Genomic DNA, 49,882 nt, shown 5'->3' on the forward strand with positions numbered 1-49,882 from the left:
TCAAGCTGCGAACCTTGACAATCAGCAGCTCAATATCCTTCCTTAAGATATAGGCTACCTATCTAATCAGACTAAAGCTTAAGTTAAAGGGAAATAGGCAGAAAAGCATGTCCACTGAAAGAAAAAAGCATTTTAGGCTTTAACTGAAAAGGTTTGCGTCTTCAATACCTAGCTCGGCAAAGTAAAGAACTGATCAGGGGCTTTTAAGGCGCTCTTTTAGACAATCATACTCTTAAAAAACTAGGCCCTTCAGTAAGAGAGGCAGCTGAGAAAGACCTAAATTTCTTCTTTAAATTACCGATTTAAAGCTTACAATAACAGAAGATTTTAAGAATATAATGATTGAGAGGCAACTTTCTCACGACGCTCACGAGCTATGCGAGAAATTTTATTCCAATTGCCCATTAATCCCATCGCACTACGCATTTCTTTTACAGTAGCATTAGAAACCTCGATCATTTTCTGAGTCCCTTCATAAATAATCTCTTCGATCAAACCCTTCTCTTCAGCAAAATGTTGGCGTCGCTCTCGTAGAGGCTCTAAGAAAAGGTTTAAAGCTACAGCTAATTTTTCTTTTACTTCTACGTCGCCTACCTTGCCTTCACGATAACGTTTTTTTAAATCTTCAACTTCGCTTTTATCTGGATTGAAAACTTCATGAAAAGTAAAGACAGGATTTCCTTCCACGGTCCCGGGTTGATGAGCATGAATTCTATGGGGATCGGTATACATGCTTTTTACCTTTTTCTCTACGGCCTTTTTATCATCTGACAAAAAGATACAGTTGCCTGCAGATTTGCTCATCTTTCCTTTATTATCAATGCCTACTAAGGTGGGTACATCACTAATAGAAGCTTCAGGCATAGGAAAAACTTCGCCATACAATTGATTAAATCTACGGGCTATGTCTCTTGCCAGCTCAACATGCGCTTCATTATCTTTCCCCACGGGCACTACATGGGCACGGGGCATGAGAATATCGGCAGTTTGTAGAACAGGATATCCTACCAACCCAAAGGGCACGCTCTCGGGATCCATATGAGCATTCCGGGCCATTTCCTTTAAGCTAGGTAAGCCTATCAGACGATTTAGAGAAACCATCATTTCAAAAATAAGATTCATCTCATAAACAGCCGGAGTAGCTGATTGCAGGTAAATAGTCGTTTTAGCAGGATCGATACCACAAGCTAAGTAATCTAAGACCATCTCTTTAAGATGCTCGCGCATCTTTAGAATATCTTCTTTGGTTGGCTTAGTCGTTAACATATGGAGATCTGCGATAATCAGATAACATTCATAGTGCTCTTGATAAGCTACTCGATTTTTTAGTGAACCTACATAATGGCCTAAATGTAAAAGACCTGTCGGACGATCGCCAGTAAGGATTCTTTTCTTAGCACTTTGAGACATACCTATTATCCTTTAAAAATTCATTTCGATTTTTATTAATCCTATTTGATTAGCAAGCTCTACTAAAATGACTAGCAAAGAAAAAATTATGGCCCCTATTAACCCTTCTTTTCCCCCACCCACTTGATAAGAAGAGGGCCATGACAGCCTATAGCGCTTAGACCATGCCATCAGGGGTGGAAATAATCCTAATAAAATCACCACCCCAAAAGCACCGGCATATTCTAAAGCGACCAGAAAGATACGCGGGCCGGATAAAGCAAAAATTAACGGGGGAATAAATGTACAAGCAAATAAAACTGCTTGCCCTTTTATTGTTTTTTCTATCCTTAAGGAATCTTTGAGGCAATCAAAGAGGCTTAAAGAGACTCCTAAGAAGCTGGTGACTATGGCAAAGAAAGAAAAGCAACGGGCCAATAAGGCAAGGTGGGGATTTCCTAAAACTATCGATAGCAGATAGGCACCATTAGAACCATTCTCATAACCATCTTTTAACCCATAGGCTCCTTTTAAAGGAATAATACCCAATGTTAACAGTTCCCAGAGGAGATAAACAATAAAAGGAATCAATCCTCCTACCCAAATAGCTACTTTTACATGGGTAGTATTTCTTTCCAAATAGTGGATCAGGCTAGGAATAATAATATGAAAACCAAAAGAGGTAGCCACGATCGCTACCGAAATTAATAAGTACTTAGGATCCACATGTTTTAATAAACTGATATCTACATAAGGAGCGAGAAATAGAACCATCATCACATAAGCAAGGGCTAGCCCTGCCATCAGTAAACGATTAAGATAATCTACCGAGCGGGTGCCTCGATGTAAAAAGCAGCTGAAAATGATTAATAAACAGACCGTTCCTAACCACATAGGTAAAGAGTAACCTGTTAAAAGTTTTATGCAATCCATAATGATAGGGCCGCTTCCTGCAAGATAAGCTGTAGTTAGAGAATAGAGCAAAAACAGGTAAGCCACCCATCCAATCCATTCGCCTGGACGACCTAGAGTTTGCTTGGCCATAGAAATGATATTTACCTGACTCCCCATCGCCAGGTTAACCTCGACTAGCAAAAGCGCTGTATAGGTCATGTACATCCAAAAAAGCGCGAGGAGAAAAATTGAAGGAAAAAAACCTGCAAAGCCTGTAATCACAGGAAGAGCTAGCATCCCTGCTCCTATAGTTGTTCCGGCTACGAGAAGTATTCCTCCTATAAGCTTATACTGGCTTTTAAACATCTCACTTTTCCATCGTTAAGAGGTTATCGTCTGATATAACTGTAAAATAATAATGCTTACCGAACATAAAATGATCAGCAAAAGGATAGGTTTTCCTCCAGCTATAAATTGAGGTCCTTTAAAGTTTTTATGATAACGCCCTGACCACACCATCAACGCTGGTAAGATGCCAAAGATAATGACAGCTCCAAATCCGCCTGCATAGTTGAGAGCCGTTAGAAATACGCCAGGATGAATAAGAGAGAAAAGATAAGGTGGCAACAGAGCTAGACTACATAAAGCGATTTTCCCACCACTTTTTTTCGGGATTTTAAAACCATCTGCTAAAAAATCGACAAAACTTAAGGCCACTCCCAGAAACGAAGTAACAATAGCAAAAAAAGCAAAAAATTGAGCAATATCCACAACCCATGAAGCACCTACGACTGTTTTTAAAGCTTGGGTAGCCATCTGCCCTTCGCTGCAGGCTACTCTTAAGCTATCTTCACCTTCTAAAGGCACAATACCTAGGATAAGCCTCTGCCATGCTAAATAAATAATTAAAGGAATAAAGCTACCCATTGCCAATGCTATGCATAAGCGTCGGCTATCCCTTCCTAAATACTGGGTTAAACTGGGAACCAAATTGTGAAATCCAAAAGAGACAATCATAGCAGGAATAACAAAAAAAGCTGCTGACCAATCGTGGTGTTTCAAAAGCTTTTCATCTATGTGGGAACTGCCTATACAGACGATTAAAAGATAGGTAAGAATGAGTCCAAACATAAGCAAACGATTAAATTTGTCGACTGTGCCTGTTCCATTATAAATCATAAGACCGAATAGTGCGCTCATGATGAGTCCCCCTACCCACCTGGGAAGATGAATGGCGAAAAACAGATCAAAAAAATCGGCAAATAGCGCGCCACTGCCTGAGACGTAAGCTACCATCAAAGAGTAAAAAAGAAAGAGAAAAACTATCCAACCCACCGCTTTACCCATCTTTCCTAGTGTTCGATCGGCTAAAGATACTACATTAATATCTTCTTTAAACCAAAGGTTAGCCTCTAACAACAATAACCCTGTAGACAACATAAAGATCCAACAGATAATAAACATGATCACTGAAGGCTTAAAACCTGCTTGAGCAGATAAGACAGGCAGGCCTAACATCCCAGCGCCAATACAACAACCGGCCACTAATAAAATAGCACCTAAAATACTCCCTTGAGAAGCAAACGTTTGATTATCCATGTTCTTTCCAAAAAACAAATTAAAAGCTTGGTGATTAATAAAAAGGCAAATAGTTAGAAAAAATTATGCAGGTGGTTATTGTCACCAAAAGAAGGGTAAAAATCTAGAAAAATAAAATAGAATACTCATAAGGTTTAGCGTAGTAAATTTTTAGAATGCTACCACTCTAGTTTTATTATTGAGAAGATAAAAATGAAGATCAAGCCTAGAGAGATATAGAACTCCCTTAAAATTAAAAAGCTTAGAGTTTATACAAAGGAATTTTTAATAGCTAGGAGGCTTTAGGAGACTTTAATAAACTCTTCAAAAATTATAAAGTTTAACGTAAAAAATAGTCCCCTTGCCAGCACCTATATTTAATGCAAATGCTTATTAACAAAATTAGGTAAAAGAGACGCTTCAACTTAAAAAGTAAGCTTTAAATTGGAAATTGTTCGCACTTAATTTTCTGGTTTTCAATCTTTTAAAACACTTTTTTAAGCCCTTTGTTTGAAATGATGCTTTTCCACCCTTCGCTGTTCCTGGCCCATCCGTCCCATGTCATATCCTTCATAATCGACGAACTTAAAGAAACGCTCAAAAGCAGGAAATTTCTCACAAACTTGACGAGCCATACTTTGAGCAATAAAACGATAGGTAGGATGACCTGCAGCAGCAGAACGTAGCTCACACATCCATTGTAGGGCGCGCAAGTTAATCTGAAAATACCATCTTACATTATAAGCCATAGGAACTACATACTGGGCTTCTTCAGGAAATTCCGTGGCGATTGCCTGGTAAGCCTCTTTAGCTTTATGCATGGCCATCATGTAATCTTCTTCGAAAGAAGTCCCTGAAATTTCAGGAGGGATATAGTAGCCATAATCACAGCCTAGCAACTGGCGTTCTTGCGTAAGTAGGCGATGACGGTGGAGGTCACGATAAGCACCAAAATCGGTAATAAATTCGAAAGTAAAATTAGCATGCTCAAGAGCACGAGGAGATTTATGGCGTCGATTTTCACGTGCGTTGCAGCCAGCGTCTAGAATGCGAATTAGCTCTTCTTCTGGTAATCCCAGGCAATGATTCCACAGATCCACTAAACTCTTATTGCTATGCGAAAATAACAAGGCAGCCGCTACTTTAATTACGGCATCCTGGTCATCCCCTATCAGACGAACGCCTGGCTCACTACTTTTCTCAGGATATCCTACATTAAGATTGGCAACCACCTGAAGATCTGTTTGCATAGCTTCAAAAAATCTACAAAAGTTTTCATGGGTCTTGTGGGTAGGTTCAGCTCTACGAACAAAAGAAGGAATTACTTTAGATAATTCATCACCCATTCTTTTCCCAATACCTTGCATTTCAGCTAGATTATTACAATGGAGCTTATGGATCATCTGCTCATAAAAACGTCCATTGCCAAAAATCCCCATATTAGTCAAGGTTCCTGCAGGTAACAAGCCTCTCAAGCAATCTAGTACCTTAGCTCTTAAAGCCGCTGTATAGGCCGTCTTTGAAGCAGTGGGTTGATAAGGAAACTTTTCCTCAAACAATTGAGTTAGAGGCGGGATAAGCTTAGAGTAAGTTTCAAAAAGCATATTGCAAGTGCTTACATAGATATCTCGATAAGCAGAAGTCATCAAGATGGGCTCACGATAAAAAAGGTACTCTCCCTTAACTTTTTGATCAAAATAAATGTAGCGTGTAGATTTCTCCAGAGGAGAACCCCCTATGCGACAGTCTTCAATAAACTTAGCCGATAACATAGAAACATTTTCAATGGCTATGTGAGCTCCTCCTAACTCTCCTATCGAGTCATCTCCATATCCATCCAAAATGCGATCATAGAAATTTTGTGCTTTTTTGATAGCTAAAGACTGGTCGTTATCCTGCTCTGAATGTTCCTTATCTGCTCCGGCAATCGTCAAAAACCCCGATTCTTCTTCATTGGAGATAAATTCTTTAAGTAACAGCGAACGAAGGCCTAAAGTAGAACGAGAGTAGCGTGAAAACAAGGCTCCCTTGATGACTTCCGGAAGATTACGAAGGACAAAAATATGACCACTCGTGTTGGTCACGTAACGTTCCAAAATTTTACGCTGGCTTTCTGTGAATTCTTCATAGTCATCTAATAACATACTTTACCCATGAGTAGATTTTGCTGGATGGCAAAATTATTGTGCAAACCGAATTCTCTTGCAAGATTAACCTGGAGAAACCGCTATAATTAATTAGCAATCATTTAACCTTAAACAGTTTAAGTGCAAAATCCTTTATCAACTGATAAGCTGAAGCTTTTTTTGCTGTCCCTCTAGATGTTTAGCTCCCAAAAAAAGCTGGTGTTCAAAAAAATTGACAAATTCCTGCAACATTCATAACATCCTTTAAAATCTTAAGATATTTTCACAAATCCTTACCTTGCAAGGCATAAAACAATGAAAGGTATTATTTTAGCAGGTGGCAGCGGCACACGTTTGCATCCTCTAACTCTAGGGGTTTCTAAACAGTTACTTCCTGTCTATAACAAACCCATGATCTATTATCCCCTCTCTATTCTCATGTTAGCTCATATCCAAGATATTCTTATCATCACGACGGCTGAAGAACAATTTTTATTTAAAAGGCTCTTGGGTGATGGCTCACAATACGGCTTATCTCTAAGCTATGCTGTACAAGCTAAGCCGAACGGTCTTGCTGAAGCATTTATTATTGGCCAAGACTTCATTGGCAACGATGCTGTCTGCTTAATCTTGGGGGATAATATCTTCTACGGCAACCATCTAGGGCCTTTGCTAGAAAAAGCTTTGTCAAAAACACTTGGCGCTACTCTCTTTGGATATGAAGTCAAATCTCCCGAACGGTATGGAGTGGCGGAAATAAATGAAAAAGGCCTAGTCATCTCTTTAGAAGAAAAGCCTACCCAGCCAAAATCTAATATTGCTGTCACCGGCCTCTATTTCTATGACAATCAAGTGGTAAAAATTGCTCAAACTTTAAAACCCTCTGCAAGAGGCGAATTAGAAATTACGGATATTAATCGTGTCTATATGGAAAAAGGTCAAGTTTCTCTAAATGTCATGGGCAGAGGCTTCGCTTGGCTAGATGCAGGAACCTATGAAAGCTTGATGCAAGCAAGTCAATTTGTACAAGTGATTGAAGAGCGACAGGGCTACTGTATTGCTGCACTTGAGGAAATTGCCTACCATCAAAAATTTATTTCCCTAGAACAACTTTATGCTCGGGGAGAAAAACTAGGTAAAAGCGGATATGGCCAATACCTGCTAGACATTGCTGAAAAGGAAAATAATATTTTAAAGGGTCTGGTATGAAAATAAAAAGAAAGGTTAGTAATATTCTTGTGACAGGAGGTTCAGGTTTTATTGGCTCTGCCTTTATTCGTTATCTTCTTAAAAATGTCCCTCACTTTAAAGGATTATGCCTTAATTTTGATTTATTAACCTATGCGGGTAATCCTCAAAACTTAAAAGAAGTAGAAAACGATCCGCGCTATCTTTTTCATCAAGGTGATATAAAGAATGAAGTCTTTATTGAACATCTGTGCCGAGAATATGCGATTGATACTATCATTCATTTTGCAGCCGAAAGTCATGTCGATCGTAGTATTCATGGGCCTAAAGAGTTTATTGAGACCAATGTACTAGGTACCTTTCACCTTTTAGAAGTTATCCGTAGGCTCCCTCACATCCATTTCCATCATGTTTCTACCGACGAGGTCTATGGATGCTTGGGAAATGAAGGCTTTTTTACAGAATCAACCCCCTATGCACCTAATTCTCCTTATTCTGCTTCAAAAGCTTCTTCCGATCATCTCGTACGTGCTTATGGAAAAACTTACCACTTATCTACTTGCATCTCTAATTGCAGCAATAATTACGGCCCTTATCATTTCCCTGAAAAACTTATTCCTCTGACCATCATTAATTGTCTAAGAAAAAAACTTATACCTGTTTATGGGCAAGGTACTAACGTACGTGACTGGTTGTATGTGGAAGATCATGCCAAAGCGCTGTGGATGTTACTGGAAAAAGGAAATTCAGGAGAAACTTACAATATCGGAGGTGAAGAAGAGTGGCGCAACATTGATCTCATCCATGAAATCATCAAAATTTTTGCCGAGATCAAGCAGGTTAATAAAGAGCCTTATATTGAACTCATTGAATACGTGCAAGATCGCCCAGGGCATGACTTCCGTTATGCCATTGATTGCTCCAAAATTAAGAAAGAAATCGGCTGGCATCCTGATCACAACTTCTCTCAAGGCATTAAGGAAACTATCCTATGGTACATCAATCATCCTCTGTGGATTGAAAATGTTCAATCGGGCGCTTATCTAAAATGGATAGAGACCAACTACGCAAGTCGTTCTTAAGACAATTCTTTGCCCAGCACAAGAATTGGAAAAAAGGACGCCTTTAGAATTTATGCTATTCTTCCTGATTAAGACAGCTTAAGAGAAATCTTAAACACACTTTCAAATTGGGAATAGAGTAACGCTCACATGCTAATGAAGCTTAAAGCCAGGTATAGGTGAGAGACCAATTCAATTTATTCGCCTCAAGCCTATAGGTTATAAGTTCGCTTGCGGTGAGATTATCATCCTGCAAATAGGACATCTATCCACATGAGGATGACGAGCCGAACAGTATTCACGTGCAAAATAGATGATTTGTAGATGTAACTTATTCCAAGTCTCTTGTGGGAAGAGGAGTTTAAGGTCTTTCTCTACTGCTGCAACTGTTTTTCCTTTACTTAGCCCCCAGCGTAGGGCGCATCGATAGATATGAGTATCTACTGGAAAAGCAGGTTTGCCAAAAGATTGACTTAAGACCACAGATGCAGATTTATGGCCAATGCCTGGCAGGGCTTCTAATTCTTCAAAAGTATCAGGCACCTTGCCTTGATATTTTTCTGCAAGAATTTCTGAGAGGCGATGGATAGCAGCAGCTTTGCGTGCAGAAAGCCCACAAGGACGGACAATCTTCTGAATATCTTCTATGTCTAACTGGGCCATCTTCTCGGGCGTATCAGCTTTAGCAAAAAGCTTAGGGGTCACTTGATTAACGCATTTATCGGTACATTGAGCAGACAATAGCACAGCTACGAGGAGAGTATAAGGATCTTTATGTAAAAGAGGAATAGGAGGATTAGGATAAAGCTTGTTTAGTATTGTAAAAATTTTGGCTGCTTTTTCTTTTCTATTCATCTAATCATTTACCGATGCAAAATGTCGAAAATATGGCGGATAATATATCTTCCGAAATGTTTGTTCCAATAATTTTCCCCAGTTCAGCTAAGCATTGCCGCATGTCCATCGATAAAAACTCTGGAGAGATATTCCCCTTTAAACCTGATAGAACATTTTGGCCTGCTTGAATAGAGAGCTGTAGGGCTTCTCGATGGCGGACATTAGTGATCAATACCTCCTCTTTAGAAGGAGGTCCTTCTTTCCAAATGACAGAGTCGATCACCTGCCGTAACCGATCGAGTCCTATTTTTTGTTTTGCCGATAAGGGCACTACATAGGGTAGATGAGCGATAACAGGTAAAGATACATGTGGCAAATCGATCTTATTCCATATCACAATCGTCTTAGCAGCAGGGACTTCCTTAAGCAAAAAGTGATCCTGCTCCTCGATCCCTTTGGTAGCATCTAACACAAGAAGAATAAGATCAGCTTGCCCCATAGCTTCTTTGGAGCGGCGAATGCCCTCTTGCTCAACTAGCTCATCTGTCACCCGGATCCCGGCTGTATCTAGCAGGCGCAAATTAAGCCCATTTAAACGTATTTCATCTTCGACAATATCACGTGTTGTTCCAGGAAAATGAGAAACAATCGCACGCTCTTTATCGAGGAGTGCATTCATTAAAGAAGATTTGCCTACATTGGGACAACCTACCAAACAAAGTGAAATTCCTTCCTGTAATATTTTTCCATCGCTAAACGTGTTAAAAAGAGATTGCATATCTATAAGAATAGCCTCCAAATCCTGGCAAATCTCTTCTAGCGTAGTAAATTCAAGCCCTTCATCGGGAAAATCTACCCAGGCCTCTAAAATAGCAGCGATCAAGGTGAGACGTTCTTGAAAGCCTAATACTTTCGCGGATAAGGAGCCTTTTAGCTGGTTTTCTGCAGCTTGGAGGGCATATTCATTCCTAGCACCAATCAAAGATTGTACTGCCTCAGCTTGCGCCAGATCTAGCTTACCATTCATAAATGCTTTAAAAGTAAATTCACCTGGGCGGGCGGCTCTTGCACCTGCTTTCAATATAACTTCTAATACATGGCGGGTAATCAAGCTACCCCCATGACATTGCACTTCCACAGTATCTTCCCCGGTGTAAGAGCGGCGTCCACGCATGACCAAGAGCAACACATCATCGATAGGTTGATTATTAAAGTCGCGTATTTGGCCATAATGAGCAGTATGGGACTTATAGCTATGCACAGGGCCGGAAAAAACTTTTTTTGCTACGTCAAAAGCTTGATTGCCCGATATCCGGACAATCGCCACGCCTCCTTCTCCCGGGGGGGTGGCTATAGCAGCAATTGTCTCGCCAGGTACATAAGGTTGATGTATAAAATCCATAGATAAAAAAAATTGTAAATTACTGAAAAATAATACAATATGCAAAGCTTTAAATCAAGAAAGCAACCCCTACCTTTCAAATAATTTTCTTGAAAGCTAGCTTATTTTGTGATATTTTGTCCGCATGCATGCAAAAATAGATTTTTTTTGCTAACTTTTTACCCTTTTTCTCCTATCTTTAGAGGGATTCTTTCATTTTTTACTATTTTTTTCTAATAAGCTATTAACTAATAAAATCGAGAATTTAATGGACCTTTACATAATGCCAAGTTTAGAAAGGACCAATCAAATTTTCACCTTGTATGTTGTATTTCCATTTATCATACTCTTAGGCCTCTATTTCACCATAAAACTTCGTGGCTTTCAAATTGCTAGGCTCAAAAACAGCTTTAGTTATCTACTTAAACAACAACAAAACGCACAGGGAAATATTAGTTATTTTGAAGCCATTTCTACCGTATTGGCAGGAAATTTTGGCACCGGCAATATCTCCGGTATGGCTATAGCCCTCTCAACAGGTGGGCCGGGTGCTTTGATATGGATGTGGATCATTGCTTTTTTTGGCTCAGCAATCCAATATTCAAGCTGCATTTTAGGAGTCAAATATCGTCAGAAAGATGAAGGTGGAGAGTATGTAAGCGGCCCTATGTACTATCTAAGTAAAGGGCTTGGCTTAAACAGCCTAGCTAAAATATTTTGTATTTTCACTATATTTGCTGCCTTAGCAGTAGGTAATTTTGCTCAGATCAATTCCATGACGCTTCCTATCCAAAAGATGGGCTTTCCCCCTTTATTGTGTGGCTTTATATTTGCTTTCTTTATTGGACTCGTCTTATTAGGCGGCATTCAAAGAATTGCACGTTTTGCCTCCATCATCGTGCCCTTAAAAGCTTTTCTATACCTTGCTTTTACTTTGATTATCCTCTATTTAAATCGTGAGAAAGTCTTGCCTGCTTTGCAATTAATGTTTACCTCCGCTTTCAACTTTCAAGCAGCAGCGGGGGGCATCATAGGAAGTAGCACCTTAAAAGCCATCACGACTGGCTTTAACCGAGCTATTTTTGCTACAGATGCAGGCACCGGAATTGTACCCATTTTACAAGCAAGCGCACGTACCGAACATCCTGTAATCGATGGGCTTGTGTCTCTTGTTGCTCCTTGTATGGTTTTGATTGTATGTACGATGACAGGCCTTGTTTTATTGGTTACGGGTGCTTGGCAGCACGGTGATTTACAAAGCACTAATATGGTCACTTATGCTTTTCGTATAGGCCTGGGACATCAAATCGGTGAATATGTGGTCATCATTGCCCTTATTATGTTTGGGTTTACTACTATTCTTGCCTGGGCTTATTGTGCCACGCAAGCGATCACTTATCTAGGAGGGCAGCGTTTTGCACGCCCCTTTACCTATCTTTATATTTTACTGATTCCCTTAGGAACTTTGATTCAGATAAATTTAGTATGGGGCCTTGCTGACCTCTGTATTACTTGTATGCTAATTGTTAATCTGATAGGCATCACAGGTCTTGCTCATGAAGTGATTATCGATAGTCGGGCCTATTTTAGGGGTGATAAATTAAAGACTTAAAAACGCTATAGGCAAAGAAAAAGCTTAATTAAGTTTAAAAATATGTTAAAAAAATTGAAGAAAGGGTTCAGGTGAATTGAAAGAGGCTAATTTGTTGAAGTTTTTACAATTTAAGAAGGAATTCTTAAAGGTGTGCCAGGCTTCAGAGTATCTGTTTTAAGTTTATTGTAGTTGCGCAAAACCTCAATATCGACCTTAAAGCGCCGAGAAATTTTCCATAGAGAATCGCCTTCTTGAACAATATATAAACGATCTGAAGGAAAAGAAGTAGGTGACTTAGAAGCTTTAGGTGCTAACGTTTGACTAGCAGGCTTTTTAGGAGAAGAATTAAATGGGGTTGGAGGTGGAGGTGATAGAGGGACAAGAGGCTTAGAGGGATTTTCTCTGATGATGGGCTTTTTAAGAGATACTTCTGCGGAAGAAGCCCCTAATATAAAGCGTTTCATAGCACCATGAGGTAAATTGTTTTCAGGAATCAGCTCTCCTGCATACTGGTATAACTTAGCTCCTGCAGCTTTCCATACATTATCACTGCGCGGCCTGTCCAGCAGGTCTAAAGCATACTTTTCACTTTCAGAAGTTTTATCTTCTAATAGGGCTAGTAAAGCTACTACATGATAATCATCAAGTTTATTCAAAGCAAACTCCCCATCGACTTTCAAGAGTAGATAAGCCGCATGTTTGGACTGACCATCCACATATTCTAATAAAAAATGTTGCCTTCTAGCATCTGAAAGATCTTGGACAATTTTTTGTTGCTCAGCAAAGCCTGATAGCATGCCCCATGTACCGTCCAAAAGCATATTTTGCAGCTCTATTTTACTTACTGGCATTTCAGCTCGATTAAAAAGCCATTCTACAGCAAGAAATTCTGCGGTCATAAAAAACGCATCGGATAAACTAGCATCCTCCCGCTCTTTAAATTTTTTAAGCTGCAAAAACAGTCCTTTGCTAGTTAAAGGCCATCTTTCAGTGTTAGCAAATTGGATAACCGCTTGAAAATTTTCGTCCGATAATCCTGGATAAACGGTAATCATAGCGGGTTGCCCACTTTTAAGCTGACCATATATAATAGAACGTTGCTGCGCCAAAGGTGGATGGCCTAATAAGGCACGCGATAAGTCGAAATGATGAAATGCAACCAAGCAGGCTAGAGCAATATCCCGCTGCGTATAACCATTTTCTATCAGCTGATGATTTGAAAGCCTAGCTACCAATTCATCGAAAGATAATGAACGAAAATAATGGATTAATTCAATATTTCCCTTTGTACTAGCTAAAGGAACTTGTTGCTCTTGTTTTAATGCAGGCTTTTGCTCAAAATAAAGGGGTGGCGGAGCATCTTTAATAAACCAATAAAAGAAGAGAGAAAGAAGAATAATATTTAAAGCTCCACTAGCGGTTAAAACTAGGATAAGCCTACGTATATATTTTAAATGAAGATTATCTAGATTCATTGCAATCGTGACTCAAGGGAAAGAATTTCTTGCAGCAGGCTTTTGGGCAATCGGTCACCAAACATTCTGAAGTAAGCTTTAGTTTCGTGCACCTCTTTTTTCCATTGTTCTTTATCTATATAAAAAAGGTTAGCTAGGGCATCTTCTGTAATAGGCAAATTACTTAAGTCAAGAGCTTTAGGACCAGGAATATAGCCTAAAGGTGATTCAATTGCATTGTTTATCCCAGTGCAACGTTCAAAAATCCATTTCAACACACGAATATTTTCGCCATATCCGGGCCAAAGCCACTCGCCCTTCTCTCCTTTTCTAAACCAATTGACGTAAAAAATTTTTGGTAATTTTTCAGGATGAGTCTGCTTTTCCATAGATAGCCAATGAGCAAAATAGTCCCCCATGTTATAGCCACAAAATGGCAGCATAGCAAAGGGATCGCGCCGTAGCTTACCTACCGTTCCTCTAGCAGCGGCAGTCATCTCAGAAGAGACACTAGCACCAAAAAAAACACCATGCTGCCAGCTAAAAGATTCCAAACATAGAGGCTGTAGAGAGGAACGCCTGCCCCCAAATACAATGGCGGAAATGGGCACTCCTTTTGGATCTTGCCAAGCTGGGTCTATAGCTGGACATTGAGAAGCTGAAACTGTAAAACGAGAGTTTGGATGCGCAGCTGGAGCTTTAGAGGTAGGAGTCCAATCCTGACCTAACCAATCCTTCAAATGCTTAGGTGTCTGTTCTGTCATCCCTTCCCACCACACATCGCCCTCATCTGTCAAGGCCACGTTTGTAAAAATGCTATTGCGTTCAATGCTCCGCATAGCCTGGCAATTAGATTTCATGGAGGTACCTGGTGCCACGCCAAAAAAGCCTGCTTCCGGATTGATAGCATATAAACGTCCATCAGCGCCAAATTTCATCCAGGCAATATCATCACCAATGGCTTCCACCTTCCAGCCGGGAAGGGTAGAGGTCAACATGGCTAAATTTGTTTTACCACAAGCACTAGGAAAAGCCGCGGCTATATATTTTTTCTCTCCGTAAGGGTTAGTAAGCCCCAAGATAAGCATGTGTTCTGCTAGCCACCCTTCATCCCTTGCCATGACTGAAGCAATACGCAAAGCAAAACATTTTTTACCTAAAAGAGCATTCCCTCCGTAACCACTTCCAAAAGACCAAATGGTACGCTCTTCAGGAAAATGTACAATATACCGATGATCAGGATTACAAGGCCAATAGGTGTCTTTCTCCCCATCAGCCAAAGGCTTTCCTACAGAATGTATACAGGGAACAAAAGAGCCAGTCTCCCCTAACACATCCAACACTTTTTGGCCCATACGAGTCATATGATGCATACTGACGACGACATAGGGCGAGTCTGTAAGCTCTACTCCTATATGAGAAATATCAGATTCTAAAGGACCCATGCTATAAGGAATAACATACATGGAACGTCCTCGCATACATCCTTTAAAAAGAGCTTTCAAAGTTTTTTTCATATCCTGAGGATCGCGCCAATTATTGGTAGGCCCAGCATCTTCCTTATTTTTTGAACAAATAAAAGTACTTTCTTCTACACGCGCGACATCGCGTGGGTCGGAACGGCAAAGAAAGCTATGGGGACGCTTACTAGGATTAAGTTGAAGAAAAGAGCCAGCTTTTAGCATTTGCTCACACAGCTGGTCATATTCAGCTAAAGAACCATCGCATAAAATGAGGCGATCAGGTTGCGTTAATTGCCGCATCTCTTCAATCCATTCGTTAAGACGCGGATTTTTTATTTCCATATTACCAACCTTTAAGCACCCTTATTCTCCTCTAGCCAAGCCTAAAAAATTCAATAGGTATCACCCAAGCAGAGTCCTGATTTATTTTTTATCTAAACAAGCTTAATAAGTAAGGTAGGAGAAAATGAAAAATATGAATACTCACCCAGCACTATTGCTTGATAACCATTGATCTCATCTTTAGAATTCTTTTAAAAGCAGCTAAGAATTTTTATAAATATTGGGTCACTGGGGATCTTAAAATTAGCTGGGTTAGCTTTAAACTCTGTCTGCTAATGCTTACCTATTTACCTATCATTTACAATTGTTTACGTCTTTTGAATTTATCCAGATATTCTAGCGCTTTTCCTGTGCCCAAACATACGGCAAGTAAAGGATTTTGAGCGATGATAACCGGTAAGCCTGTCTCTTTGATCAAAGCTTTGTCAATGCCTTTAATCAAAGCCCCTCCTCCCGCTAAAACCATTCCCCTTTCCACCAAATCGGCCGCTAATTCAGGAGGACATTTTTCTAACGTTAGCTTAACGCTCTCAATAATTTGTTGAATAGGTTCAGCTAAGCATTCTCTAATTTCTACAGAATTAATTCTTTTGGTTACAGGTAGTCCTGCCACCTGATCTCGTCCACGAACCTCCATTTCTAGCTCGTTACCTCCCAAGGGATAAGCTGACCCAATGGTCATCTTAATTTCTTCTGCAGTCCTAGGACCGATCATCAAATTGTAAGTACGGCGCATATAATTGACAATGCACTCGTCAAACTCATCGCCTGCAATCCTTAAAGAACGGGATTCTACAATTCCCCCTAAAGAGATAATAGCAATTTCTGTTGTCCCTCCTCCAATGTCAATAATCATATTGGCAGAGGCTTCATGGACAGGCAAATCGACTCCAATGGCTGCAGCCATAGGCTCCTCTATAAGGATGACCTCTTGAGCACCAGCATGCAAAGCAGAGTCCTCTACTGCACGCTTTTCTACTCCTGTAATGCCTGAAGGAACAGCGATAAGAATTTTAGGTCGAAATAAGCTACGTGAAGGTGTCACACGTTTAATTAAAGCTTTAAGCATACCTTCGGCGATTTCAAAATCCGCGATCACCCCGTCTTTCATCGGCCTGACGGCATGTATCTTACGAGGAGTCTTGCCTAGCATCGCTTTTGCTTTTTGGCCGACAGCCAAAACTTCATTAGTAGTAGAATCAACAGCCACAACGGAAGGCTCTGCTAAAACGATTCCTTTTCCTCTAACAAAAACTAACGTGTTAGCAGTTCCAAGATCAATGCCAATATCATTTGAGAAGACGCCACGAAACTTAGTAAGCTGCCCAAAAGCAGAACGGGCCATTTTACTAAAGTTATCTTTAATTCCTAATTGATTTTTCTTACTCATGTGGCCTCTATTGTACCTTTTATGTTTGCAACAACTCCAACACCTCTTCCCAAGTCAATTTCGAGATAGCTTCGTCATCTGAGCTTACGACTTTTTTCACAAGACCTTTTTTACGATTCTGCAGCTCCATGATTTTTTCTTCGATTGTATTGAGTGTCACCAATTTATATGCTGAAACGGCATTTTTTTGCCCAATTCTATGCACGCGATCTGTTGCCTGATTTTCTACGGCCGGGTTCCACCACATATCATAATGAATGACGGTATCAGCTCCGACAAGATTTAGCCCTGTACCCCCGGCCTTTAAAGACACTAGAAAAACAGGGATATTTTGATCCTCATTAAATTTTTTTACAATATTTAAACGATTTTTACTAGCTCCATCTAGATATTCAAAAGGAATACCTTGCCTTTGTAAATCTTCACGCATGATATTAAGCATGCGCGTATATTGGCTGAAAATAACAGTTTTATGCTTTCCCTCTATAAGGGTTTGCAGCAACTCCATCAACATATCGTATTTAGAAGAATCCCCCACTTCTGCTTTGTCTTTGGCAAAGATTGCTGGATGGCAGCAAATCTGTTTCAAACGAGTCAGTGTGGCTAGCACATGAATCTGAATTTTTTCAAAGCCTTCCCGCTTGACTAGCTTAGAGAGTTCTTCCCTTGCCGAGGCGGCATAAGAATGATAAAGCTCGCGCTGAGTTTCAGAAAGATGGCAATGGTAGACAATTTCAGAAACAGGCGGTAGTTCGGAAAGAACGTCTTGTTTCATGCGCCGTAAAATGAAAGGAGAAACTTTCTGGCGTAAAATTTCCAGTTGGGAGCCGGCAGGCTGGGAAGGATGCCGAATATATTTTTCCACAAACCTTTCATAACTGCTGAGCAAGCCAGGCATTAAAAAGTCAAACAAGCTCCATAGCTCATCTAATGAATTTTCTATAGGCGTACCTGTTAAGATTAGACGATGAGCGGCTTGTATCATTTTTACCGATTTGGCATTGCGGGTTCCACGATTCTTAATATGCTGGGCCTCATCTAGAATGCAATAACCGAACTTAATAGTAATATAGAAATCTACATCTTTTTGTAAAAGGCTATAAGAGGTAATAATGACATCGAAGTCGCGAATGGAGGTTAATAACTTTTTACGTTGAGTGGGAGTGCCGTCTACAGCTAATACTTTAAGCTGAGGGTTAAACTTACCAATCTCTTCTTTCCAGTTATAAACCAAAGAAGTAGGGCAAACAACAAGAGAAATAGCTTTAGGATGCTCAAGTTTATGCTGCGTAATTGCAATAATGGATTGCAAAGTTTTTCCCAGACCCATGTCATCAGCTAAGATACCGTTCAAATGCATGTCACGTAAACGGTTAAGCCAGCTCACACCTTCATTTTGATAGGATCTCAGAGAGGCTTGAATATTTTTAGGAATAACACTTGTGCAAGGAACAGCCATTCCTAACATCTGCTCTTGAATAAGTTTTAGCTTAGGGCTCATGGTAATATCTAGAGGTAAACCTTGGTAAGCCTTGACATCGATGCTTGATAAACTCCACAAAGGACAAACCTGCACATGGTCTGCTAGCTGTTTAACCCCTATATCATCTAGTAATTGGATAATTGGCGCCAATTTATCAAGCTCTAAAACGAGAATTTTATGCGATTTAGAAGCTGAATCTTTCTTTTTCGTGCTCTTTTTTCGTGCTAACTCTACAAAAGCGCGCTTTGTTGATAAACATTCCCATAACATATCTAAGGTAAAGCCGTTTAAATACCCATTCACCTTAATGTGCACTTCATACTGGTCAATACGATCGGTTTCTTTAAGGTGAATTTTGAATTTAGTCTCTTCATAGATAAATTGATCTAAAAGATTTTCAGGGCAATTAAATTTAATACGATCTTGATTATGAGGGATAATATCGGTCATAAATTCAATAATTTTTTTATCTGTTTTGGCAATAAAAAAACCAGTCGAAGGATCGTAAATAAAATCTTGGAACAGTTCACGTAAGATTTTTTGCTCTTCTGTCAAATTACGTGCTAAAATTCCTTCTGTTGTTACAAAGGGCAAGATGTGATTAGGATTAATTTGCGAAGGAGCCGCAGGTACAACAATATCATCATAAATAAACTGTAGCGCGGCTTCTAGCTCACCATTTAAATAATTTATATCGCAAATAGCACGTAGCTTACCCACAAAGGGTAAGGTCACAAAGCGATCGATAATCTCACGATTATAAATATCTGCATAGCGCATAAGCTCAGGTAAAGAATTTTCTACGAAAGTTCCAAAAAGAGCTTCAGGGATGGTTACATCACGGATAGCTGGTAGATTACGGAGATGTTTGCGTCGAATGCGTGGCTGGAATCTATAATAATTGTTCTGATACAACAAGCCAGGCTTGGCACATTCAAAGAGGCGCACTTCTGGTAAAGTTACCCTCTGATCCTCGTCAATCATCAAAGTTGGATTAACCAGGATTTTAGGGCTATCTGCTTTTATATATTCTAATTCAAAACGCAGCTTCCCAAGCTGGCCTGAATAGCGTAAGGGCTCCTCCATAGTCCCACAATAAAAACAAGGCAACAAGGGATGTTCAGCCTCCGTTTCATAAGAGGTGTTTAAAGCTTTAGGGCGAGCAATAGCTCCCTCATAAGCCTGAGCAAGAAGATTTCCAAAGGCTTCTAAATCAATGTGGATAAGGCGTAAATTGCGATCTTCTTTTACTTCAGGGAAACGTGCAAAATTCATCAGCATTTTAAGAGTTTGGGCACTATCCTCATCAAAGGATTGCAAAGTGAAATAATAACGTTTATTTCCAATGTAAAAAGGCTCTTGATAACATAAAGAATCCAAGAACTCTCGAGCATTAGCGATATTTAAAGGCTTAGAACGAAAAGGCAATCTTAAAGCTAGCTGCACTTCCACATAAGATTGCGGGGAAGTAGGGGCTATATTTGAGAAGATGATAGCCAATTCTGCTTTATCTTGTATTAGCTCTTCTTCGGGAAGGAAAAAAGGAGATTTCCCTAAAACATCCGATGCCCCTACATATTCTATAAGCAGCTCTTTTTGCTGTTTTTTGTTGCGACGCACGGTTTCCTTAGTTTCCGCTTCCTTAAAGGTTTCTCGTAGGGTCTCCTTTTCAGATTCATCAATAGCTGGATTTTTGCCTAGATCAGTCTCTTTAGAGTATTTTACAATGGTTTCATCTAAATGCGCTTCTAAATAAAACAGAACAGCAGATAAATGCTGACAATCATACTGATGAGGGCAATCGCAATCAGAATCCATGGTTGTGGATTCACGCCTATCAATTTCTATTTCACAATTGTAAGTTTTTTCAAAGGCTCCCTGTACTTTACAACTCAAACGGACACGTTGAGCGTCTAAAGTGACAATCTTTGCCGACGAAACTGTCCCTTTTTCATAGAGAGCTTTTCCATCTTTTAATAAAGCTGACGAGTAATCTTGCTTAAGCTTTCGAAAGTTTAGCATGTTATATTCTTAAAAATTTATTTTTTATGAAGGGTAAGAGCTACTGTCCACATCGGCGCAGTATATAAAGTTAAGATCATGTTGTCAAAACAAACTAAAATTCGTAAATAAATTCAAGTATTATTATATTTTTTCTCTCTTTAACCTCTGAACTTTTAAGAAAAATTAGGGACGAAAGAGGTGTAGCATTCCCTATTCTTTGACTTATCTTTCTTATAATCTATATTTATCCCTTTTAACTTGAATCCTCCTTCCTATTGTTTTTTAGCTATTTAAAGTCTTTTTCTCTCTCGCCTTTAAAGCTTTAGTTGCCAATTTTTATAAACGTGTCTAGCATTTTTTTCTTTTGCCGCCTCCTTCTTTAAAAATTTTTTAGCTTTATTTTTTCTAAGGGACCATCCCACTTAAAATCCCTCATCCACATAAACTACGCTAAGCTTACCGAGAATTGCTCTATTCCTTGGCCTCTTGCCTTAACTTTATGAGATAACCCCTATTTTTTCTTTTTATTTTTACGAAAATAAAAAAGCACCTTGCTTTCTGGCAGCCAAGCAAAGCATTCTGTATGAATGCAATAGGAAGGATCTACTGTTAATCCTTTTTAAAACTACACAGCCTCTGGAGAGGTTAAATAACACTTTTTGCGACTCGATCAAAATCTTTTTCTTCAAGAGACTTTAAACTTTAAAAAGGCCCTCGGCATACAACCTTTAGCGACCTCTCTTTTTTCCTTGTTAGAAAAGCTTTATATTTTTATACTTCTACTTCTGCGCTTAAAAATCGTGCGGGTGTAGCTCAGGGGTAGAGCATCACGTTGCCAACGTGAGTGTCGTGAGTTCAAATCTCATCACCCGCTATTGATAAACTTTTTAGGCATAGGAAATAGACTGCGGGTGTAGCTCAGGGGTAGAGCATCACGTTGCCAACGTGAGTGTCGTGAGTTCAAATCTCATCACCCGCTACTTTAGCAATATCTTCTTATATTTCCGTTTATGATAATTTAAAATTTTGATTCTTTAGGATAAGTAGTTTTTTTCTATCTTCCTCTCCATCTTTTATTATGAGGTATTTTTGTGTCAGATCAACAAAACGAATATAAAAATGATAACCTTCATGTTATCTTTTCACGTGCACCAGGATGTAAAATAAAACTCGAGATTACTGTCTCTCCTCTGGCAACTCAGGCGGCCTACAAAAAAGCGATTAAAAATGTTAATAAAGAAGTGACCTTGCCTGGCTTCCGTAAAGGAAAGGCTCCTGAAAATTTCGTCGTGCAAAATTACAAAGCTCCTGTCCACCAAGAATGGAATGATCTTCTTGTCAACACTGCTTTCCAAGAAGCTCTTGAACTTACCCAAGCTTACCCTTTTAGTAGAGATACCATCCAACGCCCACAAATTAAAGAAATTTCTCTCGAAAAAGGGGCCCACTTAGTCATCGAATATGAAGCGGAACCACGCGTACCAAAAGTCAAGCCGGATGAACTGACCGTTAAAAAAGCTCAAAAGAAACCTATTAGCCCTGCCCAGATCGAAGAAATTCTGCAGCAAATCCAACTTTCTCATGCGACTTGGGAAGATAGAGCGGATCATCCTATTATTGAAGGGGATTACGTTAACTTAACTATCGAAAATATGGATGAAGGTTTTGAAATTTGTAAAGACTCCCGCTTTCAGGTAGAAAAGGGCAAGCTAGGAGCTTGGTTATACAATCTTCTTATTGGCAAAAATGTTAACGATGTTGTAGAGGGCATGAGTGAGCAAGACTCTACCCATGCAGAGACTTGTGAAGATCCTACACATGATCATTCTGAGCATGCAAATTTCAAGCCTACCCGTTGCAAAATTACCATCACTGCTCATCAACAAGCGCTTCTTCCTGAGGTCAATGACGAACTAGCTGCCAAAGCCGGTGCTCCTACCGTAGAAGAATTAAAGGCCCGTATTGAAAAAAACTTGGAAAAGCGTGCAGATGAGTATGCCCAGATGGAGCAACGGCGCCAAATTGAAAAACAGCTAGCAGAAAAATATCCGTTTGATATTCCCTATTCATTAACAAAAGAAGATAAAGAATTGCAAATCATGCAAGCGCTTAAAGAACTTCGGGCAGCAAACTTAAGCCCCGAAGAGTTTGAAAAAAAATCTGAGGAAGCTAAGCAGAAGATCACTCAAAACATTGAAAATGCTTATCGCCTATTTTATCTTCTACGCGAGATAGCAGACGATCACCAAATAGAGGTTTCTCAAGAAGAAATCATGCAAGAATTTATGAAACAAATGGTCAGCCAAGAGACTGCTCTTATTGACGAATCGATGAAACCAGAAGATATACGAGCAAGACTGCATAGTTTTTTAATCACTCAAAAAACTAAGGACCTTCTTGCCCAGCAAGCGCAGACTATAGATTAATACTTGACTTGCTGAATATTTCATCTTATAAGTTTGAAGAAGCTACAAGAAATAAGGATTATTATGAATGAAGAAAGACCAAAAAACTCACTGACCCCTTATGTGATTGAAGATACTGGGCGCGGCGAGCGATCGATGGATATTTTTTCCCGCTTACTTAAAGACCGCATCGTTTTTATTGGAACCGATATCACTGATCATGTGGCCAATGTAGTTGTAGCTCAACTTCTATTTTTAAGGATGGAAGATCCTAAAAAAGATGTCAATCTTTACATCAACTCTATGGGTGGCTACATTACTGCTGGTTTAGCTATCTACGATGTCCTACAATGGATGGGCTGCCGCATCAATACTTACTGTATAGGCCAAGCATCTTCCATGGGAGCTCTTTTACTAGCTGCAGGCACAAAAGGCCATCGCTATGCCTTACCTAATAGCCGGATTATGATTCACCAACCTATTGGGGGTGTCGGCGGGTCTTCTGCTGATATTGCCTTGCAAGCGAAAGAGATTCTTTATTTAAAAAAGCGCATTCATGAAATTATGGCTGAAGCTACAGGACAAAATGTAGAAAGAATTGCTCAAGATTCGGAAAGAGATTTTTATATGAGTCCTCTTGAAGCAAAAGAGTATGGCTTAATTGATGAAGTTGTTACACCTAAAAAATAATTTATTTAAAGGTCAAGATGTCAAAAAAACCTACGCCTCTTAAAGAAGTAGTTGCCTGTTCTTTCTGTGGTCGTTCAGAAGAAGCTGTGGAAAAGCTTATTTCAGGACCTAACGTATATATTTGTGATAAATGTGTTCGCCTCTGTGCAGGAATTGTAGATAAAAAAAAGACACCTAATCATGAGCTAAAGCTATTAAAACCTAAAGAAATTAAAGAGCGTCTGGATGAATACATTATTGGCCAGGAAAGTGCCAAGCGAACAATTTCTGTTGCCGTCTACAATCATTACAAGCGTTTGCAAGCGCTAAATAAAAATAAAGAGGATGGGGAAAATAAAATTGATTTTAGCAAATCTAACGTGCTTCTTTTTGGTCCTACCGGCTCTGGAAAAACATTAATAGCTAAAACATTAGCAACCATCCTCGATGTGCCTTTTACTATTGCTGATGCTACGACTCTTACCGAAGCTGGCTATGTGGGAGAAGATGTTGAAAATATCATCCTGCGTCTATTACAAGCGGCTGATTATGATGTAGCCAAAGCTGAGCAGGGAATTATCTATGTGGATGAAATTGATAAGATTAATCGTACCACCGCTAATGTCTCTATCACTCGAGATGTTTCTGGTGAAGGCGTTCAACAAGCTCTTCTAAAAATAGTTGAAGGCACTATAGCTAATGTGCCTCCCAAAGGAGGACGTAAGCACCCTAACCAAGAATATATAAAAGTTAACACCGAAAATATTCTATTTATTGTAGGAGGAGCTTTCGTTAACTTGGAGAAAATGGTAGCTAAGCGTTTGGGAAGAAGTACGATTGGATTTACTAATGAATCCAAAGAAAGTATTGATCCTAATCAAAAGAGTATGCTCCTATCGAAAGCAGAACCTGAAGATTTTGTTCAATTTGGGATGATTCCTGAGTTTATCGGTCGCTTTAACAGTATCGCCAACTGTAATGAACTTAAGCTAGAAGATCTAAAAGATATTTTAATTAAGCCTAAAAATGCTGTAGCCAAGCAATTTGCGGCTATGTTTGAACTTGAAGGAGTAAAGCTTACCTTTACCGACGAAGCTCTCCATGCCATTGCTCATAAAGCAATGGAAGCTGGCACAGGCGCAAGAGCCTTACGGATGATTTTGGAAAGCAGCATGAAAGAGCTAATGTATGAAGTGCCCTCTGACAGTACCATCGAAGAAATCATTATCGATAAAGAAACCATCACCGATTTAAAAGCACCTCTTATTAAGAGAAACACTGAAAAGATTGCTTAAGGGCATTGGGAAATGCATAATAAATGCTAAAAAAACTCCTTGGGTAATCAAAAATTTAGAGGATAAATTTTTTACTTTGGGGCAACTCCTTGGCAAGAACGAGGATTAAAATCTTTTTGACCCCTTAAAAGCTTCCACGTTTGTTGCCTTGTCCCAGAGGATTTATCATGAAAGTTGCTCCTCTTACCTTTCCCTTGCAAGAGGCAAGCCTTCGCGAAAGCTATGCTCAACTTCTACCCTCCTCCCTGCATAGTTGCTTAAATGGCCTAGATCCTTTTGAAATCCAATCGCCTGTCTTTGGGATTGGATTGGTTGAGCAAGAGCAGCCTGTAGGGATTATCTTAGCGACAGCACACCTGCAGATACATACTGCTCACATCCACTCGTTAAATTTGGACAAGCACCATGCTAATCCTCGTCTGGCACGGCTTCTTCTAGAGGAAATGTCCAGACTTCTAGCTTCGCTCTCTACCACCTTAGCAACCTTTTCTTACATTCAAGAAAGCCCTATGGCTTCCCTGTTGGAAAAGGTGTTCTTAGAGCAAAAGTGGCAAGGCCCTAGGCCTTTAATCATCGAATGTCTTTTTAAACGCTCTGATTTTAATCTCCAATGGTGGCAGAGCAAAAATATTACCTTAGCAGAGGGTTTCGAAGAGCTTCTTTTTAAAAAGATCACTCACAAAGAACGACAAGATCTTATGCATCGTCAGGAACAAATGAGCATTCCCGACTACATTTTTCCTTTAGGAAGAGAAAAAAACTTAATAGAATATGAAAACAGCCTAGCGTTACGTTATAAGCAGAGAATCGTAGGATGGATGATTACCCACCGTACGGCTCCTGAAGTGATACGCTATTCAGCCTTGTATTTAGAAGATGACTTTTCGCACACTGGGTATTGGCTTAAGTTGCTGATAGATGCTTTAAATATCCATAGTACTATGGCTAACGCCCATTATGGACTTTTAGAAATCAACTTAGACCAGATTTCTAGATCTTGGCGTAAATTTATTGAAAGAAGGCTATTTCCTCAAACTAGCCAAATTTCCCATCACCACTCTTTTTGGAAAGATTTTAATAATCATTAGCCCGCCCCTCCCTTTCCCCTATAGGCTTCTGTCAGCAAAACAAGCTTTGCTAACGCAGCAGTTCGACCATTCTCCTCGGCTTAAAAGATAGAGCACAAAAAAATTTAATGACGGGCAAACTTCTAAAATGTTTCTTATTAAGCATCTGCATTATCAGTGGCAGCTTAAATAGACTTTTGAATAAAAAACCCCTTTTCTTAAAAACTTTTGTAGCTTAAATGTAGGTTTATTGACCTAATTTCTGAGAAGACTTTAACTTTTACACCCTTCTTTTTCGAGGATGATTTGTGCTGCCCTGGTTGACCTAAAGGAACTCGAAAAAGTGAGAAAAAGCTACGCTGAATAGCAAGCCAGTGGATCGGGTAGATAAGATTAATGATTGTTATAAAGTAATATTCTTTTCTTATTAATGCCCAGCTTTAAGACCTGTGAAGTAAGTCTCTTAAACCTTAATTACTCATGCTAAAAAAGAAAGAACTATAAATATTTTTTTAATAAAATAATTGATGGTAAATTTATTTTTTAATATAATTAAATTATAAGGTTTAAAATTATTTTCTAAAAAATTTCTTAGGCACGCAAATTACATTCATATCCCTAAAAGAGAAAAGAATACTAAGAATTTTTTGTGCCTAATGCAAAAGCCTTAAGACAGGAGATGTTAATATGGTTAGCCCTCTACAAAATAATAGTCAGCAAGATCCTTCGACCGAAAGCATCTCAGCCGTTAATCCTGGGGTGAAAGCCAATTCCACTGCTTCCTCCTCAGCTTCCTCCCCCTCTTCTGCACAAGTTTCTGGGGATACCTTAGCGAGTAAAGCTTTAGCTAACCCAGGACTGGTTATTTTCAATCCTGATAATCCTCAAATTCCCAAGCCCTCCCTTCTCTCTTATTTGCAAATAATTTCTCTTGCCACGCGCATGAATAAGCAAAGCTCATACAGCGAGAGTGCCCTCATTAATCTGCTTCGATCCAATTTTTACAAAAATTCTATCGATAATGCCAATAATCTCTTGCAAATCCTCCAGGAACTTCTGAGCCTACAAGCTGAAACTCAAAAATTCAGCCAAGCAGCTAATGATGGGATTAATTTAGTAAACATACCCATTTCTGACTACAATAGCGGTGTTTCTCAGGATAATAGCAGCACCACAAGTATCCATAATGCAGCCATTAATTTTAATAATGCCTACACCCTTTATCAAGCTCAAACGCAAGCTTTTCTAGCGGGTAATATTTCTGCTGAAGAATATGCCCAAAACACCGCTACCTACAATGCTGCACAAGCGGCGTATAATCAGGCTGTTAATACTTACAATAACTATGTCACTTCCCGTAATCAGACCATTAACAATTACAATGACGCTGCCAATGCTTATAACGATCAAGCAGCCAAAAACAATCAAAAGCTAGCCGAGATTAACGAAAAAAGAAAAAGATATGGGTTAGAGCCTCTTCCCGCTCAAGAATTACTTCCTACCTACGCTCCTCTTTTACCTGTAGCCTCTTCTGCACCTCCTGTTCCCGTAAATGTCCCTGCCGTCATTAATGCCTCACCCATCCCTTTGATTACTCCTTATCCCACTGCCACTCCTACCGATTTAATTGAATCTATCTATCTACCTCTTTTTCAGCTCACCTTTGCTGTCGTAGGGCAAATTAACAAGGGCTTAAAGTTAAATCTAGATATGCGAGAATTTCTTGATTATTACTTACCCGTTAAAACATCTTTAATGGCTCTTCCTGCTTCCTTTGCCTCTCAAATGGCTACAAATAACAATTCAGCAGCAGGCAACAGCAACACTGCAGGCTTAGCTTCTATTGCAGCCTCTCTAGAGCCTTCCATCGTCGCAAGGCTGCATAATCAAGGAAATCAAAATGCCTATTATCAAAGGTTTAATGCTGTGTTAAAACCAGGAACGATTGATGTATCCTTAGTAGCCACTGCCAATATATTGGCCAGTGCTTCCCTGGTGAGTGGCCAGCAGATGATTGATCTACTAAAAAATGATGCAGCTGGCCGTACTATTGATGGCGTCAATATAAGCAAAGCTTTAGCCTTAGGCTTTATTAGCAATGTCACCCATCTTATTTCTCAAAATAGCTTATCCTCTGCTTTACAAGACCTTAATGATAACCCTGCCGCTAGCCAGGCTTTAAACACTTTAAGCGCGATCATTAACCTCTCATCGGCAGGAGTAGCTTTAAGTTTACTGTCTTCTTCCTTAGGACAATCTGGTTTAGGCGCCCAATTATTAGGCTTGGCTGGTCTCAGCTCCTCCACTATTGCTAGCTTAACTGGGCAAGGAGTAGGCATCAATGATTTTGCTTCCAATCCTTTTGTCCAGGCCTATGCCGCTCAACAGTTATCTACTCAAATTGCTAATGCTCTAGGATTGCAAGCAGGTTTACCCTCAAGTGGCGTAGGTGCTCTTCAACAAATGCTTCAAAATGCTGTTTTAAGCTCTTTTCAACAAACTTCTTCTGTAGCAGCTTCCGATCAATTTTTTAATAATCTAGCCCAAAATTTAACCAAAAATGGAATTACAGGCCAGCAGGCCGCTGATGCACTTTCTGCTGCTTCTACCGCCTTTTATGATCCGCTTTTTACCTCTCAAATTGATTTTAGAGACGGCTTAAAAAAATCTTTGGAATCGCAAGGTTTTTCTTCAGGTGACGCCTTACAAATAGCCAGTTCAATAGCAGGTGTTGCTCCTACTGCTACAAGCGATCCTTTTTTTACTCCCAATGATCTAGACACCAATCTGTTCATTAGTAATTTAGCCAGCAATTTAACGCTTGCTGGAATCTCTACACCTTCTGAAATTGCCAACAAAGTTGCTGCTGCTTTGTTAGCAAACACCGAACAAATCTCTCAAGCTACTTTAAGAGACAACTTGCAATATCAGCTGGGACTACAAGGGCTGGCTAAAGACGAAGCTCGCCGAATAGCTACAGGCATTTCTTTATCTCCCACCCTTGAGAACAATCCTCTTTCCCAAGCTAATCTGCATCAAGAGCTTCTAAGCAGTATGACTGCTGTTTATCTACCCGTATTAGGCTTAAAGAAAGCTCAAGAGCAAGCTCAGCAGCTTGCTGATCTGCTGGTGGGGCCTGCCAATGCAAATGCTAAAGATATCCATGATGCCGCACAACCTTATTCACTAGTCAGAAGCATTGCTGACCATTTAGACAACATAAAAAAGACAGAAAATGAGGCTTTTTTTGAAGCAACCGTAGAAAGTTTTAAAGACTACATTAAGCCTTCTTTAGATCTATATACCTTCACCCAGCGACTGATGGACCCTGCCAATAAGTTAGTCTATGCCAATGATTTAATGCTTGCCCCTGCTGTTAATACGGGTGCCATCAAAATGGGAGGAACCAATCCAGCTTTGGAAGTGGCCGTATAAAAATATTAAAAATAATTATTAAAATAAAGATTTATACTTTATAAAGAAAAGAGCAGTTGAGAAGAGAAAATTTAACTTACTTACGCTCATCTGCTTACTAAAAAACTTAAAAAAATCTAAGTAAGAATGCCTAATATTAAACATGAAGTCCTTCATTGACTATAAGAAGGGGTAGGTTATGACCTTTACAACACCATATGTAAATATAAGTGGAATGCCCAGTGCTATTCCTACACGGCTAGAATATACTAATGCTAAAGTGGCCTCTGCTTACTATAATGCTATTATGGCGTTTGTAAGAGTGTTGCAGCTCCAAGGCTCTACGACCTCAGCCAATGCCTACCCAGCATCACTTATTTCTGCGCTAAACGTTTCCGAAGTCAATGCTGCGCTTAATCAATTGACTAATCTGGCTAAGTATGGAGTCATTGTAACAAGCTCAGGGCAGATTATCTACCCTAGCTCAATCGTAAGCGCGGGCTTTTTGGCTGCCCATGGCTTATCCGCTAAAGTCCCTCCCTCAGCAGGTAAGTCTTCTTATAATCAACATCTCATGACGATGAGTATGGCACAAGATTATGATGCCATTTTACGCTCTCTTGCAGCAATTGGCGTGAATACCAATGCGGCTGGCAGCAATATTCCCCAGCTAAGTGCTAACCAATTAAAACAATGGTTAGACCTAGCTATTCAAGTCTCCGCAGTTGCTAATGCTGTCCAGGCAGCACAGTTAGAGGGCTATGGAGGAGCACGCGGCTTACAAAGCATTATTGAAATTGACTACGTTCAAACAGGCAACCAGATCATTTCCAATAATATGGCTCAGCTAAAAAGTGCTTTGAATACGACCCAACAAATTTTAGATAATTTAGCCGAACTTCAAAATTTACATAACCAAATTACTACAAAATCGAGTGCTTTTAATTTTAACTATGGGGATGGCAGAGGTAAAGACGGACCGTCCGCTTGGAGCCCTGGCTATCAACAAGCGGCAAGTGCCTTCTATAACAAGCCTATTACCCCCGTTATTCTTCCTTCTATTGCTCCTGGATCTTCAGGATTTGTCTCGGCCTATAAGAAATTGGTGAACATCCGTACTCAATTAACTGAACAGCTAAAAACACTTTCAGCAATTACTTCTGCAAGCGATAGGAGTAATACTACTAGCTTATATTCAAGGCTTACACAAGTTTTAACAGATTTAAATACCACATTCAGTGTAAATGGCCAACCCGTTCTCTCGACCACGCCACCCGGGCTAGCTTCAGCAGGCTTTAGAAAATGGATGTTAGATAATTATAGTGCTTTTAATAGTAGCGATGCTAATGCAGCAGGAAAGTTTCAGCAAAATATTACCTTTGCTATTACAGCTAGTGAAAACTTAAATGATACTCAAAAAGAGACGGTAAGGAATTATCTTTATATCTTTGAAGAATATTATAAATCCGCGTCCGCAGCTCTACAAGCGATTTCACAAATTATCCAAAAAATGGCCCAGAATATCGCTAGGTAGACTTATTAACAGTAAAAGATAAATAAAAAAAATTTACAATATAAGCATGAAGCCTTTAGTAGATCTTAAAGACAGCCTCTTTTCTTTCTACACATGATTTTAAGGTCTTATTAAATAACTTCGACATTTTTAGGAGGAGCCCTATGACCTCAAGTACTAATTCACAAAATTTCTTAGAAGATCTTAACAGTATTGCTGGCTCATATGTGCTAGATACAAGTCTTTCTTATGTGAGTGGCCAACTAGCTGTGATACCGACTCAAAAATTATATAACACTTCTACCACGAGTGCAGCGACCCTTAATAGCAATTTAACTCCCGCCAATTTTAATTCCATAGATACGACCGACATTACAAGTTTTATCAACCAATTTTATACCAAGGTCTTAGGCTATCCTAGCACAAGCTCCATCCCTTCTGCAGCTTATGATCCTTCCAATTCAGCTAGCCCTTTAAATGGATTATATAATATTTATACAGCCTCAGTGGGTGCCAATCCTGATATAGGAAATACAGATCTTAGTAGCATTATCGATGTTTCCAATCTACCTGGACAATTCAAAGCAGCCTTCTCTGATTTTATCAAAAATTTTAATTTCTCGATCTTATCGAGTAGTAGTACCTCTGAAACTCTCACTCTTAACGGCACTACCTACACAGCTACCCTCAGCAACAACTATGGAAATTTTACTAAAGCTTTCCTTAACTACTTAAGCACCACGACAGTTATCCAAACATCTAACAAATCTAGTGTATTAAGTTTATTAAATAGCCAAAATAGCACCGGCGTTACATACGTACAATCTTATCAAGCTATCTATGAATCTTTTAATGGTCCGGTAGGAACTTTATCTCAAAACTCTGCTAATTGGACTGTCGCGCAGAGAGTTTTTGTGCAACGCCTTTCTGCTTTCTATACCAGCGAGCTAGCCAAAACCGCTACTAGCAGCCAGCCTTCAGGCTCTTTTGAGGCAAGCCAAGACTTAGGGGACTGGTACTCTTATACGCAAAACCTTTACTACAATCCTCAATTTAGCCCCACTGCCTTAACCAGGGATTCCAATAGCACCTATATCTTAAATGAAGTTTTACTAGCTCTTATCAGCATGCTGGGGACCATACAAAATGTAGCTGCCTCGCAGTCCCAAACTTTAAGCTTCTTATCACAGTGGCAAGCTGCTTATAGTGATAAGCTTAGGCAAATGCGCACTTTTACTCAAGGAGATGGTACAGTTCTAGGAGGCACCAATGACTGGGACAAAGATGCCGCCCAAGCCACCCGTAACGCGCTTAATAACGTCAACCAAAACTACATTAGCAAATTACAGGCCAGCCAACAAACCCTTTCTGATCAAGCCAAATCCTTGCAGGCTAATGTTAATCAAAGTAATGATGCGGCAAGCCAGCAGGGCAGTGTGGCCGACAGCATCTTGCAACAATTAAGCACAATTTTATCTGCAATTTTCAAATAATCCAGAATTTTCAATATATAAAGGAAACTTCATGAAAAGTGACGAAGAACAAATAAAAAAAGCTGTAGAAAGCTTAGGGGAACAGCTGAAGAATGATGCAAGCCAAGAAAAGAATGTGACTCAATTAGCTGACGAGTTTTTTAAAAATGGACATATGCCAAAAGACCTATTAAATCTTAGTGATCAGCAAGTGGAAGGACTTTATGCGCAAGGTTACAATTTTTATCAAACAGGCCGCTATAAAGATGCCGTGCAAGTTTTTCGTCTACTTATCATGTTAAATGCTAATGAAGCCAAATATATTCTTGGGCTTGCCTCCTGTTTTCACATGATGAAAGAATACAAAAACGCCGTAGATACCTACACCATTTGCTGTGTGCTAGATCCTGAAAACCCTATCCCCTACTATCACATGTCAGATTGCTTTGTAGCCATGAAAGATTCTTATTCCACGATTATTGCCTTGGAGATGGCGATTAAAAGAGCTGGTAGTAAACCTGAATTTCAAATGCTAAAAGATCGTGCTTTGCTGACTATAAAGCATCTACAAGAGGAAATTAAAGATACTATTAAAGCAGAAAAGTAAGGGTTTCTTTTACTCATCTAGCATTTACACAAGATGAATCAACAGGACAATTTACCTTATCCTAAAGGAGCCCCATGATCATTTGAACCCCTAGAACTGCAAGAAAGACTTCAAACAAACATCTCACGCCATAAAACCTAATGAAGGAGAACTTATCCATGGCAGAAGAAACACAAGACTTTAACCCAGAAGAATTCAGAAAAGCCATTAAAAAGACAGTGGATGCTCATCGAGGAAAATTAAGCGAAGAAGAGGTAAAACTCCAAGAACAAGCGCTGATCGATATTTTTGAAAATGGCATGTTACCTGCCCAAGCTTTAGGCTTTGACGCAAATTTTATGGATTACGTTTATAAATTTGCTTATACCCTTTACCAAAAAAATGAAATTGAAGAAGCCAGCCAGCTTTATCGCTGGCTAAAAGTTATGGTACCTATTGATCAAAAATATACCATCGCCTTGGCCCATTGCTATATTCAGCAAAAAAATTGGCTTGCCGCCGTTGCCATGCTTATGGAATTAGGCGTGCTAAATCCTGAAGATCCATTACCTTTTGAAAAGATGTGTGATTGCTTGATTGAGGCTAAAGATTATGCCAGTGCTCTTATGGCTATAGAGCAAGCCATAAAAAGAGCTGCAGATAAGCAAGAATACATGCTAGATAAAGAAAAATGGTTGATGACTTACGACTATCTTCTTTCCCAATTAGAGATTGATCCTGCCATTATAGAAAAAGTTAAAGCAGAAAATGAATCTATTACTCATGTAAAAAACTCCGAGAGGTAGACGATGAGCATCTCAGGAAGTGGGACAGGCGCCCCCGGCGGCATTCCAGAATTTTCTCTTCTCAATGATCAAAATGCCGCTATCCATGCTCTACGCCTATCGATGGGCATTGCAAATAATTTAGATTCTATTTCATTTACTGAGATTGACAAGCAAGCCTTATGGAAATATGACACCTCCCCAAGCAAGCCCACTTTACATCCTTTAGAACATATGCGCGTAGAAGTAACGCCTCCGCGAGCTGATGACACCTGGAAACAAGTGCTAGCAGAAATCACGGAGAGGCTGCCCAGCAATGTACGAGCAGCTTACGAACAAAGCTTACAGGCCCCTATAGAAGAACGCAACCCCTCCTTAATTGTTCTAGGAAAGCTATTAGAAGGAGCAGCAAAAGTACTCAATGGAATTAAAAATTCTGCAAATGCTCTAGATTCTCAAAATCCTATCGCAGCCGCTGGCTCGCCATTAGATCTTCGCCGGCAGATGAATTTAGAGTTAGCCGAAAAAGCTTTACAAGGCATCATTAAAGACAGCTTTCCCACTTTTGAAGCGATAAAAAATAGCTTAGCAAGCTTAGGGCCTAATGATCCATTTTTTGATGAGTTGATGGGAGCAGCCAACCAATTAGGCATGGCCTACTCCACCCTTGCCCACATTCATAATAAAAAGGCTGCTGAAGACCACCTATGAAAGAAAACAATAGCGAAATACAAAAAGCTAGAAAAAATCTAGCCCATGCTTTGGAGGCCGTTAAAGAGAGTTATAATAGAAAAAACCATGGAGAATTTCTAACTATTTTGGGTCCGCTGATTAGCTCTTTAAGTACGGTGACTATGGCTCAAACGATTAAGGAAGCTGCCCCCGCACTTTTATTAGGCTTTAAAATTGCTTTGCAAGGGATCGAAAAAGAGGAAAGCTCGGTGGGAGTTATGGGAAAAGCTTTAGCCTCATCCACTCAAAGATTAGTAGATTTTATCGCAAGAATCCATTTACTCCAGGAAGATCAAGGAAATAAGCAGTTATTGCTAATGATTTCTCGTGGCCTTGTCCTCACCACCATTGCTTTAAGCTGGGCCTTAAGCCATTTTAGCTTTACCTACTCCTCGCCTCTTAAAGAAAAAGATGAAAAAGAACAACAAAGAAAGCAATCTTTTGGAATTGAGTTAGCTCTAATCCTTACCTTGAAAACAGGCATTTGGCAAAAAATTGTGGAAAGCTTTGTAAGTGCATGTGGAGCCACTACCAAGCAACAGCAAGCCCTGGCAGCATTAATGCTTCCTCTTCTATTAATTCTGTCTTTATTAACAGTGGCTAGGGGGAAAAAGAAACTTTTAGAAGAGCTTTTTCTACATTTAAAGGCTGAATTAGTGGAGGGGTTAGAAAATCTCCAAACTTTTTTACCCTCTTTGGCTGGCGAGCCTGTATCCAACATAGCTCTATATATCCAGCAGGCTACGGCTAGCTTGAAAGAAGAGGATTTTGATCATTTATATCAGGCTTATACGGGGGTTCTTGAAAGCATTGATGCCACCCCTAGCCAGCTCAATGAAGAGATCGAAGAAATTATTTATTTTGCTGAAACTATTTACACGGCATTTAGGAGCGGTTCTATAGAATTTAACCATACGACCGTCTCGCAGTTAATATAAAAAATTTAACAACAATTCTCTTCAAAAATAGAGAAGGAGGAAATTATGACATCTGGAAATATCACAGGACAAAGCCAGGGAGGCGGAGTTTATCTACCCCCTTCTGATTCTGGAGCCGTTCCCGCTGCAGGAGCGAATTCAGCTGCCAAAGCAGTAGCTCAGCCCAACCAGGCCTATTATACAGATAGCACCTCCACTGGAAAAGAGGCTGTATCTGCTAAACATACACGCAATCTACTCGCTCATATTCCTCCTCCTAATGCCCAGGCTGCCGGGGTATCAGAATCTTCAGGCACAGGCAATCCCTTTTTACGACCCAATCCCTTGGTGGCCTTTTTTATGAATTTTACAGAAATTTCTAATGTCTTACGTCAAATGACCATGGCTCAAGAAGAAATTACTTTATCTCAAATGAGTATGATTAATGAGCTGGCCAAAGGCCAAGCCCAGCAAATTCTACAAGCAGCTGAAAAAGAGTCTAAGATGTATATGGCCAGTGCAATCGCCTGCTTTATGGAAGCAGGAGTTTCATTAGGACAAGCCGCCATGCAATTTAGAGTCAACCGCAATGTTGATAAAGATATGGAAAAACAGAAAGGAACTTATAAAGACGAATCTACACGCCTTCAAGACGGCAAAGCAAGTGCTAAAAAGTACTACGATGAGGTGTCAGGCCAACACACAGCCAACGAAATGAAGGCCAAACAAATGAGAAATGCGGATAAAAATGTAGCCGAGGCTAAAAAAAATCTAGAAAAGGCAAAGCAAGGTGGCTCTAGAGAAGGAATCACAGCCTCTGAGCAAAAGTTGAAAGATGCTGAAGCTCAAAGAGACATAGCTTATGGCGGTCAACTAGAAGAAAATCAAAGAGCAGCAAAGTTGAAGCGAGCAGAAGCTAAGAGTTTAAGAAGCTCTGAGGAGTCTTTGTCTGCTAAAAGAGATTTAAATAGGGCCAATCATGAATCTGAGACAGCAAATTATGAACTGGAAAAATTTAATACTAGCTATGCCATGACTCATGCCAATAGCGTGACTAACAAAATGATGATATTCAACATGACTGCTACCATGCTAAACAAGTCTACCGAGGGAATGATGAACTTATGGAAATCAGAATTAGTAGTAGAAAAAGCTCAAGCAGAGGCTTTAAAAGCCATGATGGATGCTTACATCCAAAACTCTTTTAAAACTGTGGACTTAATGAATAACGCTAAAAGCGAAAATTCAAAATTGATCGCCGATCTTATGCAGCAACTACGTAAATTTTCTGAGGATGAAAGGAAGCTGGGAAGCTCTGTTGGAGTTCAGTCTACAGGCTAAGCCAGATAAGCATAAAGGAGCAAAGAGGCCCTTTACGGGCCCTTTTGCTCGTCAGTGACGCTGATCGCTTAAATCAGGGAAGCAAAAAATCCTAAGGGTTTAAATTTAAACGAATTTATCGGGAGCAAGCTAGCCTACAAGGGACTACCAAAGAAACAAAAAAAAGCGATTATAAAGCTTTTAAAAAATTTTTACATTAAATCTATCATCAATAATTAAAAAAAATTTGCAATAATATAAGAAACTTCCATTTTCCTATTTTTATTCTACCAAGTTTTTGAGGAGGACTACATGTCACTTAATACCAATTTCAATACTAATTACAATAATTTTCAAGTGGGGGAACCTGGCGAAGTCAATACTATTCCCCCCACTTTAGGGGAAGATCCACGCTCAACTGATACGGCTAACAAATCCACGCAAACTGCCAAGCCTAACTCTTTTACTGCTCCTGGAAGTCCTCAACTTCCTGCTCCCTCTGAAGCCGCACAAAAAGATCCCACTCTATTAACTAACGGGCTCTTTCAACCTCAAGCCCTCCTCTCCCATCTACAAACCCAAGCCCAAACGAATGCTAATAATCAAAATAGCAATAAGCAACCCTTAACTGACGAGGGGCAACGCACCTTATATGCCAATAACTTTAATGCAGCCTTAACATCTTATGCAAAAGCTAACAATTTATCCTCCAGCGATGTAGCAAAGCTTACCTTTGCTTTTTATAATTCTACGGCTACCACCGAGGGTACCAAGCTAAGTTCTGGCGCCGACTTTAATCAAATTCTACAAACGCTCACAGGGCAAGCCCAACAAGAAGCTTTGAAAGCAGGAGTTGATGTATCTAAGTTAAATCCCGCTGTAGACAACTCCTCTTACAACCTTTCCCTCTCAGACACTTATAATGCTGCTTTTGAAAAAGCGGTAAATAGTGATACTTCGCTTTCTCCCGAAGATAAAGCGGCTCTTATCTATCAGCATTATAACCCTTCCCCTGCACTCAAAGGAGTGGACCAGAATAAACTTAAACAATTACAGAATGCCGCTCTTAAACAAACTAGCCAAAAATTTAGTACTCCAGCAGGATGGAAACCTCCTCTGAATAATGCAATGTATAATGGAGCTCTAAAGGGAAGTTTTCAAGTTAACCTTAAGCTTAACCTGGATGAGTACGCGGGTCAAAACAACTTGAGCGCCGCTGACCTTGCAGCTCTTAAAAAAGCTATAGAAAACATCAAAGATCCTAGTATTTCTAACGCTCTTAAAGCTATTGCTCAACAGATCATAAATAAAACAATCAGTGAGACTAAAGTTCAAAATCAATTACCAGTAAATTGGCAGCCATCTGCAGAGCAAATGAAGAACGCTTTTAAAGATATCTCCTCCAACCTAGCAACGACCTCTCTTGTGCAAGCACGCGAGATGCTAAATACTTCGATGGCGCAGTTACAATTACTGATGCCCAATGGTCCGGGTAAGCAAAAAACCATCGATTTACTTATGACGATTAGCAAAGCGATTGTTGAAGCTCAAAATACAATTTATGAAATACAAACTTCTCGTTCCCAACAGGCTAAACAACAAGCAACCGCAAAATTAGGTATGCAATTGCAGCAAGTTCGCGAGCAGCAAGAAAAAGAAAAAGAGATGCAAAAGCAGCAAGGAAAATCAGGCTTTCTAGGCGTTCTTATGAAAATCATCGAACCGGTAATAAAGGTTATAACCGTATTGATGGCTGTAGCAACAGGAGGTCTATTAGGCCTTGTCTTTGCTTTATTAGATACCACACTCAATTTAACGGATAAACTCATTGAAGCTATCGTAGACGTAGTCTCTAAATTAATAGATAAAATTATCCCCAGTGGCAATGGATTTTTAGATGGGTTAAAGGCAGGCTTAAGAGCTATTACTCAATTATTTGTGATGGCCACTCTAGCTATCATGGCGGTGGGTATGCTAGGTCCACAACTAGTGACTACTATGTTTACCACCATGCTAACAGAATCTGATATCATTCCTGATTTTTGTCAGATGTGCGGGATTAGTAGAGAAAATGCTCAATATATTGCGATGGCAGTGGGAATGGCTATTACCATAACGATTGGAATCTTAAGCTGTATCAATCCCGCTGCTGCTGTCCCTGCGGTTACTCAGGCCACAGCAAGAGCTGCCGCTTCGACTGCGAAGATTCTAGGGAAGGTAATGGACGTCATAAAAAAGGCTGTGGAGTTAGTGAACAGCGTAAAAATTTTATCTAAAGCTGTTAATGTTACTGGAAAGATAGTGAAAAAAGCCTTAGAAGAATTATCCGAGGTTGTAAATGTAATAGGAAGCGCTGCCAAACGAATTGCCGATACAACTTTCCGCGTGTTGGGAAATGTATTAAGCAAAATTCTTAAGTCCGTCAAAGGTTCTAAAGCTATGGAGCTAATTGAAACGCTCCTGACCAAAGCTTTAAAAAATCCCAATACTTTTAATCGTATTATGGCAGGAGTAAGTATCACTCAATCCACACTAACGGCAGTTAAAAGTGGAATTCAAGGAGGAATGAATGTTTCTCAAGCTATTATTGCGTCGGTTAGAGGTAAATATGATGCTATTATTGAAGAGCTACAAGCGATGATTAAGCAGCTGCAAAAAGTTTTAGATGACCTTTTAGATAGCCTTAGTGGTTTAGGGGAAGATTTACTTAGCGTCAAAGGTATGCATGATAACCTCCTTAAAGGCCTGCAAGATACCTTACAAAAAACAACCTCTATCCAGATAAACTAAGAATAAAAATTAGGTAAATAATATAGCTCGTCTCTTACAAGAAAGTATTTTTAAAGTACCTTAAGCCCTCGTAAAGGGCTTAAGGTACTTAAAGAGGCTGTATGCCTAAACGTTTTTTTAGGGGGCTTTTTAATTCAATTAGTAACACCTTTTTATGCCCAGCCATCCATATACTTTTACCCTCGGCTACAAGCTTTATCTAACAAAAATTATTCCGATCGTCTTGCTTTTATTGCTTTCAAGCATTCTTAAAAACTTCTTTTAAGAATGTGTTTATCCTATAAAGATTATCACGTCTAATTTTAATGTCTTAAATTTTTACTCTTTGATAAATGATCGCTAGTAAACCCTGGCAGTTAAATTTTACTCCTTTTCTTAGCTTTGCTTTTAGTCATATATTCTATGGACACTGGGTGCATACTCTATTCTTTTAAACAGCCAACTCTTAGGTAATTAAAAATATTTTAAATGCTTCTTAAAGAATAGCAACTCTTCCCGCTTAAGTGGTTTCCCTTCTCTCTTTCTCCTAATGATTCTGAGGAGGTTCTCTCGCTAGAATTATGAAGTCTTTTTTATCTGAGAAGATGAAAGCTTAAATGAGCAAGGGATCTTAAAGTTTTTTAACTAGGTTCTTATTTTGCAAAGAAAAGGAAAAAGCTGGTTTAAACTTAAGACCTAGGGATCTTTTTTTGAGAACATTTTGTCAGCTATTAAGATTCTTAACTCCTCTTTTATGACTACTTTATTGCTTCTAAAGGAGGACAAAAAAAAGTGCTCCTCTTCCATTGAATAAAATCTTAGCGATAAAACCTAAACCGTTCAGCAAGTTTTATATTATAATGCATATTTCTTACTCAATAAGATTTTTCAATTTATATAAACTAAATAACTCTCTTCGCACCGAAAATGTATAAGAAATTTTTAAAAATACTCTTCCTTTAAATTTGCTATATCCTTATCCTTAAACGTAATATGATAAATCCTAAGAGATTATCTTAAAGCTAAGAATGAAAAGCCTATTAAGAAGGAATAGAAGTAGTTTTTTGGCTGCTCCCTTAAAGCGAAGGAAGTACAAGACAGCCTTTAAGGCTTGTTGCTTTTTAAGTAGTAAAGGCCCCATTTAACAAAACTTTTCCTAATACTAATGAAGCGATATTGTTAAATTCGTAAACAAGGATAATATGAGTAATGCTGATATCGACGAGCAACTAAATAAATTGCTATCTATTAAAGAAAAAAGTTATACTTTTACGATAGGTTCCAATTTACATGATAAACTTGAGAAGCATCTTTTTTCGCTGAAAGCGATCAACAAAAAATGCTCCAAGGGAAAATGGGTTTATGAGGCTATTGCTGAAAAGCTTAAATTGGAAAATGTCGGTGATTTATCCAAACAAAGAAGAATTCAAGTTTTTTTGGATGACACTATCTCCAATGAAATTGAAAAACGTATTCAAATTTTCAAAAAAGTTTATTCCAGCTATTCAAAAAAACAGTGGATCTTAGAAGCTATCCATGAAAAGCTAGACCGAGAATTAAAGCTTATTAAAGAAGAGTTTAAAAAGACTTATGCGACTGAAATGGATTCAAGTGATTAACTTAACGTTATAAGCCTCCCAATAATTTATACTCTTACCTCTAAATTGCTTATCCTCCACCTTTAAATTTAAACTTCGTAAGCCTTTATACTCGATGATGTACTTTTTTCTTGTTGGCTAATTTTTAATAAAATAATGTTGTAGCTTATCAACTCATTAAAAATAATTTTTTGTCTATATTTTCCCAGCCCCTCTTCCTTTTATTAAAGAATATCTAAATCAACTTAAAGTAGCTCTCAAACAAGGAAATTCCCACAATAGCTTATTCAAAATTCAATGGTGTTGGCTGGCTTTTTGCTTGATGGGAATATTAATTACAAATTCAATCTGTTAGGCAAAATTTGAAAGGGCTGGGCTTAAAAGCTATAAAAAGATGGCTTTATCGGCCATGTTTAGACGTGCTAAAATTGCTTAGAACAGGCTGCTAATTTGTAATGTTCGCGCGATCCTACGTAAACATGGCATCACAGAAGGGGTTCTTATTATCGATGATAAAGATCACAGCCGATCAAAAAATGCTGAGAAGTTGCCTCATTTACATAAAATCCGTGATAAGAAAACGAGTGGTTATTTTTGTGGCCAAAATATAGTATTTCTTCAGCTAGTGACTAAAAAATTTTGCATTCCCGTCTCCTTTGCCTTTTATTCTCCTGATCCTGTACTCACAAAATGGCAACAGGAAGTAAGAACACTAAAAAAGTTAGGAATTTCTAAAAAAGACCGTCCCAAAGAGCCTAAAAGGTCATTAGAATATCCAAAAAAGTATACACTAGCTTTGCAATTGCTTAAAAATTTTGCTTGTGAATTTCCTGCTTTTAAGGTCACTTGTGTACTGGCTGATGCTCTTTACGGCAATAGCTTGTTTGTAGATGGAGTAGAAGCTATTTGGCCTGGAGTGCAAATCATTACTCAACTTAAGAAAGAATCAAAAAGTCATGCGGGGTAAAAAGTCTCTCTCATGCCAAGAATTCTTTGAAGCCTACAAAGGCTGGAATCAAGAAATTTTCATACACGGTGATAAAAAAAATGGAGTGCAAGCCGGGGGAGCAAGGTTATATGTTCCTTCTCATCATAAAAAACGATTGGTAATAGCCCTTAAATATGAGGGCGAAAATGAGTATCGCTATCTTATGGCTGCAAATCTTTCATGGAATATGAAAGATATGATGCAAGGATATACTTTGAGATGGTTAGTAGAGGTTTTTATTGAAGATTGGAGTAGTCATTGTGGGTTTTGCAGTTTGGCCAAACAGTGCGGCGTTGAGGGATCAGAGCGACCTTTGATTCTAAGCCTGCTGTTTGACCACTGCTTTCTTTTTCATTTGTCTCAAACAAATTTCATTAAGAACAAACTCCCTTTAGCAACCTTGGGGAGTCTAGTAGAAAAGTCTAGAGTGGATACTTTGTGCCAAGTTGTAAGAGAAATTGTTGAAAATGAAAATTTAAAACAACTCTTCCGAAATCTCGAAAAGACGCTAGATGAAATCTTTGTTTTAAGGCCTTCTCGTAAACATTTAAATGCAGTACAAGAAAATGTGACTTTTGAGTCATCCCAGAAAAGTTGCCTAGCTGTCAAGAATAAAAAAGTATATCATCGAGTATGCAGTTTAAGAGAAATAAAGAAAAAAATTTTGGTAGCTAGGGTAGATCACTAACCATGACGGATGACACAGCTGCCAAATTAGCGATTAAGGCAAAGCGTTAGATTCTGCCATCCAAACGCAGCAAGAGGCTGTACAACAATCCGATCAGCTCGCTCAGACATTAATGAAAATGCCAGACCAAGAAGCAAGTATCTTCTATTGGAGTGCCTAATTTTACTATGAATTATAGAATCCAAAAAGGATTCTACAATTCATTTGGTTCTTTATACTTCCTTCAAAATGAAAATTTTGGAGATACTGCTTTTTTAGAATTGAGATGAAATGCGAAACATCATTTTCGAATGGCAAGCGATACATTTAAACCATCCAAAACAACGATTGCGTATATATTTGACAGCTTCTTTACCCCGAGCAAAAAAGATAAACAAAACAAATGATTTCCCAGTCACAGCAGTGATCCCTCAATCCAGCTATAACGGCTTTCCATAGAATTTTTTGTCAAAAGGTGAACTAAGGAAATATTAACCCCTTCTCCAAACGATAAAACGGGAGTGCAAAATATAGGTCGGAAAGCTGCTCTTCTTTCTAGATGCACGCTATCCCAGCATCGAAGATAAAGCATGCTAAAGATTAATTGACTCTCTGCAACTCTCAAAAAACAGGTATTTTTACCGAATAAACGATGCTTTTAGATGAGCTAAAAACTGGTTAAAATTCCATCAAATTGGAGAATCGCCAAGTTGATGCCAAAATTTATCAACCGCGGAAGGTTCCTTCCCCAGAATAAGAAATAGAAGGCAAAGAATAGGACTTTTTAAGAAGAGAATCAGGGTTAAGTTGTCAAACGACCTTAGCCAGCTGAGATTTCCATTTATTAATCGCTTCTTGATACTGTTCCTCTCCTTTTTGCTCATAAAATTTTATCAAATAATCAATTGCTACAGGATCGTGATTTTGAGCAGCTTTTTGATATAAAAGATGGGCTATCTCTATCTGTCCTTTTTCTTCAAACTTTTGAGCAACATGGCGTACGATGTCTACCTCGTCTGAATAGCTTGCAGCTTTTAAATACCATTGAAGCGCGGTTTCTTCATCTTTGGGAACACCTTCGCCTCTTTCGAGACAATGCCCCACCATAAATAACGCTGGAGGATAGTTTCCTTCTAACCCCGCTTTTTGATAGCAATTAAAAGCTTGAGCAAAATTTTGTTCCGTTCCCTTTCCCTGATAAAAGCAATGACCTAAGTCAAATTGATATTCAGCTCTTTTCGAGGGATTTAGAGAAGAATCATTAGCAAAAATATAAGCCTTACAAGCTATTTCTTTTAGATCTTCTTGGCGGCCTACATAATTAGGATAATATAGTTGTGTTTGATTAGTGCTACAATATTGGTTAACGCAACAATAATAGATCTTAGCCATTTTTTCGGCGGTTTCAGGATTGTATTTCGCTTCGGCTCCTAATTCTAGTTGTATTTTTGCAAATGTGCAACCATCATATAAAGATACCTGATTTTTTGCATCTTCTACTACTGTGATAATATAATTTAGATTTTTGCTAAAATTGTTTTCAATTAGCTGATTAAACGATTTTTGGGTAAATTTATCTACTTTGCTTAAATAATTATCAAAAATATTACTAATCATTACAAACCCTACTTTTTAATTTACATTTTTTTATTTAGTGATATGTTCAATTTATCATCCACTCTATTAATGTCACAAAGGAAAAAATTTATGCAAGGCGCAGGATCAACTCCTCCCTCTCCACCTCTTGAAAATATGCCAGTTGTTTCTGCCTTTAAAACACGTACAACTGAAACCTCTCAAACAGAAGAACAGCAACCTCAGAGAGAGGAAGGACAATCCACCTCTTTGCCTCCTTCTGCTTCTCAATTAGAACGCATCCAACAGGCGAATTTGAATCAATCTGCCCAACAAAGCCGCTTATTAAGCCTAGCTAAAAAGCGTAAAAGTGAAACATCTCAAATAGAGGAACAGCAATCTCAAAGAGAAGAAGGGCAATCTGCTTCTTCTGCTTCTCGCGTGCTTCCACTACAACAGGATCCATCGAACGAGCTAATATTTCTTTGGTGTTTTTTTATTGCTATGGGTTCAAAATCTGCTTTACGATCTCTAGGTACTTGTAAACTAATAGCACCATAATTGCTTTTAACTGTTTTCTTGGCATGGCCATTGCGGCTATTGCCTGATAGGTGTCCTTTGGATGAATGCTTTTCATAACCCAGGTGCTCATCCATTTCTTTTTGAAGCATTTGCTCCAACATGTTGCCAATTAGACGCTGAACGAGGCCATTTTTCCCTGTCAGATCGTCAACAGTTTTACATTTAGCAAGCTCAGATTGTAGATCAAATTTTTCAGGAATTGACATATTGTCTGTCTCCATTTGTATAAATGATTAGCAGCTGCAAACTCCGCTTCGCTTCGTTCGCAGCTTGGTTTGCTTTTGAAAGTATAATAAAAGTCTACTTTCCTTATTATTTATTTACATAGATTTTTTGACAGACCCAAACATTGTTGAAAGAGATGCTACTAGCATTAAAGCACTCCATTATTTTTTTTCAAAAAATTGCAAAGTTGAAAAAGAGTGCGAAGGCGCTCATATTTCCATTATTCCTCGTTTTACTGTGATCTCTTCTGAAAATCGGATGCAATATGAATATAAAGATAACAAGCTTTATCAGCGCCTTAATACAGTCGATTATGTGAAAGCAGTGATTAATAGAATTGATGACGAAATAGAAAAGGACGGGAGGCTTTTTGCAATCCAGCTATTAAACAAGATTATAAAAGGAAAAGAAAACATAAGTTCAGCAGTCGTGGAATTCAGAAGATATATTGGAAAAGTCTTAGAAAGGATTAGCCAAGGTATTTTTCGTACTAGCAATTATAAAGGACGACAACAAGAAGAAGCTAGAGGAATAGCAGGGAGCCTTTTCGGACAATATACAACTTCTATCACGACAACGGCAGCTCTACTCCATCTGACGCTACTTCTAGATCGTCTCCAAGTTTATCGGAAGCCGAGTTGCCTCCAACGCCTCAAATTCGAGATGTGAGAGGAGAAGAAGCCTTGCCAGAAAAAGAAAAAAAACAAGCGAAGAGGAAGAAAAGAAGAAATAAATACAAAGAAACTTTGATGGCTTTTAAAATAACGCCTGCTTAATATAAAAACACCTCAAGCATATATTAAAAGCCTTAATTCTTGTTTTTATTTATCGAAAAAGAATAGCCTAGATTTATTGGGATTTAGGCAATAATTGGCTAAACCTGCCATCAAGTTGCGGAGAAAATTTCAGCGGCTTCGATGGTCCAAAAAAGCAAAGACACTTTTACTCAGAGAAGAAGAAATGATACACGCTGAAGAACCAAAAGGTTCCTTAGAATGAGCTTCCTAATCAGTGGCCAGAAGATATTCCTTTTCTGCCTCAAAATATGATGAGCGACAAGAAAAACCGAAAGATTATTGATGAACGCCTAGAGGATTGTTCAAATTTTTTTAAGATTGGATTTAACCCAGCGAGAACTTAAAAAAATACTCATACTTTATTTTTGCTTGGGCCAATAAGTGCTTGAAATAAAAGGCTTTAAAACAGTAGAATATGCACTTAATTTGATTGAGATTTTGATAACACAGTCAAAAATTATGATAAAAAATCCTTTTTATTTTAATGAAGCTATGATTAAAGAATGGTGTTTTCCAAACACCTTCCTTAAGGGTGAAAATTACATTGAAAAAGTTACTTTTTTAACAATAGTCGCGGATACTTTATATGCTACAGTTCAAGGTAGCTTACCCGAGCCTTACCAAGTAAAAGTTTCTCTAAAAAATCAACAATGGCAAAATGGCTACTGTTCCTGCCCTTCTGATTTTTATCCTTGCAAACACCTTGTAGCTGTCTTACTTAAAATTGCTCGTCAAGGTATTGAATCCTTCGGCCCGCCTTTAGAAGAGATACTAAGAACCTTAGATCTGAGCACGCTTAGATCTTTATTGTTAAGGTTGATCGAGCAGCATCCTTATCTGGTGAAGGACATTCAAATTTTCCTTATCCGCCCTGTAGCAACCGGAGAACCAACATCTCTTCTGGATACTCAAGCCATTGCTAGGGAAATGGAAGATCTTCTTTATCAGGATTATGATTTTTGGGACGATGAAGGAGAGGGTTTAAGTGAGATAGCTTTAAGAATTGAAGAACTAATGAGACAAGTTATTCCTTTCTTAGAAGCTGAAGATGGAGTTAATGCTTTTGCTATTCTAAAGGCGATCACCAAGCCGTTAATAGAAAGAAATGAAACCTTTATCGACTTTGGCGGAGATGATCTTTACGAAGAGATTTTAGATGCTTTAGCGTCGCTTTGGATGGAAGCCATTCTTATCAGTCATTTTTCTTCGCAAGAAAAAGCAGTCTGGATTGAAATTTTTTATGATTGGAATGAAGAATCGGATGGCGCTTTTGATGCTGCTCTTGAATTGATGAAGGCTGGCTGGGACTATCCCTTACTGAAAGCAGCGCTTACTAATCAGACAGATTTTGCTACTGAGCTAGATGAAGAGGTCAGCAAAAAAATTGCGAAGGTTGCTTTTCGTGTTTTAAAACGACAAAAAAAGCTTGATACCTGCCTACTCTTAGCTCATCTAGCTGGCATGGATGAAGAATATGCAAAATTGCTCATCGAGCTCAAAAGATATATCGAAGCAGAAAGATTCATTAGCAGTCATATTCGAGACCCTAATACACTTTTAAAGCTCTCCCAACAGTTTTATGAATGTAAAGAGCTCCAATTGGCTTTAAAAACAGCTCTTTGCTATAAAAGTTCCCGTGAAGAAGATTGGCTAGCAAGAGATTTATTAAGATGGACAAGAGATCTAGCTTTTGAAGCAGGTCAAATCCAGATAGGTATAAAAGCTGGAGTAGATTTGCTCACTATGGCCTCTTCTTTGGAAGGCTATAAAGCTTTACAAAAGGGGGCCCAAAGCCAATGGGATATCATCAAACCAGGCGTTTTAAAATTTGTTCAAACTGACAGGCCCTACAATTATGAGGAGCCAATTAAAATTCTTTTATATGAGAAAATGATTGATGAAGCTATTAAGATCGCAGAAAAATTTAGAACGATGCCGGAGTTTCTTATTGAAGAAGCTTTAACTCAGCGGCCTGAATGGGCTTTAGAAAACTGTCAAAAACTTGCCACAGAGGCCATTCAGCAAGGGGCATCTTATTATGGCCGAGCAGCAGAGTGGTTGGATAAAGCTTATCTTGCTGCTACACAAGCACAATCTATAGCTCAATGGACCGAAAATATCCGACAGCTTCTTAAGGAACATCAACGTAAACGCAATTTGGTTCCCAAGCTAAAAGAACTCCTTACCAAACATAACATTGACCTATAAACTCCCCACATTAGGGGAGAGAATTTCTTAAACAAGTATAGACGCAAAAGGCTTAAGCTCTATTCTTAAGGCACGCTTAACGAGATTTAAGTAAGCTATATCTATTTTTTTAAGTAGATAATAGTTTTGAGAAAGAAACTGCCTCTCTTAGATTGCTATCTATTACATATTATAGCAATGGTAAATAAAATCTTCATGCAATTTTCCTGCCTTCTTCACCCTTTAGGACTTCTTTATTTTGAAGCATAGCTGTTATCCCAACCTCCATATCACTTCTAAGGTACGGGCTAACATGATTAAACACCAAGCCATTTTGCTTAACGGCTGCAACTACTACCTCCTTATCCTCCTGGAGCTCTTCACTTGCAAACTTAAGGGCAAAACCATTCTGACTAACAGCGGCAAGTACGACCTCCTTGTCGTTCTGGAGCTCTATGCTGGCATATTGTAGGGCCAAGCCATTTTGACTAATAGCAGCAAGTACTACATCCTTGTCGTTCTGCAGCTCTATGCTGGCATATTGGAGGGTCAAGCCATTCTGACTAACAGCGGCAAGTACCACCTCCTTATCGTTCCGGAGCTTTATGCTGGCGCACTGGAGAGCTAAGCCATTTTGGCTAACAGCGGCAATTCCTAATTCTTTATCATCTTCAAGCTTTGTTCCTGTATAGAGAAGCAGATATCCATTTTGTCTAACGGCAGCAAGCATGACATCTTTATCTTCTTTAAGCTCCTTGGTAATATCATGAATGGCCCAGCTGTTTTGCTGAACGAGCGCAAGCACAAAGTCTTTATCTTTTCTAAGCGCTTCACTGCTATGCTTTAGCATAGAGTAGCTTTTCTGAGAAGCGTTAAATATGAAGTCTTTATCATTTTTAAGCTCTTCGCTAGCATACTGGAAGACCTCTCCGCTTTTTTCCACCGCTGTAAGCACTAAATCTTTATCATTCTGCAGCTGAGGGCTAGCGAATTTGAGCGCCCAAGGACTGCACTGAACAGCAGCAAGCATGGCTTGCTTATTATTTTTAAACTCTTGGCTGGCATCCTTAAGCGCCCAAAGATCCTGCTTGAGGGCAGCCAGTACTACCTCGGTATCACTCTTAAGTTTTTCGCTAGCATGCTCGAGCACCAAGCCATTTTGCTGGACGGCGGCAAGTATAAAATCTTTATCATCCTTAAGTTTTTTGCTAGCAAATCTTAATGACCGAGGATCTTGTAGAGTAGCTGCCCACACGACTTCTGGATCGTTTTTAAGTGTTTTGCTGACAAATTGAAGTACGTAAGAATTTTTATTAACTGCGGTTAATATAAAGTCTTTATCGTTCTTTAACCTTTCACTGGCAAACTTAAGGACCAAGCTGTTTTTTTGGAGAGCTTTTAGCAAGAAGTCTTTACTTTTTAATATCCGCTGAGCCAGGTCGCAAATTCCTATGATTACATTTCCTAATCCTGGAATCAACAAGAGCAGAGCGCGCTTAAAACTTTTTTGATCTAGATAAGAGTAATAATCGCTTTTCAATATTTTCTCTTCGTTGATAAAAGGTAAGATGACACATTTTTGAAAGATAACCAAGAGATTTGTGACCGTGCTAAGAATAGGCAGATAATCAGCTATCTTATTTATTGAAACGTATGCACGAGGTAATTGGCTTATTTTCATAATAATATGCCTTTATTTTTATTTAGCTTAAATTTCTACTTTATTTGTTAATTCATTTAAAACCAATAGAAAAGCCCTCATTTAGCCCCTTAACAGAAATTGTTCTTCTTATTGAGAATAATTTCTCATAAAGCGCTAAAAGCTGCGATAAAAAGCCTTTGTGAACCCTTAGTCCCGACTTTGACAGTTGTTTTCTTAAGTAGTTATGCCTAAGCGGCTTAAGCCTTAAAATTCAGACACAACAGTTGGTTGTTTGAAAAGATTTTAAACCATCAAGAGAAATCCCCAATGTTTTAAAAATACAGATGGCATCCTCAGAAAGTGCTGAACGTATTACATTCTTTTTATTTGAATTCCGCTCTTCAAAATGCATGGTATGCACACTAGACAGAGCATAATTGATTCTATCAGGCGTTAATGGCGTTCCATTTCTTTTCAACAGCATTTCTAGAAA

At 38.9% G+C, this 49,882-nt stretch carries 35 protein-coding genes and 2 tRNA genes; 23 read left to right on the forward strand and 14 right to left on the reverse strand.

What is annotated here, in order from left to right:
- Positions 1-327: 327 nt before the first annotated feature.
- The 4 genes from trpS to DB42_RS00975 all read right to left on the reverse strand — a co-directional run bounded on the left by trpS (position 328) and on the right by DB42_RS00975 (position 6,005).
- Positions 328-1,410: a tryptophan--tRNA ligase gene (gene trpS / locus DB42_RS00960; RefSeq protein ID WP_042240810.1), complete on the reverse strand. Its 1,083-nt coding sequence runs from the start codon at positions 1,408-1,410 to the stop codon at positions 328-330.
- Positions 1,411-1,422: 12 nt separating this feature from the next.
- Positions 1,423-2,649: an amino acid permease gene (locus DB42_RS00965; protein WP_044881341.1), complete on the reverse strand. Its 1,227-nt coding sequence runs from the start codon at positions 2,647-2,649 to the stop codon at positions 1,423-1,425.
- A 15-nt stretch (positions 2,650-2,664) separates the two neighbouring features.
- Positions 2,665-3,882 (reverse strand): amino acid permease, encoded by a 1,218-nt coding sequence (locus tag DB42_RS00970; protein ID WP_044881342.1) that lies wholly within the window; start codon positions 3,880-3,882, stop codon positions 2,665-2,667.
- Between the two features lie 476 nt (positions 3,883-4,358).
- Complete coding sequence (locus tag DB42_RS00975) at positions 4,359-6,005, reverse strand: FAD-dependent thymidylate synthase (protein ID WP_044881343.1); 1,647 nt, start codon at positions 6,003-6,005, stop codon at positions 4,359-4,361.
- Between the two features lie 297 nt (positions 6,006-6,302).
- Between DB42_RS00975 and rfbA the strand changes: the two genes are divergently transcribed.
- Together rfbA and rfbB are read left to right on the forward strand one after the other, a co-directional pair.
- Positions 6,303-7,196 carry a glucose-1-phosphate thymidylyltransferase RfbA gene (gene rfbA / locus DB42_RS00980; RefSeq protein ID WP_044881344.1) on the forward strand — a complete coding sequence of 298 codons (894 nt, stop codon included), beginning with the start codon at positions 6,303-6,305 and terminating at the stop codon, positions 7,194-7,196.
- Positions 7,193-8,257 (forward strand): dTDP-glucose 4,6-dehydratase, encoded by a 1,065-nt coding sequence (rfbB, locus tag DB42_RS00985; RefSeq protein ID WP_044881345.1) that lies wholly within the window; start codon positions 7,193-7,195, stop codon positions 8,255-8,257. Before rfbA ends, rfbB begins: the two co-directional genes overlap by 4 nt.
- Positions 8,258-8,455: 198 nt before the next feature.
- Here the strand turns inward: rfbB and nth are convergent, their stop codons facing one another.
- Positions 8,456-9,091, reverse strand: coding sequence for an endonuclease III (nth, locus tag DB42_RS00990; protein WP_044881346.1), 636 nt, complete (start codon positions 9,089-9,091; stop codon positions 8,456-8,458).
- Positions 9,092-9,095: 4 nt separating this feature from the next.
- A complete protein-coding gene (gene mnmE / locus DB42_RS00995) occupies positions 9,096-10,475 on the reverse strand; it encodes a tRNA uridine-5-carboxymethylaminomethyl(34) synthesis GTPase MnmE (protein ID WP_044881366.1) in 1,380 nt (459 codons plus the stop codon).
- A 262-nt stretch (positions 10,476-10,737) separates the two neighbouring features.
- On the opposite strand from mnmE, the gene DB42_RS01000 reads away from it, so the two are divergent.
- Entirely contained in the window at positions 10,738-12,066 is a 1,329-nt protein-coding gene (locus DB42_RS01000) for a sodium:alanine symporter family protein (RefSeq protein WP_044881347.1), read from the forward strand.
- A gap of 110 nt (positions 12,067-12,176) precedes the next feature.
- On the opposite strand, the gene DB42_RS01005 is transcribed toward DB42_RS01000, so the two are convergent.
- From DB42_RS01005 to DB42_RS01020, 4 genes are all read right to left on the reverse strand, one after another.
- A complete protein-coding gene (locus DB42_RS01005) occupies positions 12,177-13,523 on the reverse strand; it encodes a LysM peptidoglycan-binding domain-containing protein (protein ID WP_044881348.1) in 1,347 nt (448 codons plus the stop codon).
- Positions 13,520-15,307 (reverse strand): phosphoenolpyruvate carboxykinase (GTP), encoded by a 1,788-nt coding sequence (locus DB42_RS01010; RefSeq protein WP_044881349.1) that lies wholly within the window; start codon positions 15,305-15,307, stop codon positions 13,520-13,522. Before DB42_RS01010 ends, DB42_RS01005 begins: the two co-directional genes overlap by 4 nt.
- Positions 15,308-15,605: 298 nt before the next feature.
- A complete protein-coding gene (locus DB42_RS01015) occupies positions 15,606-16,652 on the reverse strand; it encodes a rod shape-determining protein (protein WP_174232801.1) in 1,047 nt (348 codons plus the stop codon).
- Between the two features lie 64 nt (positions 16,653-16,716).
- Positions 16,717-20,202, reverse strand: a complete 3,486-nt coding sequence (locus DB42_RS01020; RefSeq protein ID WP_039386911.1) for a DEAD/DEAH box helicase — start codon at positions 20,200-20,202, stop codon at positions 16,717-16,719.
- A 784-nt stretch (positions 20,203-20,986) separates the two neighbouring features.
- Between DB42_RS01020 and DB42_RS01025 the strand changes: the two genes are divergently transcribed.
- The 18 genes from DB42_RS01025 (at position 20,987) to DB42_RS10155 (ending at position 42,402) form a co-directional block, all read left to right on the forward strand.
- Positions 20,987-21,058, forward strand: a tRNA-Gly gene (locus DB42_RS01025).
- Between the two features lie 33 nt (positions 21,059-21,091).
- Positions 21,092-21,163: transfer RNA gene (locus DB42_RS01030), tRNA-Gly, on the forward strand.
- 112 nt (positions 21,164-21,275) lie between these two features.
- Positions 21,276-22,610 carry a trigger factor gene (gene tig, locus DB42_RS01035; protein WP_044881350.1) on the forward strand — a complete coding sequence of 445 codons (1,335 nt, stop codon included), beginning with the start codon at positions 21,276-21,278 and terminating at the stop codon, positions 22,608-22,610.
- Between the two features lie 63 nt (positions 22,611-22,673).
- On the forward strand, positions 22,674-23,279 hold the full coding sequence (locus tag DB42_RS01040) for an ATP-dependent Clp protease proteolytic subunit (RefSeq protein WP_044881351.1): 606 nt from the start codon (positions 22,674-22,676) through the stop codon (positions 23,277-23,279).
- Positions 23,280-23,296: 17 nt separating this feature from the next.
- A complete protein-coding gene (gene clpX, locus DB42_RS01045) occupies positions 23,297-24,553 on the forward strand; it encodes an ATP-dependent Clp protease ATP-binding subunit ClpX (protein WP_039386903.1) in 1,257 nt (418 codons plus the stop codon).
- Positions 24,554-24,720: 167 nt separating this feature from the next.
- Entirely contained in the window at positions 24,721-25,641 is a 921-nt protein-coding gene (locus tag DB42_RS01050; protein WP_044881352.1) for a hypothetical protein, read from the forward strand.
- Between the two features lie 666 nt (positions 25,642-26,307).
- Positions 26,308-29,055, forward strand: a complete 2,748-nt coding sequence (locus DB42_RS01055) for a hypothetical protein (RefSeq protein ID WP_044881353.1) — start codon at positions 26,308-26,310, stop codon at positions 29,053-29,055.
- Between the two features lie 178 nt (positions 29,056-29,233).
- A complete protein-coding gene (locus tag DB42_RS01060) occupies positions 29,234-30,568 on the forward strand; it encodes a hypothetical protein (protein WP_044881354.1) in 1,335 nt (444 codons plus the stop codon).
- 143 nt (positions 30,569-30,711) lie between these two features.
- Positions 30,712-32,040 carry a hypothetical protein gene (locus tag DB42_RS01065; protein WP_044881355.1) on the forward strand — a complete coding sequence of 443 codons (1,329 nt, stop codon included), beginning with the start codon at positions 30,712-30,714 and terminating at the stop codon, positions 32,038-32,040.
- A 31-nt stretch (positions 32,041-32,071) separates the two neighbouring features.
- Complete coding sequence (locus tag DB42_RS01070; protein WP_039386890.1) at positions 32,072-32,626, forward strand: SycD/LcrH family type III secretion system chaperone; 555 nt, start codon at positions 32,072-32,074, stop codon at positions 32,624-32,626.
- A gap of 158 nt (positions 32,627-32,784) precedes the next feature.
- Entirely contained in the window at positions 32,785-33,411 is a 627-nt protein-coding gene (locus DB42_RS01075; RefSeq protein WP_044881356.1) for a tetratricopeptide repeat protein, read from the forward strand.
- Positions 33,412-33,414: 3 nt separating this feature from the next.
- Positions 33,415-34,101, forward strand: a complete 687-nt coding sequence (locus tag DB42_RS01080) for a hypothetical protein (protein ID WP_044881357.1) — start codon at positions 33,415-33,417, stop codon at positions 34,099-34,101.
- Positions 34,098-35,060 carry a hypothetical protein gene (locus DB42_RS01085; protein ID WP_044881358.1) on the forward strand — a complete coding sequence of 321 codons (963 nt, stop codon included), beginning with the start codon at positions 34,098-34,100 and terminating at the stop codon, positions 35,058-35,060. The genes DB42_RS01080 and DB42_RS01085 overlap by 4 nt, the downstream gene beginning before the upstream one ends.
- A 45-nt stretch (positions 35,061-35,105) precedes the next feature.
- A complete protein-coding gene (locus DB42_RS01090; protein WP_044881359.1) occupies positions 35,106-36,380 on the forward strand; it encodes a hypothetical protein in 1,275 nt (424 codons plus the stop codon).
- A 291-nt stretch (positions 36,381-36,671) separates the two neighbouring features.
- Positions 36,672-39,149 carry a hypothetical protein gene (locus tag DB42_RS01095; RefSeq protein ID WP_044881360.1) on the forward strand — a complete coding sequence of 826 codons (2,478 nt, stop codon included), beginning with the start codon at positions 36,672-36,674 and terminating at the stop codon, positions 39,147-39,149.
- Positions 39,150-40,330: 1,181 nt separating this feature from the next.
- A complete protein-coding gene (locus tag DB42_RS01100) occupies positions 40,331-40,747 on the forward strand; it encodes a hypothetical protein (RefSeq protein WP_044881361.1) in 417 nt (138 codons plus the stop codon).
- 484 nt (positions 40,748-41,231) lie between these two features.
- On the forward strand, positions 41,232-41,693 hold the full coding sequence (locus DB42_RS10150; RefSeq protein ID WP_238578971.1) for a transposase: 462 nt from the start codon (positions 41,232-41,234) through the stop codon (positions 41,691-41,693).
- On the forward strand, positions 41,683-42,402 hold the full coding sequence (locus tag DB42_RS10155; RefSeq protein WP_052435873.1) for a hypothetical protein: 720 nt from the start codon (positions 41,683-41,685) through the stop codon (positions 42,400-42,402). Before DB42_RS10150 ends, DB42_RS10155 begins: the two co-directional genes overlap by 11 nt.
- A 789-nt stretch (positions 42,403-43,191) precedes the next feature.
- Here the strand turns inward: DB42_RS10155 and DB42_RS10160 are convergent.
- Both DB42_RS10160 and DB42_RS10740 read right to left on the reverse strand, forming a co-directional pair.
- Positions 43,192-43,998 (reverse strand): tetratricopeptide repeat protein, encoded by an 807-nt coding sequence (locus tag DB42_RS10160; RefSeq protein ID WP_052435874.1) that lies wholly within the window; start codon positions 43,996-43,998, stop codon positions 43,192-43,194.
- A gap of 359 nt (positions 43,999-44,357) precedes the next feature.
- Positions 44,358-44,744, reverse strand: coding sequence for a transposase (locus DB42_RS10740; RefSeq protein ID WP_162180737.1), 387 nt, complete (start codon positions 44,742-44,744; stop codon positions 44,358-44,360).
- A 127-nt stretch (positions 44,745-44,871) separates the two neighbouring features.
- Here DB42_RS10740 and DB42_RS01120 point away from each other — a divergent pair, with 127 nt between their 5' ends.
- Complete coding sequence (locus DB42_RS01120; protein ID WP_044881363.1) at positions 44,872-45,432, forward strand: hypothetical protein; 561 nt, start codon at positions 44,872-44,874, stop codon at positions 45,430-45,432.
- A 587-nt stretch (positions 45,433-46,019) separates the two neighbouring features.
- On the forward strand, positions 46,020-47,768 hold the full coding sequence (locus DB42_RS01125; protein ID WP_155117358.1) for an SWIM zinc finger domain-containing protein: 1,749 nt from the start codon (positions 46,020-46,022) through the stop codon (positions 47,766-47,768).
- Between the two features lie 193 nt (positions 47,769-47,961).
- Here DB42_RS01125 and DB42_RS01130 read toward each other — a convergent pair whose 3' ends face one another.
- A complete protein-coding gene (locus tag DB42_RS01130; protein WP_044881365.1) occupies positions 47,962-49,428 on the reverse strand; it encodes a DUF4116 domain-containing protein in 1,467 nt (488 codons plus the stop codon).
- Positions 49,429-49,660: 232 nt separating this feature from the next.
- Positions 49,661-49,882: hypothetical protein (locus DB42_RS11575; protein WP_238578970.1), on the reverse strand; the 222-nt coding region annotated here is incomplete at its 5' end.

Source organism: Neochlamydia sp. EPS4 (genome assembly GCF_000813665.1).
Lineage (GTDB): Bacteria > Chlamydiota > Chlamydiia > Chlamydiales > Parachlamydiaceae > Neochlamydia.

Bases quoted from the DNA above. Each gene is read 5' to 3' on its own strand.
- DB42_RS01005 (WP_044881348.1), bottom strand. From the start codon at position 13,523: ATGAATCTAGATAATCTTCATTTAAAATATATACGTAGGCTTATCCTA.
- DB42_RS01040 (WP_044881351.1), top strand. From the start codon at position 22,674: ATGAATGAAGAAAGACCAAAAAACTCACTGACCCCTTATGTGATTGAA.
- clpX (WP_039386903.1), top strand. From the start codon at position 23,297: ATGTCAAAAAAACCTACGCCTCTTAAAGAAGTAGTTGCCTGTTCTTTC.
- nth (WP_044881346.1), bottom strand. From the start codon at position 9,091: ATGAATAGAAAAGAAAAAGCAGCCAAAATTTTTACAATACTAAACAAG.
- DB42_RS01060 (WP_044881354.1), top strand. From the start codon at position 29,234: ATGACCTTTACAACACCATATGTAAATATAAGTGGAATGCCCAGTGCT.
- rfbA (WP_044881344.1), top strand. From the start codon at position 6,303: ATGAAAGGTATTATTTTAGCAGGTGGCAGCGGCACACGTTTGCATCCT.
- DB42_RS01070 (WP_039386890.1), top strand. From the start codon at position 32,072: ATGAAAAGTGACGAAGAACAAATAAAAAAAGCTGTAGAAAGCTTAGGG.
- DB42_RS00975 (WP_044881343.1), bottom strand. From the start codon at position 6,005: ATGTTATTAGATGACTATGAAGAATTCACAGAAAGCCAGCGTAAAATT.
- DB42_RS01125 (WP_155117358.1), top strand. From the start codon at position 46,020: ATGATAAAAAATCCTTTTTATTTTAATGAAGCTATGATTAAAGAATGG.
- DB42_RS10160 (WP_052435874.1), bottom strand. From the start codon at position 43,998: ATGATTAGTAATATTTTTGATAATTATTTAAGCAAAGTAGATAAATTT.
- DB42_RS01085 (WP_044881358.1), top strand. From the start codon at position 34,098: ATGAAAGAAAACAATAGCGAAATACAAAAAGCTAGAAAAAATCTAGCC.
- DB42_RS01010 (WP_044881349.1), bottom strand. From the start codon at position 15,307: ATGGAAATAAAAAATCCGCGTCTTAACGAATGGATTGAAGAGATGCGG.
- DB42_RS01130 (WP_044881365.1), bottom strand. From the start codon at position 49,428: ATGAAAATAAGCCAATTACCTCGTGCATACGTTTCAATAAATAAGATA.
- DB42_RS01020 (WP_039386911.1), bottom strand. From the start codon at position 20,202: ATGCTAAACTTTCGAAAGCTTAAGCAAGATTACTCGTCAGCTTTATTA.
- rfbB (WP_044881345.1), top strand. From the start codon at position 7,193: ATGAAAATAAAAAGAAAGGTTAGTAATATTCTTGTGACAGGAGGTTCA.
- DB42_RS01100 (WP_044881361.1), top strand. From the start codon at position 40,331: ATGAGTAATGCTGATATCGACGAGCAACTAAATAAATTGCTATCTATT.
- DB42_RS10155 (WP_052435873.1), top strand. From the start codon at position 41,683: ATGCGGGGTAAAAAGTCTCTCTCATGCCAAGAATTCTTTGAAGCCTAC.
- DB42_RS01055 (WP_044881353.1), top strand. From the start codon at position 26,308: ATGGTTAGCCCTCTACAAAATAATAGTCAGCAAGATCCTTCGACCGAA.
- DB42_RS01015 (WP_174232801.1), bottom strand. From the start codon at position 16,652: ATGGCCCGTTCTGCTTTTGGGCAGCTTACTAAGTTTCGTGGCGTCTTC.
- DB42_RS01090 (WP_044881359.1), top strand. From the start codon at position 35,106: ATGACATCTGGAAATATCACAGGACAAAGCCAGGGAGGCGGAGTTTAT.
- mnmE (WP_044881366.1), bottom strand. From the start codon at position 10,475: ATGGATTTTATACATCAACCTTATGTACCTGGCGAGACAATTGCTGCT.
- DB42_RS01095 (WP_044881360.1), top strand. From the start codon at position 36,672: ATGTCACTTAATACCAATTTCAATACTAATTACAATAATTTTCAAGTG.
- DB42_RS00970 (WP_044881342.1), bottom strand. From the start codon at position 3,882: ATGGATAATCAAACGTTTGCTTCTCAAGGGAGTATTTTAGGTGCTATT.
- DB42_RS01050 (WP_044881352.1), top strand. From the start codon at position 24,721: ATGAAAGTTGCTCCTCTTACCTTTCCCTTGCAAGAGGCAAGCCTTCGC.
- DB42_RS01075 (WP_044881356.1), top strand. From the start codon at position 32,785: ATGGCAGAAGAAACACAAGACTTTAACCCAGAAGAATTCAGAAAAGCC.
- DB42_RS01000 (WP_044881347.1), top strand. From the start codon at position 10,738: ATGCCAAGTTTAGAAAGGACCAATCAAATTTTCACCTTGTATGTTGTA.
- DB42_RS01080 (WP_044881357.1), top strand. From the start codon at position 33,415: ATGAGCATCTCAGGAAGTGGGACAGGCGCCCCCGGCGGCATTCCAGAA.
- trpS (WP_042240810.1), bottom strand. From the start codon at position 1,410: ATGTCTCAAAGTGCTAAGAAAAGAATCCTTACTGGCGATCGTCCGACA.
- DB42_RS00965 (WP_044881341.1), bottom strand. From the start codon at position 2,649: ATGTTTAAAAGCCAGTATAAGCTTATAGGAGGAATACTTCTCGTAGCC.
- DB42_RS01065 (WP_044881355.1), top strand. From the start codon at position 30,712: ATGACCTCAAGTACTAATTCACAAAATTTCTTAGAAGATCTTAACAGT.
- DB42_RS10740 (WP_162180737.1), bottom strand. From the start codon at position 44,744: ATGTCAATTCCTGAAAAATTTGATCTACAATCTGAGCTTGCTAAATGT.